The organism is Acuticoccus sp. MNP-M23 (assembly GCF_031195445.1).
Lineage (GTDB): Bacteria > Pseudomonadota > Alphaproteobacteria > Rhizobiales > Amorphaceae > Acuticoccus.
Genome location: NZ_CP133480.1, coordinates 2,275,853 through 2,332,616, shown reverse-complemented (window position 1 = coordinate 2,332,616; position 56,764 = coordinate 2,275,853). Strand labels below are relative to the sequence as shown.

Sequence of the window (56,764 nt, the reverse complement as noted above, 5' to 3'; positions counted from 1 at the left end):
GTTGTCGCCGATGGTGTAGCCGACCGGCGTGTGCATCCACGAATTCACCGACAGGATCCACGAAGCGGACACTGCGGTCCCGACCGCGACGGCAACGCAGGCCAGCATGTGCAGGGTGTCACCCACCCGCTCGCGGCCGAACAGCATGATGCCGAGGAAGCCGGCTTCCAGGAAGAAGGCGGTCAGCACCTCATAGGCCATCAGCGGGCCGAGGACGGGGCCGGTCTTGTCGGAGAACACCGACCAGTTGGTGCCGAACTGGTAGCTCATGGTGATCCCGGAGACGACGCCCATGGCGAACGCCACGGCGAAGATCTTCACCCAGAACCGCCACAGGCGCAGGTACGCCTCGTTCCGCGTTTTCAGCCACATGCCGTTGAGCACGGCAAGGAAGCTCGCCAGCCCGATGGTGAACGACGGAAAGATGAAGTGGAATGCGACGGTGAAGGCGAATTGTATGCGCGCCAGCGTGACTGCGTCGAAGCTTTCCATGGTGGCAACCCCGTGCTCGTCGGTGCGGAGCGTGTCCTGCCCCGCGGGTCGATGCGCGGCAACGCACCGTTCGTTCAGGTCAGTCGCCGGTCAGACGACATGACGACCGCAGTGCAGCAAATTGTGGATCAAGGCAAGCTCCACCGGGTCGCATCCGCACGCCGTGGCCCTACTCCGCGGCGTGCTTGAAGGTGCCTGTCCCCACGCCCTGCGCGGTGACCGGGCGGCCGAACACCGGGCCGACCGCGTAGCGCGCGCCCAGTTGCCGCATCGCCTTCGCCTCGTCGTCACTTGCAATCCCGCCCACCATCACGCGCGCTTCCAGCGCGGTCACGGTGCGGAACAGCGAGCCGATCAGCTTCTGGCACTTGACGTCGCTGGCGCGGCTGGAGGTGAGATGCTCGTCGAAGCGCACCCCGTCGATGGCCATGCGGTGGAGATGGGGCAGTGCCGTGGTGCGGCGGGCAAAGTCGATCAGCCAGGTGCCGGCGCCAACATCGCGCAGGCGGGCCAGAAGCTGCACCGCAAATTCGGGATTGGCGGACACAACGCTTTCCTGAACGCCGAGCTGCAAGGTGCCGAAGTCCAGCCGGTTGCGGGCAATGGCGGTCTTCACGTCGCCAATCAGCTCGGACCGGAACGCCTCGGCGCGTGGCAAGGTGAGGAGAAGCGTCAGGTCGCGCCCGGATGTACGCCAGGCCGACAGAGCCTGCGCGCACCGCTCCATGGTGGACAATGTGAGCTGAATGGCCATGTCCTCGCCGGCGGCAAGGTCGAGCAATTCGGGCCAGGTGAGCGGCCCCTGCAGCGGGTGATGCCAAGTCGGCAGCGCTTCGTAGCCGACCGTGGCGCCGTTCTCCAGATCGACGATGGGGCGGAACTGGAGCTTCACCTTGTTTTCGGAGATGGCACGCTTGAGGTCGCGCGCCAGCGAGCGTCCGCTCATGTTGAGGCGGCGCATCAGGGGATCGAACATTTCGCCGCGGTCGCCGCCCTGCCGCTTGGCCCGCCGCAGTGCAAGATCCGCGTTGTCGAGGATTTCGGCAGCGCTTTCCGCCTTGAGGTCGATGGGGGCGATGCCGAGGGAGGCGAGCATGGAGATCTCCTCCTCCGCAAACGGGATCGGCGATGCCAGCGTTTCGCGCACCCGCTTGACGAAGTCTTCCAGCTTGGTCGGATCGCAGTAGATGAGGAGGCCGAAGCTGTCGCCGGAGAGGCGGGCGATGGAATCGTGCCGCTTCAGCGTCCGCGAGAGGCGCCGCCCGATGGTCAGCAGCGCACTGTCGCCGACCGACTGGCCGTACTTGTCGTTGATCTGCGAGAAATTGTCCGGGTTGACGATCACCACGTAGAGCGAGCGTGCGGTTTCCTCGTTGGACCACGCGCGCGCCATCTCGATCCGGTCGATGAAGAGGTGGCGGTTGGGAAGACCGGTGAGGTTGTCGTAGACGCTGTCGTGCAGCATCCGCTCCTCGGTCGTCTTGGCCTCCGTCATATCGTGCATGGTGCCGACGCAGCGGACGATTTCGCCGGTGGTGCCGACCACCGGCCGCGCGCGCAGGCGGAACCAGCGGAAGTGGCCGTCAACGCCGCGGAAGCGGAAGAGATCGTTGATGCGGCCGCGGCGGCGCTCGATCGCAGCATCCAGCGTGGCACGGAAGCGGTCCCGGTCCTGCGGGTGGAGGACGGGGAACCAGTCCTGCGGCGGGCCCTGGAGCTCGCCGCGTTCGAGGCCGAGGCGCGTTTCCACCTCGTGGCCACAGGCGATCCGGTCGCGCGATACGTCCCAGTCCCACACAACGTCGCCCGAACCGGCGAGCGCCATCACATCCCGCTCCACGTCCTTGGCCAGCGATGGGGCGATGGAGCGGCCCGCAAAGGCGTGCTGCATCACGGTGAAGCCGATGAGAAGCACGAGGAGGACGAGGCCGCCGTCCAGCGCAGGCTGCACGAAGTCGTTGTCGATCTCGCCCGAGACGGTCAGCGCGGCGCCGGTGATCCACGCAATCAGCAGCACCCATGTGGGCAGGATCATCACCGCACGGTCATGGCCGCGGATGGCCGAGATGAGGATCACCACAAGACCGATGGCGGCAACGGCGGCCAGCGCGATGCGGGCGATGGTGGCGGTCAGCGGCGGGTCGAACTGGGCCAGCCACCCGGCCGCGATCGCCAGCGGCATCAGCGCCAGAAGCGCGTATGCGTTGCGCACCCGCCAGCGCGTGATGTTGAGGTAGGACAGGATGAACGCCGCCAGCGCCAGCGCCAGCATGGCCTCGGCGAAGGCGCGCATGATCGCGTCGCTCGGAATGCGGGCGGAGAGAACGTCTCCCAGGAAGGCAAAGTCGATCAGCACATAGCCGAAGGCGACCCAGGCGAGCACCGCCGCCGAGGCAAACATCATCTGCCCCTTGATGACGAAGACCACGACGAAGAACAGCGCCAGAAGGCCTGAAATGCCAACCACAATACCTTTGTAAAGGGTGTAGGCGTTCTGGCTTTCGCTATAGGCGTCGCGCTGCCACAACCGCAGCATGGGGACGTTCGGCGTGGTCAGCTCCAGAACGAAGGTGATCGTTGCGCCGGGGTCCAGCGTCAGCAGGAAAACGTCAGCATCGGAGCTGGCAAGGCGCTCCGGCGGGAAGCCTTCGCTGGGCGTGACCGCCTTGATGCGCTCGGCGCCAAGGTCCGGATGAAGAATGCCGGACCCGGCGAGCCGGTGATGGGGCGCTACAAGAAGCCGGTCGATCTGCTCGTCGCCGGGGTTCTGGAGGCCGATGACGGCCCAGTTGCGCGTCTCGCCCACGGTCGGCCGCACCTCGATGCGCTGGACGATGCCGTCGGCATCGGCCGCGGTGGAGACCTGAAGGTCGCCCTCCTGGTCGCGGTAGAATTCGATGAACGGCGTCAACGTAACCACAGGGACGGTGGGACCGACGGGCACGGCTTCCACCGCCCGTGCTGCCCCCGCGGACAGCGCCATGATCAGACCAGCCAGTACAACACACAACGCACGCATCAGGATCGGGACTCCAGGGCTGCACCGTCTTCGGTGGCTGCCCGCTGCGGATGGATCCGGTCGCCGGACACCAGGCCGAACAATATATGGTCACGCCATGCGCCGTCGATGCAGAGGAAGCGCCTTGCGTAGCCTTCTTCGGTAAAGCCGACACCCTTCAGAAGGCGGATGGAGCGTTCGTTGTGGGGGAGCGTTGCGGCATCAATCCGGTTGAGCCCCAGTGTCTGGAAACAGAACGGGACGAGCACGCGCACGGCATCGCCCATCAGGCCGCGACCGGCGAACCGCTCCCCGGCCCAGTACCCCATGGAACAGCTCTGCGTCACGCCGCGCTTCACGTGCGCCAGCGTGATGCCGCCAGCCAGCGCCCCTGTGGCGCGGTCGTAGACGAACACGGCGTAGCCTTCGTCGGCCCGGATATCGCGGTGGTAGCGGCGCAGGCGCCGGCGGAAGGCCATGCGGGTGATATCGTCGCGCGGCCAGGTCGGTTCCCACGGACGCAGGAAGTGGCGGCTTTCGGCGCGCAGGCGGCTCCACTCGTTGTAATTGCCGGAAACCGGCATTCTCAGGACGCTGCGCGCCCCTACAAGCTGCGTCGTCTCGTTGAGCGCAGCCGCGCCGCGAACCTGGCCCAGACGCTGCAACGCGCTCACGCGGCGCCCCGGATGGGCGCACCGAACCGCGCACGGATTCGCGCTTCATGGGGTGCCGCATCCGTGCCGATGGCAACCATTGTGGGTGCTCCGGCTGCCATGGTCTCGATGAACCCGCGCACCGCATTCGCGTCGACCCGGGCCAGATCCTCAAGCCGCTCTTCCTTGCTGAGGAGGCGGCCGTGGACCATCGCCGACCGAGCAGCATATCCCATGCGGCTGGCGCAGCTTTCGCGCGACATCAAAAGGCCGGCGCGCAACTGTGCCTTGGCGCGCTCGCACTCTTCGTCGGTGAGGTTGGCGGCAGTAGCTTCCAGCTCGTCCAGCACCACCGCGGCTGCTTCGTCCATTGAAGCGGGCTCCGTGGCGAAGTGGATGCCGAAGAGGCCGGTATCTTCCAGCGCCCAGTGGAAGGCGGAGGTGTCGTAGACCAGCCCGCGGTCTTCCCGCAGTGCCTGGAACAGGCGGGAGGACATGCCGCCGCCCAGCGCCATGGAGGCGACGTGCGCGACGGTGGCGTCCGGGGTATTGGCGGCAACGCCCTCGAAGCCGAGGAGCCACTGGCCTTCGGCGCCTTCGCTGGTTTCGCTGTAGGCGCCGCCGGTGTAGCGGGCCGCGGGGCCGCCATCACCGCCCGCACCGCCGAGCGGTGCGAACGCCGCCTCGACCGCAGGCACAAGCCTGTCGTGGTCCACGGCGCCAGCGGCAACGACGGTCAGCGCATCCGGCTTGTAGTGGCGCTTGAAGAAGCCGCCGAGAAGGTCCCGGTTGATGGCACCGACGGAGTCGCGGGTGCCGAGGATACGGCGGCCGACCGGCTGGCTGGCAAACGCGGCTTCGGGGAAGGCGTCGAAGGCGCGGTCTTCCGGCAGATCTTCCGCCGCGCCGATTTCCTGCAGGATGACGTTGCACTCACGCGCGATGTCGTCTTCGGCGAACAAAGGGTCGGTCAGGATATCGGACAGGATGTCGAGCGCCAGCGGTACGTCGTCCGCCAGAACGCGGGCGTGGTAGGCGGTGGTCTCGATGCTGGTGGCGGCGTTGATCTCCCCGCCCACCGTCTCGATGGTTTCGGAAATCTGGCGCGCGGTGCGGCGGTTGGTGCCCTTGAACGCCATGTGCTCCAGAAAATGCGCAGCGCCATGCTCGGCGTCCTTTTCGGAGCGGGCGCCCGCGCGGACCCAGACGCCGATGGCAGCGGAGTCGACATGGGCCATCGGGTCGGTGACGACCGTGAGGCCGTTCGGCAGGCGGGTGATCTCCATCATGCCGTCACCGCCCGCGAGCGGTCGAGAATGACCTGCGCGATCTGCGCGGCATCGGCGGGCACCCGCGTCATCTTTTCCGTGTCGCGCAAGGCATCGGCAAGGCGCTGCGGCACGGCGGGCCGCATCCCGCAGCCGGTAACCACCGCATCCGGGAATTTTGCCGGGTGCGCGGTGGAAAGGGTGACGAGCGCAACGTCGTCGTCGAGCACGGTCTCCCGCGCGACCTTGAGGCCGACGGCGGTGTGCGGGTCCACGATCAGGCCGGTATCCTTGTAGACGGCGCCGATGGTGGCGGCGGTTTCCTCGTCGTTGGCGCTGCCGGAAGAGAACAGCGTTGCCATCTTCGCCTTTTCCTCGGCGGTGAGGACGAAGCCGTTTTTCGTGTCAGTCAGCCGCTGCGCGACCGAGGCGGCATCGCGGCCCGAAAGATCGAAGATCAGCCGCTCGAAGTTGGAGGAGACCTGAATGTCCATCGACGGCGAGGTGGACGGGGCCACCGTGCCGGGCGTGTAGTCCCCCGTGCGGGTGACGCGGTCCAGAATGTCGTTGCGGTTGGTGGCGATCACCAGCCGCTCGATGGGAAGGCCCATTTTGGTCGCGACGTAGCCGGCCAGAATATCGCCGAAATTGCCGGTGGGGACGGAGAACGCCACGCGGCGGTCCGGTGCGCCAAGTGCCAGCGCGGCGAACACATAGTAGCTGATCTGCGCCGCAACGCGGGCCCAGTTGATGGAGTTGACGCCGCTCATCGCGACGCGCTCGTTGAAGTCGCGGTCCACGAAAAGCTGTTTGACGATGCGCTGGCAGTCGTCGAAGTCGCCGTCGACAGCCAGCGTGTGAAGGTTGTCACCGTCGATGGTGGTCATCTGCCGGCGCTGGACGTCGGAGACGCGGCCGTCGGGGTAAAGGATGAAGACGTCGATCGCCTCGCGGCCCGCGAACGCGTTGGCGGCGGCAGCGCCCGTGTCGCCGGAGGTGGCCGTGACGATGGTCGCCCGCCGGCCGCGCTCCAGGAGGATGCGGTCCATCAGCTTGGCGAGCGTCTGCATCGCCACGTCCTTGAACGCCAGCGTCGGCCCGTGGAACAGCTCGAGGATGAAGTCGCGCGGGCCGATCTGCACCAGCGGCGTGCGCGCAGTGTGCGAGAATGTGCCCATCGCAGCGTCGATGTCGGCGCGCAGGTCATCAGGCGCGATCTCGCTTTCGGCGTAGGGGCCGAGCATGGCAGCCGCCACCGCCTCGAACGGTTTCCCGCGCAAGTTCGAAAACGTATCCGCCGAGAGAAGCGGATATGTTTCGGGCACGAAGAGGCCGCCATCGGGCGCCAGTCCGGCCAGAGTTGCATCGCTAAATCCGAGTGGCCTGGCGCCACCCCGTGTCGAGACGTACTGCACGCGTCACGTTCCTTGTGTCGTCGCTGCCAGCAGAAGCGCGCCCGCCGCCCCGGTGTCAACCGCGGCAGAGGCCGTCCGCGCCTCGTCAGGCATGACCCGCAGCGGAGGACAGGAGCCGCGGGTCGAAACCGAGTTTGGCGATGGCCTTGTCATATTTATGGTCCAGGTCGCCATCGAAAATAAGGTCGTGGTCGGCCTCGCAATGCAGCCAACCGTTGTTGGAGATTTCCTGCTCGAGCTGCCCGGGCGCCCATCCGGCGTACCCCAGCGCCAGTAGCGCCTGGCTCGGCCCCCCACCGCGGGCAATGGCGCGCAGGATCTCCACCGTGGCGGTGAGGCAGACATCGCCCGAGGTGACGAGCGTTGCCTCCTTCAGCCGGAAATCCGACGTGTGGAGCACGAAACCGCGCCCGGTTTCCACCGGACCGCCCGTATGGACCGGCACCTTGAGGGCAGCGTCCGGCAGGCGAATGTCGTCCTCATCGTCGATCACGTTGAGCTGGGCGAGAAGGTCGACGAACGAGATGTGGTTCGCCGGCTTGTTGACGATGATCCCCATCGCCCCGTCGGCCGAATGCGCGCACAGGAACACCACGGCGCGTTCGAACCGCGAATCTCCCATGTTGGGCATCGCAATCAGGCACTGTCCTTCGAGGTAGCCGTCCATTTCGCTCACCCGTGGCCCTTCATCGCCTGATCCTACCACAGCCGGCCGTGCACGATAGAGAGGGTCGCCAGCGGCGAATAACCCCTTTAGAACGCACGCAAGATAATTCTGATCCCCTGGAGACCAACAATATGACAATTTCCGTCGGCGACCGGCTGCCCGATGCCACCTTCAAGATCATGACGCCGGAAGGTCCCAGCGAAACCACGGTGGAAGAGCTCACCACCGGCCGCAAGGTCGTCATCTTCGCGGTGCCGGGCGCGTTCACGCCCACCTGCCACAGCAACCATTTGCCCGGCTACCTCGACAATCTGGACGCATTTGCCGCCAAGGGCGTGGCCGAAGTGGCCGTTGTGTCAGTCAATGACATGTTCGTGATGGACGCATGGTCGAAGGCGACGGACGCATCCGGCAAGATCACCTTCCTTGCGGATGGTTCGGCCGACTTTACCCGTGCCGTCGGCCTCGACAACGACTCCTCCGGCTTCGGCATGGGCATCCGCTCCAAGCGCTACGCCATGCTGGTGGACGACGGCGTCGTGAAGGCGCTTTCGGTGGAAGAGCCCGGCGCCGGCGTCAGCGTTTCGGGTGCCCCCGCGATGCTCGACAACCTCTAGGGCCACCGATGGCGGACCGTGGAGACCTCGGCAGAGCCTGGGCGGCCACGTCGCCTGAAGAGACACGCCAGCATTATGATGTGTGGGCGAAGACCTACGATGCCGAAAACTACGGCAAGGGCCTCCGCCTGCCCTTCATTGCGGCGGCTTTCCTGGCCCGTCACCTGCCGCCCGGCGCCGGCCCCGTGCTGGATGCCGCGTGCGGCACCGGGCTCGGCGGCGAAAGCCTGGCCGCGCTCGGCTACGGCCCGATCACCGGCTGCGACATTTCCGCCGAGATGCGGGCCGTCGCCAGAATGCACGGCGTCTACGCCGCGCTGGAGCACGCGGACCTGACGGCGCTTCCGTTTGCGGACGATGCGTTTGCCGGCTTCCTCTGCGCCGGTGCGTTCGGGCCGGGGCATGCCCCGCCGAGTGCGCTGGAGGAACTTGCGCGCGTCACCCGTCCGGGCGGGATCGGGGTTTTCACCCTGCGCGACGACACGCACGCCGAGCAGGGCTTCCAGCCTGTGATGGCAAGGCTTGCCGCCGAAGGCCGCTGGCGCGAGCGGGAGCACACCGGACCGATCCGCACGTTCCTTCTTGCCGAGCCCGATATCTTCGCCCGCGTCGTCACGGTGGAGATCCTTGGCTGACGGGGCCGGAGCGCCCGGGGGCGGGACCGGAACGGGCTGCGCGCAAACGGGTCGCCTTCGCGCTGCAGCCGGTGTAGACGTTGCGCCATGAATGGGCATTGCCGCGCACCGATATTGCGAATTTAAAGCCCGCGCTGCCGGTTTCGAGCCACCGGCGGCGCGGGATTGTTCGCGGGCGCCCGCGCCCCAAGGCTCGTAGATTCCTTCGTTGAGCGCGCCGGCATGTTGCCCGCGCTCCGGCCGAAACGTGGCGCAGGATGCGCCGAACCCGAAGACAACACCATGAGCGAGACCGCTGACACCCCCGCCGGCAACGAAGCCCGCGACTATTCCAAGACCATCTACCTGCCCAAGACCGAGTTTCCGATGCGCGCGGGTCTGCCCAAAAAGGAGCCGGAAATTCTGGCCCGCTGGGCCAACCTTTATGCCCAGCAGCGGCAGGCCGCGCTCGGCCGCGAAAAATTCGTGCTGCACGACGGCCCGCCCTACGCCAACGGCCACATCCACATCGGCACCGCGCTCAACAAGATCCTGAAGGATTTCGTGATCCGCTCGCACCAGATGCTGGGTTACGACGCCAACTATGTGCCCGGCTGGGACTGCCACGGCCTTCCCATCGAGTGGAAGGTGGAGGAAGCCTACCGCGCCGCCGGCAAGAACAAGGACGAGATCCCGATCAACGAATTCCGCAAGGAATGCCGGGATTTTGCCACGGGCTGGCTCGATGTGCAGCGCGAGGAATTCAAGCGCCTCGGCGTGATCGGCGACTTTGCCGACCCTTACATGACGATGAGCTTCAAGGCCGAGGCGCAGATTGCACGCGAGCTGATGAAGTTCGCCATGACGAGCCAGCTCTACCGCGGCTCCAAGCCGGTGATGTGGTCTGTGGTGGAGCGCACCGCGCTGGCGGAGGCCGAGGTCGAGTATCACGACTATCAGTCGGACACGATCGCGGTGGCCTTCCCGGTAAAGCGCGTCAACCCGATGGTGGCGATGAACGCGGTGCGCCCCAGCCCGTCCGAACCCGGCACCGAAGAAGACGAGGCGATGGTCACCGCGCTCGAAAAGGCATCGGTCGTCATCTGGACCACCACGCCCTGGACGATGCCCGGAAACCGCGCCATCGCCTACGGCCCTGGCCTGTCCTACGGCATCTATGAAGTGACCGACGCGCCCGCCGACAACTGGGCGAAGACCGGCGCTTTTTATGTGATGGCCGACAATCTGGCCGAAGGCATCTTCAAGGACGCACGCGTCACCGCCTTCGAGCGCCGCTATGACGTGCCGGCCGCGCTTCTGAACGGCGTCGAAGCCGCGCACCCGCTTGCGGGCAAGGGTTACGATTTCACCGTGCCGCTGCTCGCCGGCGACCATGTCACCGACGATGCGGGCACGGGCTTCGTCCACACCGCGCCCGGCCACGGCGTGGAGGACTTCGAGGCCTGGATGAACGCCAAGGCCGACCTCGAAGCTGCCGGCATCGACACGAAAATTCCCTACACCGTCGGCGCCGATGGCCGCTTCACGGCCGATGCGCCGGGGTTCGAGGGCGAGGCCGTCATCACCGACGAGGGCAAGAAAGGCACCGCCAACCAGAAGGTGATCGACGCACTGTCCGCCGCTGGTGCGATGGTCGCCAGAGGCCGCCTCAAGCACTCCTATCCGCACTCCTGGCGCTCGAAAAAGCCCGTCATCTTCCGCAACACCCCCCAGTGGTTCGTGGCGATGGACAAGGACCTTGGCGACGGCTCCACCCTCCGCTCGCGGGCGCTCAAAGCCATCGACGACACCGGCTTCGTCCCGTCCGCCGGCAAGAACCGCCTGCGCGGAATGATCGCGAACCGGCCGGACTGGGTGCTGTCGCGCCAGCGCGCCTGGGGCGTCCCCATCACCGTGTTCGTCGACAAGGCCACCGGCGAGGTCTTGCGCGACGAAGCGGTCAACGAGCGCATCGCGGACGCGTTTGCGGCCGAAGGCGCGGACGCATGGTTTGCGGACGGTGCTGCCGCGCGCTTCCTCGGCGACGGGTACGATCCTGCCGCCTTCGAGATGGTCACCGACATTCTGGACGTGTGGTTCGATTCCGGTTCCACCCACGCCTTCTGCCTGGAGCAGCGGCCCGACCTCAAATGGCCCGCCGACGTCTACCTCGAAGGCTCCGACCAGCACCGCGGCTGGTTCCATTCGTCGCTCTTGGAAAGCTGCGGCACCCGCGGCCGTGCGCCCTACGACACCGTCATCACCCACGGCTTCACCATGGCCGAGGACGGGCGCAAGATGTCCAAATCGCTCGGCAACACCGTCGCGCCGCAGGACATCATCGGCCAGTACGGCGCGGACATCCTGCGCCTCTGGGTCGCCAGCCAGGATTATACCGACGACCAGCGCATCGGGCAGGAGATCCTGAAGGGCGTTGCCGACGGCTACCGCAAGATCCGCAACTCGCTGCGCTGGATGCTGGGCACCCTTGCCCACGATACCGGCGAGCCGCTGGACGCCGCCAATGCGCCCGAGCTGGAGCGCCTGATGCTCCACCGCCTCGCCGTGCTGGATGCCGAGATCCGCGAGGCCTACCGCAAGTTCGACTATGGCCACGTCGCCCACACGCTGATGAACTTTGCCAACGTGGAGCTGTCGGCGTTCTACTTCGACATCCGCAAGGACGCGCTCTACTGCGACGCGCCCTCCTCCGCCCGCCGCAAGGCAGCACTCGCCACCGTGCGCGAGATCTTCAACGCGCTCACCCGCTGGCTGGCCCCCCTCCTCCCCTTCACCATGGAGGAGACCTGGGCCTCCGCCGGCAACGAAACCTCGATCCACCTCGAACTCTTCGCCGAAGTCCCCGCCGAATGGCGCGACGATGCGCTTGAGGCCGAGTGGAACAAGGTCAAGCGCGTGCGCCGTGTGGTGCTGGGCGCCATTGAGGTGGAGCGGCGCGAAAAGCGCATCCGCTCCTCGCTGGAGGCGCATCCGTTCGTCACCATCTCCGACCCTGCGCTGCTGGATGCGGCCCGCCGGACCGAATTTGCGGACGTGACCATCACCAGTGCCATCAGCCTCCACGAGGGCGAGGCGCCCGAAGGCGCGTTCACCCTGCAGGACGTGCCCGGCGTCGCGGTCGAGATCCGCAAGGCGGACGGCGAGCGGTGCGCAAGGTCCTGGAAGGTGAGCCCGGAGGTGGGGAGCGATGCCCGCTATCCGGACCTTTCGCCACGCGATGCGGCCGCCATGGCCGAGATTGACGGCCTCGCCGCATGACGATCCAACGGGCGCGGGGCATTGCCCTCGCGCTGGCCGCTCTCATTCTGGTTGCCGATCAGGCGACCAAGCTTTGGGTCCTGCACCGGGCGGACTTCAGCCAGGGGCCCATCGCGCTGCTGCCGTTCATGGACATCACGCTGGTGTGGAACCGCGGCATCTCCTACGGCCTGTTTCAGGCCGACGGGGCCGGGCGCTGGGTGCTGGTGGGGCTGACCATGGCCGGCATAGTCGGCCTTGGCGTGTGGCTGATGCGCACAGGGGCGCCGCTGGTCGCGCTCGGCGTCGGCGTCATTCTGGGCGGTGCGGCCGGCAACCTGATCGACCGCGTGGCCTATGGCGCTGTGGTGGACTTCGTGCACCTGAACGCGGGCGGTTATTCGTGGTATGTCTTCAACATTGCGGATGCAGCCATTGTCGTCGGCGTTGTGTTGCTCATGTGGGACGCCTTCTTTGCGAAGAAGCCGCAAACCCCCTCTTAACTCTTTTGCAAGATTGTTGTATCCGCTCAACATGCGCAAATTGACTGCGGCAGCCCGGTTGACTGTCGGCTCCCGTAACGCGATGGCTGGGCTGCGCGGCCTGTGCCGCACACATTGTGGAGTTTTGGGATGAAGCGGAAAATCCTCGCTGTTCTGGTGCTCAGCCTTGGCATCGCCGGCTGCAATACCAGCAACAATTATTTCGAGGACGATGATGAAGGCGTACAAAAGCCCCAGTCGTTCAACCTCTTCCAGACCGCGATGGAGGGCGCAGGCGTCATTCCGAAGCAGCAGAAGCAGCGTCTGGCCTACAAGCCGCGCGCGCCGCTGGCGATCCCGTCCAGCACCAACCTGCCGGCCCCCAGCGACGGCGAGAACAGCGCCCAGGCCGCCGTCAACTTCCCCGTCGACCAGGACGTGCAGGAAAAAGCGCGTCAGGCGCAGCTTGGCGCGGCCATCGGCCCGTCCGCCGAGCGCGACCCGGAAGACGGCAGCTACCAGGGCCTGCGCGGTGCCACCGCGCGGTCCTACCGCCTGCCCTCCGAAGCCTTGCAAGCCCGCGAGGACAAGCGCGACATCACCAAGCTGATGGATGATGACAAGACCTTCAAGGCGCAGCCCAACAAGGCCGCCAAGGGCTTCACGCTCAAGAAGCCCGGCCGTGAAGTGATCACCGCGGACGGCAAGGCCGCGCCGCGCAAATATCTCATTCAGCCGCCGGAAGAGTATCGCGAGCCCGCCCAGACTGCTGCCCTCCCCGAAAAGGGCGACATCGAGAATTCGGAGTGGGTGAAGAAGCAGCTCTACGCCAACATGCGCAAATCGAAGGCGAAGTAGGGCAAAAACCGAAAGAGGGCTGTGCCGGGGCCGCCTCCCCGGCGCGCCTTACCAACACTTAAGTGGCCCCCCGCCGCCGAGGCGCCTAGCGTCCCCCCTGAAACAGGACAGGACGGGACGCCGATGACGCTCAAACACCGCCTCGCCGGACTTGGAGTGGCCGCACTCACCATGCTTTCCGTTGAAGCCGCCATCGCCCAGCCCATCGATCTGGGCGATCTCACCATTGCGCCGGACGCCGAGACGTTCACGCTGGACAACGGCCTCGACGTGGTCGTCATTCCCGACCGCCGCGCCCCCATCGTCACGCACATGGTGTGGTACCGCGTGGGTTCGGCCGACGAGCCGCCCGGCAAATCCGGCATTGCCCACTATCTTGAGCACCTGATGTTCAAGGGCACCGAGGCCAACCCCGGCAACGCCTTTTCCACGGCCATCGCACGCGTGGGCGGCCGCGAAAACGCGTTCACCTCCAACGACTACACGGCCTATTTCCAGCAGGTCTCCAAGGAGAATCTGCCGGACATGATGGCCTTCGAGGCCGACCGGATGCGCGGTCTGGTGCTGACCGAGGCTGTCAGCGCGCCGGAGTTGAACGTGGTGCAGGAAGAGCGCCGCTCACGCGTGGAGACGAGCCCGTCCGCCGAGCTTGGCGAGGCGATGGACACCGCGCTTTACGTCAACCACCCCTATGGCGACCCGATCATCGGCTGGCCGGACGAGCTTGCCCGCCTCAGCCACACCGATGCGGTGGATTTCTACAAGGCCAACTACCGGCCGGGCAACGCGGTTCTGGTCATTGCCGGCGACGTGACGCCGGACGAGATCCGCGCGCTCGCGGGCGAGACCTATGGCAAGGTTCCGGGCGGCGAACCGGCCAGCGTGCGCACCCGCCCCGCCGCGCAGAAGCTGCGCGCCGACCGGCTCGTCTCGCTCACCGACCCGCGGGTGAACCAGCCCAGCACCCAGACCGCATGGCTGGTGCCAAGCTACACGACCGCCGAACCCGGCGTTGGCGAAGCGCTCGATGTGCTTGCCGAAATTCTGGGTGGCAGCAACACCAGCCGCCTCTACACCGCGCTCGTGCGCAACGAGCAGCTGGCAAGCTCCGCCGGCGCCTACTACCAGTCGAGCGCGGTGGACGACACACGCTTCCTTCTCTACGCGACCCCTGCCGACGGAACCGATCTTGAAACCGTCGAGAAGCGTGCCCGCGAGATTCTGGCCGACATTGCGCAAAATGGTGTCACCGACAGCGATGTCGCCCGCGCCAAGACCGCCGTTCTGTCCAGCGTTATCTTTGCGCAGGACAGCCAGTCCACGCTCGCCCGCATCTTCGGCGCTGCGCTGACGACGGGGTCCACGGTCGAAGATGTGCAGGAGTGGCCGTCGCGGCTGAACGCGGTGACCGCAGCGGACGTGCAGAACGCAGCCAAGGCGTACCTCACCAACGCCGGCTCCGTGACCGCACGTCTCCTCCCCGGCGAAGGCGCCTAAGGCACAAAAGCCCGCACCCGGCAGGAAAGCGGCGGCCGGCTCGGCCGCCGCCGCACGCCAGCTGGCTGCGATTTACAGGAAAAATTCGGTATGTTCCGTTATCTAAACCGTGCCATCGTCGTCGCTTCGTTCGTTTTTCTCGGCGCCGGGAGTGCGTGGGCCATCGACATTCAAGAAGTGACCAGCACGCGCGGCATCACGGCCTGGCTCGTGTCTGACGATACTGTGCCTGTTGTGGCGGTTGACGTTGCGTTTGAAGGCGCCGGCTCTGCGCAGGACCCCGAAGGCAAGGCGGGCCGGGCCAACATTCTGGCGTCCCTGCTGGACGAAGGCGCCGGCGACCTCGATTCGGTCGCCTTCCAGACCGCACTCCAGGACAACGCGGTCCGGCTCGGCTTCGAATCATCACGCGACGACCTTTATGGCGACATGCGGGCCCTCACCTCAAGCGTGGAGAAAGGGTTCGACCTTCTGGCCCTCGCCCTCACCGAACCGCGGTTCGATGATGAGGCGCTGAACCGGATGCGCGCGCAGGTCATCACCGGCCTTCGCCGCGACATCAACGACGCCGACGCCGTGGTCAGTGATTTGTGGGCCCGGACCGCATTTCCCGGCCACCCCTACGGCACCCCGTCCAGCGGCACGATCGAGAGCGTGTCCGCCCTGACGCGGGAGGATTTTGTCGAAGCGCACCGCAATGTTATCGCCAAGGACAACCTGTTTGTGGCGGTCGTCGGCGACATTGACGCCGAAACCCTGAAGGGTCTTCTCGACAAGGCATTCGGCGACCTGCCGGACCATGCGAACCTGACCGCTGTGGCGGACATCGAGCCTGCCGCGGGCGTCACCGTATCGGAGTCGCTCGACACGCCGCAGACTTCCATCCGCTTCGGCGGCGTGGGCATCGAGCGCGACGACGACGACTTCATCCCCGCGTTCGTGATGAACCACATTCTGGGCGGCGGCACCTTCTCGTCCTGGCTGTTCGACGAGGTGCGCGAAAAGCGCGGCCTTGCCTACTCGGTCTACTCCTACATGGCGCCCTACGAGCACACCGCGATCTTCGGCGCCGGCACTGCAACGCGCAACGATCAGGCCGAAGAGGCGATCAAGGTGATCCTCAGCCAGTTCGAGAAGATGGCGACCGAAGGACCTACCGAAGACGAGCTGGCGGCCGCAAAGGCCTACCTCACCGGCTCCTATGCGCTCCGGTTCGGTTCGTCCGCCTCCATCGCGCGCCAGCTCCTGTTCCTGCAGACCGAGGGACTGGGGATGGACTACATCGACAACCGCAACGACCTCATCAACGCGGTCACGCTGGACGATGTGCGCCGCTCGGCCCGCCGCGTGTTCGGCGATACACCGCCGACCGTTGCCATTGTGGGCCCCAGCGAGGGCTGACCGGCTGCGCTGCGTCCATAGTGGTGGATGCAGCGCACGCCTCATCTCGACAGTGCATCTCAATCGCTTATAAGAGTTTGCGTAAAATTGGCGCAAGCGATGCAGCAGGATACTCTTTCCGTCGAGCAGAAGCTGGAAGTGCTGCGTGAGCAGCACCGGGACCTCGACGCTGCCGTCGATGCGCTGGAAGCCAGCGGCTCCACCGATCTGTTGCAGGTCAAGCGCCTGAAAAAGCGCAAACTTCAATTGAAGGACGAGATACGGATGCTGTCGGCCCGAGCCCTGCCCGATATTATCGCGTGAGCGCGCAAGCCCCTGCGGTTGCCATCATCATGGGCAGCCAGTCGGACTGGGAGACCATGCGCCACGCCGCCGAGACGCTGGACGCGCTCGATGTTCCCCATGCAGCAAAGATCGTGTCTGCCCACCGCACGCCTGACCGGCTTTACGATTTCGCCAGAAAGGCGAAAAGCGAAGGCTTCAAGGTCGTGATTGCCGGTGCGGGAGGGGCCGCGCACCTGCCGGGTATGGTTGCAAGCCTCACTGCGCTACCGGTTTTCGGCGTGCCGGTGCTGAGCCGCACGCTGTCCGGCTGGGACAGCCTCCTTTCCATCGTGCAGATGCCGGCGGGCGTGCCTGTGGGCACCCTTGCCATCGGCCGGGCTGGCGCCGTCAACGCCGCGCTGCTGGCCGCCGCAGTGCTCGCACTCGGGGACGAGGCGCTGGCTCTGCGGCTGGATGATTGGCGCGCCGCCACCACCAGCGCCGTCGCCGACGAACCGACGGATACGCCATGACGCTTCAGACCGGTGCCACCATCGGCATCGTGGGCGGCGGACAGCTGGGCCGGATGATGGCCATGGCCGCATTGCGTCTCGGCTTCCGCGTCCACGTCTTTGCCCCGCCGTCCGGCGACAATGTTGCCTTCGCGGCGGCGCACGAGACCACCCTTGCGCACTACGATAACGCCCCCGCCATGGCCGCCTTCGCCGCTGACGTGGACGTGCTGACCTTCGAATTCGAGAATGTGCCGGTGGCGGCGCTGGAGGGCGTCGGCACACCCATCCGGCCCGCAGCCACCGCCCTTGGCGCCGGGCAGGACCGCCTCACCGAAAAGGTGTTCCTGCAACGCTGCGGCCTCCCCGTCGCACCGCACGCCGACATTACCGACGCAGCGAGCCTCGACGCAGCCCGCCAGTCGATCCCGGACGGCATCCTCAAGGCGCGGCGCCTCGGCTACGACGGCAAGGGACAGACCCGCATCACGCCGGACGTCGCCTCTGCCGACGCGCTTGCCGCCATCGGCAACGTTCCGGCCATCCTGGAAAAGCGGATCGGCTTTACAGCCGAAACGTCGGTCGTGCTGGTGCGCGGCGCCGACGGAACCAGCCGGAGCTACGACCCGGCGCTCAACACCCACGAAAACGGCATCCTGCGGCAAACATCATTTCCCGCGCCGGTCGAAGGCGACGTGGCCGCCGAAGCCAGGCGGCTCACGCAGGGCGTTGCCGACACGCTGGACTATGTGGGCGTGCTGGCGGTCGAGTTCTTCGTCACCGACGATCCGGATGCCCCCCTCATTGCCAACGAGATGGCACCGCGCGTCCACAACACCGGCCACTGGACCATGGACGGTGCGCTGACCGGCCAGTTCGAGAACCACATTCGCGCCATTGCCGGCTGGCCTCTGGGCGATACGAGCCGTATCGCCGATGTCACGATGCTCAACATTCTGGGCAGCGAAATCGACGATTTGCCGCGCCATGTGGAAAATCCGGCGGCGCGTTGCCACATCTATGGTAAGCGTTCCGCATCGCCCGGTCGCAAGATGGGGCATGTCAATTTCATTGAGCGCACAGTGGACTTTGCGGGCAATCGCTGGTAGCAGCCAACCCTCGCAGCGATTTTTGCGGTTGTCTTGCGGTTGGTCCTTGTCGGACCCGGCTGCGTGGCTCGCGCGTTCCCTGTGTCCGGCATGACGGTCGAGCCGCCAATCACCGTGCAACAGAAGGATTGAACTGAGTGCAGGTACTCGTTCGCGACAACAACGTCGACCAGGCGCTGAAAGCGCTGAAGAAGAAGATGCAGCGCGAAGGCATCTTCCGTGAAATGAAGATGCGGAACCACTACGAGAAGCCGTCCGAGCGCAAGGCGCGCGAGAAGGCTGAAGCGGTTCGCCGTGCACGCAAGCTGGCACGCAAGCGCGCGCAGCGTGAAGGCCTGATCCCCGGCAAGAAGCGCAGCTGACGAAGCGCGCTCGCGCGCTTCTCTGCTTTCCCTGCTAGGTTTGGCGATGCGTATCAGCCCCCGCCTTTACAGAACCGCGTTAATTGCCGCCGCCGCCGTAGCCCTTGCGGGCTGCGATCCGGAGGGCGCGATGACGTCGTCCGGCCGCGTGGTCAACACGCAGTCCGGTTCGCCGCAAAACATCGCCTCGCTGACCGAGGTGGTGAACGCGAATCCGGGCGATTCGAGCGCGTACAACGTGCGGGGCACAGCCTATGGCCGTGCCGGCAAGCTAAATGACGCCCTGGCCGACTTCGACAAGGCCATCGCGCTCAATCCGCAATATTATCAGGCCTACGCCAACCGCGCGCTGGTCTATCGCCGGCTCGACAAGCCGGATCAGGCGGTTGCCGACTATTCGGCAGCGCTGCGGTACAACCCGTCCTACGACACGGCGCTGGTCGGCCGCGGCAACATCTACCGCCTGCGCGGCAACAACGAGCAGGCGCTGGTCGACTTCAACAACGCCATCCGCATCAATCCGGGTGATCCGCGCGCCTACCACAACCGCGCGCTGATCTATCAGGCGCAGAATTTGCACTCGTTTGCGGTTGAGGATTTCGGCATCGCCATCGGCCTCGACCCCAAGGCACCCGAGCCCTACAACGGCCGCGGCGTCAGCTACCTTGCCACCGGCGACGTGGATGCCTCGTTCGAGGACTTCAACCAGGCGCTCGCGCTCGACCGCAAATATGCAGACGCCTGGGCCAACCGGGGGCGCGCCAACGAAACGGCAGGCGATCTCGGCAAGGCAAAGTCGGATTACAGTCGCGCGATCCAGCTCCGGCCGGGCTATCCGCCGGCCAAGGAGGGTCTGTCCCGCATCAACAGCGGCCGAACCCTGGCGTCAGCCCCCACCTGACAGTTGCCGTCGCGCGGGCGCAGCGCCGCCTCAGGCGGTGAGCCGCAGCGAAGCGCTGTCCTCGTCCTGTGACTTGAGGCGCGCCCGCTTCGGCAACCACAGATCCAGAAATTGGCTCAGCCATTCCTTCAGCGGTGCGTCGTAGACGGCGCGGCCGCGAAAATGGTCGGCCCGCTGGCGGGCGCCGGGCAGGCTCATCCGTGCATGGCCGCGGGTGGTCCAGCGGTGCATCATCGCCAGCGTCAGCTCGGGGTGGAACTGGATGCCGTAGGCACAGGGGCCGACGCGGAACGCCTGCTCATAATGCTGACCCTCGGCCAGAAGAGCCGTTCCCTGCGGAGTGTGGAAGCCTTCGCGGTGCCATTGGTACACCTTGTCCGGCCAGCCCATCATCTCGCGGCCAAGCTCGGTCGGTGCAATATCGTAGTAGCCGATTTCGACGCGACCCTCGCTGTGGCTCGCCACATGGCCGCCGATGGTCTTGGCCAGCATCTGCGCGCCAAGGCAGATCCCCAGAAAGGGCGTCTCCTCCGCAAGCGGCACATTGATGAAATCGATCTCGCGCTTGATGAAAGCGTCGGTGTCATTGGCGCTCATCGGACCGCCGAACACCACGACGCCCGCGTGATCGCGGGTGGTGTCCGGCAAACGGTCGCCCAGCGCCGGGCGCCGGATGTCGAGCTTGTAGCCGCGCTTGACGAGCATCTGCCCGACACGGCCGGGTGTCGAGTTGGCCTGATGCAGAACGATCAGGATCGGAAGGTCGGGAGCCGGAGACACCGGCTGCGCTGACGACGGTGGCACAGAATTGGTCATGCCTCGATCTTTATCAAATCCGGGCGCGGCCCGCTACGATTCACCTTTGGTCTTCGCCTCGATCTTGTGGCGGAGCGTCATCCGGTCCCGCGTGGAGATCCCGATCAGCTCGGCAACCCGCCACACGACATTGTCCTCGAACTCGGAAACCTCGCCGTCGGCGAACACGATTTCCCACATTGACTCCACGACCTTGTGCCGGCCCGCATCGTCGAGCTCCCGCTTCAGCACGGAGGTGAAGCTGTAAAGGTCGACGGCGTCGTCCTCGCGCACGGTCGCCTCCTCCACCAGCTGCTCGGTTTCTTCAGCAGTCAGGCCGTAGTTGCTGGCCAGCACCTCGCGCAGGCGGCGCTTCTCGTCGTCCGTCACCACACCGTCCACGGCAATGACATGAACGAGGATGGCTGCAACGGAGAGCTTGGGGTCGTCCGAACCGTATTTGTCTTCCCCTTCGCCGGCGTGTGCAATGTTGTTGATCCAGTCAGTGATGGTCTGCAGCACGTCAGCGTCTCCATGGGGTTTGATACCATCTTGGGCATTGCGCGGCGCGGCGCAAGGACCACCCGTCGTCCATCCGCGCCCGTCGCCACGAAAGCGTGATGGCGGGTGATCATCTTGTCGGGGGCGTGGGCGGCGGTTCCACCCTACCTTGCGGTCATCGAAGCCGGGCCGCAGCAGCACGCTTCACCACGGTCCGCACGCAAAGGGAAAACAGCCATGAAACAAATGCTGATTGTTGCAGCCAGCCTGACGATGGCCGGCGCTGCCTGGGCGGGCGACCAGTACGTAAACGCCACCGGCTACGCCAATTCCGGCTACGACGTTGTCGCTTATTTCGACCTGCCCCAGGCCCCTGTGGGACAGGAGCAACCGGCCGCGGTGCCGGGGTCGACAGCATTCACCGCCACCTACAACGGCGCGACATTCGCGTTTTCCAGCGCGCGGAACCTTGCCCGGTTCGAAGCCGATCCCGCGCGCTACGCGCCGCAGTTTGACGGGCACTGCGCCTACGGTGTCGCCAAGGGCGGCAAGGTCCCCGGCAGCCCCGAGCTGTGGCGCATCGTCGACAACAAGCTCTACCTCAACATCACGCCGGTGGTGGTCGGGTTCTGGAACGAGGATATTTCGGGGAACCTCGATCGTGCCGAGAACAACTGGAGCGGCATCGAGCCGGAACCTGCGTCGGGCATGGCCATCCCGAAATTCACGCCGGCCGCTCCGGTCGCCAACTAGGCGCTGACGGCGCCGACCTCCGGCTGCGGCCCGAACGCGTCCGATGCCTGAAGCCCTGCTGCGCCGATCAGCGCAGTGAGGCCTTCCAGCAACGCCCCGTCGCGGCCGAGCAGCGTCGCCCGGTCCGGTTCGCCGGTCACCGGGTCGATACCGATGACGCCAACGCCTTTCCAGTCCGGCACCGCCTCGCGCCAGCGCAGCGCAATATCGGGCCCGTAAACCCGCCAATGGCCGTGCTTGTCTTCACGAGCGCGGCCATATTCGTGGGTCGCGTCCACGCGAAGCAGATCCGGGACCGACAGGAAAATGAACCCCGTCGGCCGGACGATCCGGTCGAGTTCGGCCATGGCGGCGCGATCATTTTCCACATGCTCCATCACATGGTTGGCGATCACCACGTCGTAGGCGTTGTCGGCGCGGTCGATGGCCGACATGTCGAGACTGTTCTCGACCCCGTAGTCCGACACCTCGAAGCGGCCGAATGCATCACGCGGCGCCGAGACATCGGGGCTGAATTGCAGCGCCGACTTCCCCGCCAATGCCGGCCGCAACGCATCGAACACAGAGCGGAAGGCACGGTGGCGTTCGAGCGAGGCGCAGACAGCACAGCGCGGCGCGATGCCGCCTGGAGACATCCGCCCCTTCGGGCCGGGAATGAATGCAGTGCCACCGCAAATTGGACAGATCTTCGTGTCAGGCATTCAACTTGCCCCCATTAATTTGAAACATCGGCTTTTCCCGGGTCGGAAATTTAGAGCAGAGCCCAATTCCGGTGACGGCTTAACTTTTCTGTCACCCCGAAACGCCTTACATAGGCTGCAGTGTGCAGCATGTCGCGCATGTTCACGGCTGCCCGCCGATCCATTCAGACATCAGGCTTTGCGCCTGTCTGCGGGAGTCAGGCTGGCAACGATGAAAAGGGATCCACCGCGATGGAATTGACTGGCGAGAAGGTGCTGAAAGCACCCCGGAACGACGTGTACGCGATGCTGCACGATCCGGCGACCTTACGTCAGGCGATCCCGGGCTGCCAGCGGTTCACACAGATCGACGGAACACGGTACGAAGCCGAGATCGCGCTGAAGGTCGGCCCGATCAGCTCCACGTTCCTCGCGCTGGTCACGCTTTACAACGACGATGCGCCGATGGGCTTTTCCATGCACGGCCATGCCGACAGCGGGCGTGCCGTTGGTGGGGCTGACGGCAACGCCCATGTTGCGCTGGCGATGATTGACGAGAACACCACAAACCTTGCCTACCACACCGCCATTACGCCGCTGGGCCGCATCGCCGACCTGCCGGACGAGGTGATCGACAAGAAGGCCCGCACGCTGACGGCCGAGTTCTTTTCACGCCTGCAGCTCATTCTGGACGGCGGCGACGTCGAGCCTACGGCCGAACCGGCCATGCAGGATGCCGCAGGCAGCTGGACCGGCACTGCAACCCGCGAACGTTATGGCGACGATCCGGCGCCGCGCCAGCCTGAAGAACCGGCACCTGCCGAAAAGCCCGACACCGAATGGCAGAGCGACGCCGACTGGGAGCGCGCCCATCAGGCCGCGGTTGCAGCGCTGCGCAGGCCTTCACGGCCGAGCAGCGCCGCCGTCAGCCAGCCTGAGGCCGCTCCGGTGCAAACAGCGTCCACCGAACGCGAGCCGGTTGTGAGCGCGGCCCGCGCGGACGACGCCGCGCCCGCCGCGCGAGCACTGCCCGAAACCGACTATCGCGAGATCAAGACCTGGTCTCCCACCAGAGAGCAGGCGCCTGCCGAGAGGAGAGACGGGCCGTCAGGCGTCGGGCGCTGGCTTCTGGTGATCATCGGCATCTGCATCATTGCATACCTCATGCTCGACAGTTTCTGACCCGCATGGCGAACGGGCGCACGCCCTTTGCCATGCGCTGACAAACAAGAACGCAGCCGGCAGAGCACGACAGCCCCCCGTTAGCGGAGGCTTTCGGGTTGCCGTCATCATTTCCAGCCAGCCAGCGTAGATCCGCCCGAAAACGGCGGCTGCAATGACGATCTACGGACTCAAGTCCTGATCATTTCCCGCACATATTTTACAAATGAATCACATCTCCGAAATTTGCTGCGGTTCCTGAGCAAATTTCCTACTGCAAATATATTCTCCCTACAAACCACACATTTATTCCACACAAGTCATATTTCCCGCACACAAAGTACATCTCCCTCGTTTTGAATATTATTACGAGACATCGCACGCGTACACGCCACAATAATCCCATGGAGACTTACGCGGGGGCCACCTAGATCTTGGTTATATCAAGCCGAGGTTGCCATGCTCTCGAAATTTTACGCCCCCGCCGCTGTCTCAATTCTGAAGACCCTGTCCCGCACCTTCTGCGGCGCAGCCTGTGTCGCGATGGTGGGTGCAGGCGTGGTAGCCGGGTCTGCTGGCCTTGATGATGCTGCCGCACAGGGGTTCCGGGCATCGTCCGCACCCCTGATCGCCGCACATGAGTGGGCAGCCTACAAGAATACCTACATCCGATCGGATGGCCGTGTGGTCGATATCGAGAACCACGGTGTCAGCCACTCCGAAGGCCAGGGCTACGGCATGCTGATTGCCGCCGACGCCCACGACCGCGAGACCTTCGACCGGATCTGGACCTTTACCCGCAACACGCTGCAGATCCGCTCGGACAACCTCCTGAGCTGGCGCTATTTCCCCGATGCGCAGCCCCGCGTCCCGGACATGAACAATGCCACGGACGGAGACATCCTTGTCGCCTACGGGCTGATCCGCGCCGCACTGCAGTGGGATGACAAGCGTTACCTCGCCGAGGCGGACAAGCTCGTCCACGCGATCGGCAAGCATCTTATTGCCGATGTCGCCGGAATGAAGGTGTTGAAGCCAGGCCGTAGCGGGTTCGACAACATACCCGGCAACCGCGGCCCGGTCGTCAACCTTTCATATTATGTGTTCGGCGCACTGCGGACCTTCGAACACATTCGTCCCGAGTTCCCCTGGGACGAGGTTGTGCGCAACGGTCGCCTGCTCACCCAGCGCGCGAAGTTCGGCAGCAACCAGAGCACGCCTGACTGGATTGCCATCGACAGCAATACCGGCGCACTCTCTGTGGCGCAGGGCGTCGATCGCAAGTCCGGCTACAACGCCGTGCGGATCCCGCTCTACATGGCCGGCGGCAACCTTCCCGACGGCGATTTTGCCCCGTTCGACTGGTCGTGGAACATCGCCGGCAAAGGCTACCCGGTGGAACGTCACATGCCATCGGGTCGTAAAGTCACGAAGATGAACGACCTTGGCTATCGCTTCATTGCCGGCCTTTCCGGTTGCGTGGCCCGCGGCGTCGCTATCCCTTCGCAGGACATCTCGTTCCGCACCACCACCTACTACGGGTCGAGCCTTCATCTTCTGGGCCTCGCTGCCGCCCGCGAATATCATCCGGGCTGCGTGGCCCCTGCCGACAGCATTGCCATCGGCTCGGCATATGCTCCGGCCAGCTGACGGGAAGGGCGCTGATCGATACGGGTAAACGCCACCTGTTGATCAGCGTCATTTTGGCCTAAGCGAACCGGGCGGAGGGTCGATCGATCCCAAAAAAGTCCGACTGTGAAAATAAATACAAAATATGCTGATCATAAGAATAATTATCAGTTCAATAACCTGAAATTAAGACCCGTTCTGTCATCTTTTAGGTGACGGTCTGCTTCCGGACCGCGTTGAGCGAAGCCTGTTGCAGACGGACTTATGGTTGTCTTTTTGCGAGCAGTGTCTAAGACTCTTCATCTGTTTACGAAGAGGTCGTACGGATGCTTGCACCGCACACAGAGACGTTAGGCGGCACAGATTCCCAGAGCGACGCTTCCACGTCGGAGACAAACGGAAACATCCTTGTTGTCGAGGATGATAAATCCATTCGTGAAATACTGTCGCTCATCCTCGAACAGGAAAATTTTTCGGTTTCAACCGCTGGAAGCGTCCTGGAAGCCGATCAGAAGCTTGCATCGCGCAATTTTCTGGTTGCGCTTATCGACTTGCGGCTGGATGACGGAGACGGTCTCGAGCTGGTGCGCAAGCTCGCTTCCCGCGAAACGACAGCCGTCATAATCATTTCGGGTCGCTCGGATCCGGTCGACAAGGTGATCGGCATCGAGGTGGGTGCGGATGATTATGTCGGCAAACCCTTCGAGACGCGGGAGCTCGTCGCGCGCGTAAAGCGTCACGCAAGCCGGATGCGTCAGCTTCAGGTTTTGGGCCGCTCGGCCAACGCGGAATCCGACGAGCAGCCCAAATTGAAGATCGGCGAATGGCTGCTCGACAGCGCTCGGCACATCGTGGAAAGTGCTTCGGGTGAACGCCAGAACCTTTCAGATGCGGAGTTTCGCACGCTTGAGTTCATGCTCAACAATCGCGGGCAAGTAATGTCTCGGGACAGCATCTACCGTTATGTTGTCGGCGCCCCACAGCGCGACCCGCTTGATCGCAGAATTGATGTTCATGTCTCCAGTCTTCGTCGAAAATTGAACTTAGGTGCTACAGATGGCATTCGGACGGTGCATCGCGTCGGATACATTGTCGATTAATTCAATCGTTGAGTCGCTCCGCGCTTGTCCGGCTGGAGGCTGTTTTGGATAGAGTACACGTCGGCATATTAGACGACGAAGTGCACATTTGCTCTCTGCTTGAGATGGCGGTTACCGACGCCGGCATGAAGGCGTTCGCCTACAGCAATGCCCGCGATCTTGCGAAGAACCTCGACAACGACAAGCTCGATATCGTCATTTCAGACCTGATGATGCCCGGGTGCGACGGTGTCGAATTCGTGCAGATGCTCGCAGACCTTGGCGACCGCCCGTCTCTCATCCTGATGAGCGGTTGCGACGAGCGGACCCTTGCCACAACGGCAGACATGGCCGAATCGCGCGGCATCGAGGTGCTGGGCGTCCTCCACAAACCATTTGATATTCCAGACCTTCTGCGCCTCCTCGGCCAGAGCGAGCCACCGTCCGAAGATGGCTCCCTGGATGTCAGCGCTGCCGTCAGCAAAGGGCAGATCGTTGCCTACTACCAGCCGATCTTCACCGTGAGCCCGTCGCGGGAACGCCCGGTGGAGTATTGTGAAGCCCTTGCCCGCTGGCAGCATCCCTCGCGCGGCCTCCTCGGGCCCGGCCAGTTCCTGCCGAAGATCGAAAACCCCGCGCTCTGGTGGGATTTCACCCTGCATATGGCGCGAATCACCGCCCGGCAGGTGGCGGACTGGGAGCGATCCGGCTTTCCCGTCGGCGGCGCAATCAACCTTCCCCCCGAGGTGGTGACCGACTCGCGGCTGCCTGACGCCATGTTCGCCATCGTCGAAGAGTTCGGCATCAGCGCCAAGAAGCTGCGCCTGGAGCTGACCGAATACAGCAAGTTCCAGAGCACCGAGGAAGCAAAATACAACCTGACGCGCCTGAAGATGCGCGACTTCCCTCTCAGTCTTGACGATTTCGGGATTGGCTATTCCTCATTCGAGCGCCTGAACATAGGTCTTTTCGACCAGATCAAGATCGACACGACCTTCCTCGCAGCAGCAAAATCCAGCAAGAAGGCGATCAGCATCATGCGGGCCGCAGCGGACCTTGCCCACTCGTTGAACATCGACGTGTGCGCCGAAGGCGTGGAAGACAGCCAGACCATGAAGATCGCGCTGGAGGTGGGGTGCACCAGCCTGCAGGGGTTCGGCCTTTGCCCACCACGGAGCCCGGACCTCATCACCATGCAGTATGCGGTATCGCCGGACGTCACGTCGGATCGGCGCTCGACGCTCCCTGCTCACGCGGCGCTGTCTCTCTGAAGGCCGTCCTCAGCGTTTCCGACAGCTGCGCCAACGTGTAGGGCTTGGACAGCAGCGGCCATTCAATCTTCTCGCCGGCGGTCTCGGTCTCCGGAAAACGCGCGAAGCCCGACGTCAGGACGATTGGCAACGCCGGGCGGAGCGCCGCTGCCCGATGCGCCACGCTGATCCCGGACATGCCGCAACCCATCACCACGTCGCTGAAAAGAAGGTCGACCCTGGCGTCGCTTTCCAGAATGCGCACGGATGCGATCCCGTTGTCCGCTTCGAGCGTGCGGTATCCGAGCGTTTCGAGCATCATCGTCACGTGCGCACGAACCTCCGGATCGTCCTCGGCAACCAGAACGATCTCGCCGCTGCCACGCACGATCCCGCGTGCCACCAGACGTTCCGGCTCTTCGGCGAACGTGTCGGAGCGCGGCAGATAGATGCGAACCGTCGTGCCCACACCCAGCTCTGAATTAGCCTGAATATGCCCGCCTGACTGCTTCACGAAGCCATAGACCATGCTGAGGCCAAGACCGGACCCTGTTCCGGTCTTGGTCGTGAAGAATGGCTCGAACACCCGCGCCAGCGTCTGGCGGGACATGCCGCACCCAGTGTCGCTCAGCGAAATCATCACATAATCGCCGGCACTCATTTCCGACATTCCGGCCGCTTCCGTTTCGCTGAGCGACGTGTTGCGCAGTTCGACATTGAGGGTGCCGGACCTGCCTTCCATCGCATCACGCGCATTGATGCAAAGGTTCACGATCGCGCTTTCCAGCTTGATCGGATCAACCAGCGCCTGCCACAGCCCTTCCGAGCGGACGATGTTGACGCCAATCTCGTCGCCGACCGTTTCCTGAAGCAAAGGTTCGGCATTGGTGACGAGTTCGTTCACGTCGACGCTGCGCGCCTCCAGCTCCTGGCGCTGCGCAAAGGCCAGCATCCGGCCGACGAGGTCGCGCCCGCGCTCGGCCGCATCGCGCGTCATCCTGACCAGCGGCAGAATGCGGCCGTCGCCCGGATCGATCCGGTGCAACATCAGATCTGCGCCGCTCAGGATGACGGTGAGAAGATTGTTGAAGTCGTGCGCAACGCCGCCGGTCAGCTCCACCACAGCGTCGAGCCGGGTGCTGCGCTGCTCTTCTTCATCCAGCGCGATCGGGGCCGCCTTGTCAGAATAGATGCCCAGGATCGCACTGGCCTCGCCATCTGCGTCAACCGCAAGGGTGAGCCTGCCGTGGACAAGCAGCGTCTTGCCGCTACGGGTGCGGTGTGTCGTCGAGCCGGACCAGCGCCGATCGCGCTGAACGGCGCCGACAATCCGCGCGTGCTCTTCCGGTTCTTTGGCGATCAGGCTTGCCACGTCGGCGCCGACGACTTCGGCCCTGGTCCAGCCGTAGACGCACTCGGCCTCGCGGTTCCAGTACAGGACCTTGCCCGCAAGATCGAAAACGACGACAGGATCGCTAGCGCCGTCGAGCATCGTGGAGTGGCGGCGGGCCGGCGCATCATCGGTCCGCTGGTCGGTCACGTCGGTGGTGATGCCGAACAGGCTTTCCGTCTTGCCGTCGACCGTTCTTGCCTCTCCAACGATGCGGATCTTCCGGGTGGCGCCGCGCCCGTCGGCAATCTCCACCTCGCAGTCAAGCTGTTCGCCGGTGTCGATCGCATGCTGCACGGCTTCGCGGACTTTCTTTCCCACTTCGCCTGCGAAGAGCTTTCCCGGCTCGTCGCCGCCAGGACGCTCTCCATCGGAGAGGCCGTGGGCTCCAAGCATCTGCTGGTCGGTCCATTGGAATTCCAGTGTCCGCGCATCGAGCGACCATGCGCCAATCTTTGTGCGCGTGCCGATCTGCGCCAGCATCCGGCTCTGCCGGTCAAAATCAATTTCCATTTGGGCGGCATTGATCTGCGCCGCTTCAAGCCTGCGCCGATCAAGCCTTGCCTGAAGCTGACTGGCAGCCAGCTGAGCGGCGAGCTTCATCCCATCCGTTTCCGCATCGGAGACGGGGCGCGCCGGTCCACCTTCAAGAATGATTGCGCCGACCACCTCGCCTGTCTGCGCCACAACCTCGTGGCTCGCCCGGAACGCGGACCCACATTGGTCGCCCCCTGAGGACGCGCCGCACACCACGACACGAACCGGGGCGTCATTGCCATGCAGTTGAAGGGAGACCTGGTGCGCGTTCGTTGCCAGACGCAGCATTTCGAGAATTGGTGTGAGCCCCGTGTCGTCCGGCTCCACAAGCTCGGCCGGATGAGCGCCTGCGAATGAAAGCGCCGTCCCTCCAATCGAACGGGGTTGCAGCCGGGTCAGCGAGGGCATCGACGTCTTCACGTCTCGGATACGAGCTGTTTCATATGTCGAGCAGGCCTAACGGCATTTGTTTTCTACGTATTGAGCCGTACACGATAAATAAAGCAAGTCTGATTCAAAAATTGCCTTCGGCTGCCCACAAGACTGATCCTGTCAATTTTTGTTGCCAGCGTTCTGGCCGCAGTAAGTTTTCTGGACCGTACTGCACAAAATTGTCGTGACGGCCAAGGGCCGACGCCCCTGATGTATCACCGTGAAAAAACATAACGGACGGCTGTGTTGCCGTCAGCTATCAGAGGTCATCCAGAAGGCATAATATATTAAAAAAGGCCCGGAAGCACAGCCTTGATGCCGTGCTGCCGAGCCCACGAGGATCAGATTGAGACCGGAGTCCGCGGCGGTGGTCTTGTCAGTCCACCGAAAGCAGCATGACCGCGAACTGCTCCTGCGGATCAGTCCACGCCTTGACCGGCGACAGGTTTGCCCCGCGCGCAAAGTCGGCGAAGCTTTCCAGCGTGTACTTGCGGCTGTCCTCGGTGTGGATCGCCTCGCCCGCCTCGAATGCGATGGGATGGCCGGCCACTGTCACGGTCACCGCTTCGTCAGTCCGCAAGCGCATCTCGATGGCGCTCGTGGCCTCGTTGAAGCGCACGTCATGCGCAAAGTTCGGAACATCGAAGTCAGCGTCCAGCTCCCGGTTGATGCGCTGGAGAACGTTCTTCTTGAAGGCAGCGGTGATTCCGGCAGGATCATCGTAGGCGTCAATCAGTGTCTGACGGTCCTTCAGAAGGTCGAAGCCGATCAGAAACCGGTCCGCTCCGGACATTTCATGCAGCGAGCGCATCAACGCCTGCCCGTCCGCCAGGCTCATGTTGCCGACGGTGGAGCCGGGGAAGAAAATGACCGCCCGCTCCGGCTTGTCCATGGAAAATGGCCGGAAGAAGTCGGCCGCAATGCCCTTGACCGCGAGTGAAGGGTAGAGCGCTGCCATCTCGTCTGCCACCGCAAGCAACTGCTCTTCGGCAATGTCGATGGGCATGTAGCCAGCCGCGCGCGGCCCGAGTGCGGCCAGAAGCGGGCGCACCTTGGTGGCCTCGCCGGCACCCGGCTCGACGATGGTCACGTCATCGCCCAGCGCGTCGGCAATCTCGTCGGCATTGGCCTCCAAAATCGCCATTTCAGTGCGGGTCGGGTAGTAGTGGTCGAGCTTTGTGATCGCCTCGAACAGCTTGGCGCCGACCCCGTCATAGAGCCAGCGCGCATGCAGTGTCTTGGGCGCCGCGGTGAGCCCGCTCAGTACCGAGCGCGCAAATTCGGCGTGCTCAGCGCCTTTGAGAACGGGGGGATAGTCCATTTATGCATCCTCTGCGAGGCGTAGTCCTGCGAACTGCCACCGCTGATGTGGGTGAAAGAAATTGCGGTATGTGTGCCGCGCATGGTCCCTTGCGGTCGCGAATGACGCGCCCCGCAGCACATACTGGTTCACCATGAACTTCCCATTATACTCGCCAAGTGCACCGACAACAGGCTTGTAGCCCGGAAAAGCGGCATGGGATGAGCGGGTCCACTGCCAAACCTCCCCCGCCATTTGCCGCAGGCCGGTTCGCACACCGGTGGGGCGCGGCCGCAGATACATCGCGTCGATGAAACTGCCGTCGTCCACCGCGTCCGCCGCGGCCACCTCCCACTCGAACTCGGACGGCAGACGCTTGCCGGCCCAACGGGCAAACGCGTCGGCCTCGTAATAGCTCACGTGGTGAACCGGGGCGTCGCGGTCGACCAGCTGCGTCCCGCGCAGGCCAAAGGTCCACCACTCGCCATCATGCTGCCGCCAGTAGAGCGGCGCCCGCCACCCGGCCGCCCTGGCCGCATACCACCCGTCCGACAGCCACAGCGTTTCCGCGTCGTAGCCGCCATCCTCGATGAATGCGATCCACTCCCCCGCCGTCACCAGCCGTCCGGCCATGCGGAAGGGCGGCACGTAGGTCTGGTGCCGCGGGCCTTCATTGTCGAAGTGAAAGCCCTTTTCGGCGCCGATGCTGACCATGCCGCCATCGAAGCTCATCCAGTCGGCCTCGGTCTCGGCCGCCTCCATCGCGATCGGTGCGGGAGGCACGAATGCCGGCTCGAGCGGATTGAAGGAGAAGGCATGGAGGATATCGGACAGGAGGAGCTCCTGATGCTGCATCTCGTGATGACAGCCAAGCTCCACGCGCTCCTCGATCTCGGCGCGCCGGCCATGCGGCGGGTCGGCCAGCAGCGCCGACACCCGCGCGTCAACCACCGCGCGATAATGGAGCACCTCGGCAGCGGACGGGCGCGTCAGCATTCCGCGCATGGGGCGCGCGTGCCGGCTCCCGGCCTGCACATAATAGGAGTTGAAGCAGTGGGCGAACTTCGGATCGTGGGGCTTGTAGCCGCTTTCGAACGGCGCCAGCACGAATGTTTCGAAGAACCATGTGGTGTGGGCAAGGTGCCATTTGGCCGGAGACGCGTCCTCCATCGACTGCACGACCATGTCTTCGGGCGTCAGCCGTGCGGCGAGGTCCGAAGTCCGGTTGCGGGTGCGTTCGAAAAGGGCGGCTACGCTTGCCGGGTCGCGTTGCGAGTCAGTCTGTGCCATCGGCGGATGTCCTTTCGTCGGAGCCTTTCGGCGCCGCCGTCCGGCCGCGGGCGGCGGCTACCGGCCTCGCGGCATTTCACGCATCGAGCGTGCGCGCTTCTTCCGGGATCATGATAGGAATTCCATCCCGGATCGGATAGGCGAGCTTGGCCTGATCGGAGATCAATTCGTGCGCTGCGGCGTCGTAGCGCAGCGTGCTCTTGGTCACCGGGCAGACGAGAAGCTCCAGGAGTTTCGGGTCGACGGCACGCTCTTCGGTCATTGTCGCAGGTGTCCTTTAGGGGCTAGTTCAGCGTCGGCTTATCGCCTGCCTGACGCGCAAGCTCAATCTCGGTGATGGCAACCAGCGTCGCGGCACGCGCCCGTAGGTCGGGCGCTTCCAGAAGCGCCTGCTTCTCGGCCGGACCGTAGGGGCTCATCATCGCCAGCGTGTTTACCAGCGCTTCGTTGGACGCCGAGCGAACGCTCTTCCAGTCCGCCTCAAGATCGTTGGCGTCCAGATAGCTCTGGAAGGCCTCGATCAGCGCATCGCGGTCCACATCCTCCTCGCCGCTCTCACCGTCGAGATCGCAGGCGAAATCTTCGGCGGAGATGCGGCAGCGGCGGAAAATGTCACCCTCGTCCACCTCCTCCAGCACCTTGAAGCGGCAGATGCCGGCGAGCTGGATCAGATAGCGCCCGTCGCCGCTCTCCTGGAACGAAGTGATGCGGCCGAGCGACCCGATTTCGCAAAGCGGCGGCGCCTCCGGGTCGCTCCCGGCCTCACCATCGAACCGCGGCTGAACCATGCCGATGACGCGGTGGGTCGCCAGCGCCTCGTCGATCATCGCCAGATAGCGCGGCTCGAAGATGTTGAGCGGCAGGTGGCTGCGCGGCAGCAACAACGCCCCCGACAGCGGAAACACCGGCACCGAGTCCGGGATCTCCCGCACGTTCTCATAGGCGGTGTTACCGATACGCATCTGATCCTCCAACGTTCACGCGAAAAGAACCGATGCCATCTTGCGGCGGCCAGCCAGGGTCGCAGGGTCGGTCGGGCCCCACGCCTCGAAGAAGTTGAGGAGTTCCTTGCGCGCAGCGCCCTCGTTCCAGTCCGCCTCGCGGCGCAGGATGACCACGAGCTCGTCCACCGCCCCCTTGCGGTCGCCTTCTGCGGCCAGTGCGATCGCAAGGTCGAGACGGGCTTGATGATCCTCGGGGTTCTCCTCCACCGCAAGGCGCAGCTTTGCGGCCTCGCCAAGGCTGGCGGCCTGCTCCTTCAGCCGCAGCGCGGCTTCCAGCGCCTGAATTTCCGGCTTGGCGCGCATTTCGGGCGTCACCGAGTTGAGGAGTTCCTCGGCGCCTGCGGTGTCGCCGGCGTCCAGGCTGACGAAACCAAGCCCGGCGATGGCCCCGGCGTGCTCTCCGTCATTTTGCAGGATCTGGGTGTAGATTGCGGCGGCCTGATGGAAATCGCCTGCCACGCGGGCAGCATCCGCGGCCTCCAACGCTTCGGCAATGCCGTCACCTGCGGGACCGGCCACGCGCTCCAGAAATGCGCGGATCTGGCTTTCGGTCTGCGCCCCCACGAAGCCGTCGACCGGCTGGCCCTTGCTGAAGGCAATCACCGCCGGGATCGACTGGATGCCGAGCTGGCCGGCAATTTCCGGGTGGTCGTCGATGTTCATTTTCACCAGCGACACGCCGTCGAACGCGGCAACGGCCTTTTCGATGATTGGCGTCAGCTGCTTGCAGGGGCCGCACCACGGCGCCCAGAAATCCACCAGGACGACGCTGTCGCGCGAGGCCTCCACCACATCGACCATGAAGGTCTGCGTGGTCGTGTCCTTGACGGTGCCGCTGCCGGCAGCAGGGGTCTGGGTCGCGGGTTTTGAGGAGACGACCTGTCCCCCCGGACCAAAGAGCGTGCTCATGCGGTTGGCTTGTCCTGCTTCTTAAAGTTCAAACGTAGGTGAGTCTGCCGTTAAGGCAATCGCCCGCGGCTTTTCGCAGCGCAATATCGGGCGCCGCCAGTCACGAGCGCAAGCTGACCTGCCCCGCTCAGACGTCCTGTGGCGCGGGAAGGTCCGTCACAAGCGGCGGATGGCCGACATGGTTGAGATAGGCGAGGAAGGCGGGTCCTGCCACTGTCACGGTTGCGGTGTTGCGCAATGGATGGACGTTGACAAGGTCCGCGGACGCAACATCCGGATGCAGGACGCAGATCACCGCCCGCTCCGCATCGTTGACCAGCGCCAGCGGCGTCACCGAGCCGGGCGTCACGCCAAGGTGCATTGCCATGGCATCCGCGGATGCAAAGCTCACGCGGCCCCTGGCGCCGATGGCGGTGTGGATGCGCTTGAGGTCGACCGCGGCGTCTTCCGGTGTCGTGACCAGGAAGAGCGCGCCTTTCTTGTCTTTCAGGAAGAGGTTTTTGGTGTGAACGCCGGGGATGGTGCCGCGCAGATCCTGGGATTCGTCCACCGTGTGCGCGGCCTCGTGCTCCACCGTGGGCGGATCGATGCCGAGGGCGGCGAAGGCTTCGGCCATCAGGTCGAAGCCTCGGGGTGCTGCCGGCGCGGTCCCTTCGGGCGCGCCGGCTTGGGGGTCGCTCACCAGCTTCAGCCGGCCTTGGTGACGGCGCGGCCCGCCAGCACCGAGACGAGATGCGCACGATATTCGGCAGAGCCGTGGATGTCGGACAGCATCTGGTCCGGGCTGATGGCAACGCCGGTCACCGCATCGGCAGACCAGTTGGAGGCCAGCGCCTGTTCCATCTCGGCAACGCGGAAGACGCCCTCGTTGCCCGACCCGGTCACCGCAACCCGCGGCTCGCCGTTCGCCAGCACCGCAACGAACACCGAGCAGAGCGAGTAGCGCGATGCCTGGTTGCGGAATTTCTCGTAAGCCGCCTTCTTGGGCACCGGAAACGAGATCTTGGTGATGATCTCGTCGTCAGCCAGCGCGGTCTCGAACATGCCCTGGAAATATTCCTCCGGCGTGTAGGAGCCCTTGGTGGTGTGGATGGTGGCGCCAAGTGCCATCACCGCGGCCGGGTAGTCGGCCGCCGGGTCGTTGTTGGCGAGAACGCCGCCCATGGTGCCCATGTTGCGCACCGCCGGGTCGCCGATGGTGGCGGCAAGGCCGCACAGCACCGGCAGCACGCGCCGGATGTCATCCGACTGCGCCACCTGGGAGTGGGTGGAGGCAGCACCGATGGTGACGGTGTCGCCGTCCACCGTGATCCCCTTAAGCTCGGGGATCTTGGTGAGGTCGATCACGTCGGACGGGGCCGCCAGCCGCTGCTTCATGGTGGCGATCAGCGTCTGACCGCCGCCCAGAAACTTGCCGTCTTCGGCAGCGTTCAGCTTGGCAACGGCGTCGTCCAGCGATGAGGCCTTTGAGTAATTGGTCGCGTACATTCCGGTCCCCTATTCCGCCGCCATCGCCGGGCGGTTCGCATTGATGGCACGCCACACCTTTTCCGGTGTCGCGGGCATGGTCATGTCTTCGGTGCCGATTGCATCGGTCACCGCATTGATCACGGCAGCCGGTGCGCCAATGGCACCCGCCTCGCCGCAGCCCTTCACACCCAGCGGGTTGTTGGGGTTGGGCGTTTCGATGTGGCCGAGGCTGAAGTTCGGCAGGTCGTCCGCGCGCGGCACGCAATAGTCCATGTAGGACGCGGTGATGAGCTGGCCGTTATCGTCGTAGATGCAGCCTTCAAGCAGTGCCTGGCCGATCCCCTGCGCAAGACCGCCATGGACCTGCCCCTCGACGATCATCGGGTTGATGATGACGCCGAAGTCGTCCACCGCGACGAAGTTGATCACCTCGGTCACGCCGGTGCCGGGGTCGATTTCCACTTCGCAGATGAACGTGCCGGCCGGGAACGTGAAGTTCGCCGGATCGTAGAACGCCTTCTCCGACAGCCCCGGCTCCATGTCGTCGGGGATGTTGTGGGCGGTGTAGGCACCGAGCGTCATCTCGTGCCAGGCAAGCTTCTTGTCGGTGCCCGCCACCTTCAGCTCGCCATTTTCGATGACGATGTCGTTCTCGTCGGCTTCCAGCAGGTGGCCGGCGAGCTTCTTCGCCTTCTTTTCCACCTTGTCGACCGCCCTGGAGATCGCGCCCATGCCCACCGGGCCGGAGCGCGAGCCGTAGGTGCCCATGCCGAACTGCACCTTGTCGGTATCGCCGTGGACAATCTGCACGTTGTTGATCGGCAGGCCGAAGCGGTCGGCGATCACCTGCGCAAACGTCGTCTCGTGGCCCTGGCCGTGGCTGTGCGAGCCGGTCAGGAGTTCGATGGTGCCAACCGGGTTCACGCGAACCTCGGCCGATTCCCACTGCCCGACACCGCCGCCCAGCTGGCCGACAGCCTTGGACGGCGCAAGCCCGCACGCCTCGATGTAGCAGGAGAAGCCGAGGCCGCGCAGCTTGCCGCGCCGCTCCGCTTCGGCCTTGCGGGCGGCGAAGCCGTCATAGTCGATTGCCGCGAGGCCCTTGTCGAGCAGCGCGTCGAAGTCGGTCGGGTCGTACGCCATCAGGACCGGCGTCTGGTACGGGAAGTCGCGGATGAAGTTCTTGCGCCGCAGCTCCACCGAGGAAACGCCGAGCTGGCGTGCCGCAGCTTCCACAATCCGCTCGACCACAAAGGTCGCTTCCGGCCGGCCTGCGCCGCGGTAGGCGTCCACCGGGGTGGTGTGCGAGTAGACAAGCTTCACGTTGGCGTAGACATTCGGCGTCTTGTACTGGCCGGACAGCAGCGTGGCGTAGAGGTAGGTCGGCGTCGCGGACGAGAACAGCGACATGTAGGCGCCGATGTTCGCGATGGTGACGACCTTGAGGCCCGTGAAGTTGTGGTCGGCATCGAGCGCCAGCTTCACCTTGGTGGCATGGTCGCGGCCGTGGGCGTCGGTCATGAACGCTTCGGTGCGGTCGGCGGTCCACTTGATGGCGCGGCCGAGCTTTTTTGCGGCGTAAAGGCAGCAGATCTCTTCGGGGTAGACGTAGATCTTGGAGCCGAAGCCGCCGCCGACATCAGGCGCGATCACGCGGAGCTTGTGCTCGGGCGCAATGTTGTAGAACGCCGACAGCACCAGCCGTGCCACATGCGGGTTCTGGCTGGTGGTGTTGAGGGTGAAGTGCTCTTCGGCCCGGTCGTAGGAGGCGACGGCAGAGCGCGGTTCGATGGCGCTCGGCACCAGCCGGTTCTGGAAGAGGTCCAGCTCCACCACATGCGCGGCGCTCGAAAATGCAGCGTCGGTGGCTGCTTCGTCGCCCAGCTCCCAGTCGCAGATGAGGTTGTTGGGGGCTTCGTCGTGAACCTGCACGGCGCCATCGTCCATGGCGTGTGCAAAGTCGGTCAGCGAGGGGAGTTCGTCGTAGACGATGTCGATGGCTTCGGCAGCGTCCACGGCCTGCGAGCGCGTTTCGGCGACCACCAGCGCGACGGGCTGGCCCACGTGCCGCACGGTGTCGGCGTCCATCGGCCGCCACGGCGCCGCCTTCATAGGCGTGCCGTCCTTGGAGTGAATCATCCAGCCGCAGATGATGTTGCCGACCGCCCCGTCGATCAGGTCCTGACCGACGATGATGCCGACGACGCCCGGCATCTTCTCGGCTTCCGAGATGTCGAGCTTGGTGATTTTTGCGTGCGCATGGGGCGAGCGCAGGAAGACGCCTGCGGTCAGGTCGCGCTCGGAAATATCGTCGGTGTACCGGCCCTGGCCGGTAATGAAGCGCTTGTCTTCCTTGCGGAGAGCGCGCGCGCCGATGCCTTCGATGCCCATGGTGATGACCCCTATTCGGCGGCCATCGCCGGGGTCCCGCGCATCTCTTTCGCGGCCGCGTCGATCGCTTTGACAATGTTGTGGTAGCCGGTGCACCGGCAGATGTTGCCTTCCAGCTCCTTGCGGATGACCGTTTCGTCCAGCCCCTCGGGGTGACGCTTCACGATGTCCACCGCCATCATGATCATGCCCGGCGTGCAGAAACCGCACTGCAGGCCATGATGCTCGCGGAAGGCGGACTGCATCGGATGCAGCTCGTCGCCGTTGGCAAGGCCTTCGATCGTGACGATCTCGCTGCCGTCGACCTGCGCCGCAAAAACGGTGCAGGATTTGACGGCCTGCCCGTCAATGTGGACGGTACAGGCGCCGCACTGGGAGGTATCGCACCCGACATGCGTGCCGGTGAGGCCCAGATGCTCGCGAATGAGCGAGACCAGAAGCGTCCGGTCCTCAACATTGCGCGTAACTTCGCGGCCGTTCACGGTGAGCTTGACCTCACTCATTGCGTTACCCCCTGATCGTTTCGAACTTGGCTAATTCCAGTTATTGCAACGCTATCAGAACTAGGATCACGACGGCAAACGCGAAAAGGCCCCACATGAACGCACCGCCCCATGCGTTCCGGCCCGCCGCCACCTCCAGCTTTTCCTCAACGCCGTCTTCGCCGTGCGCCGAATCGACCGGCCGGGCCCTGGCGGCGATTTCCGTCTCCGTAAGGCCCTCGTCGATCCGCGCGGCAGTCAGCTCGGGCCGCGGGGTGGGCTCGACCCTGCCGGTCGGCTCGGGTGCTGGCGCAACCGGTGGCGCTGCGTCCACCGCATCCGGCGCCGCCGCCGCCGTGCCGACCTTTTCGCTGAACGCCTCGAAGAAGTCTGCGGCGTATTTGCGGGCGGTGGTGTCCACCAGCCGCGAGCCCAGCTGCGCCAGCTTGCCGCCTACCGTCGCGCGCGCGTCGTAGCGCAGAATCGTGTCGCGGCCGTCTTCCTCCAGCGCCACGTCGGCCGAGCCCTTGGCAAAGCCCGCAACGCCGCCCTTGCCCTCGCCCACCAGCGTGTAACGCTCCGGCGCCACCGGATCGACGATGGTCACGTCCGCGTCGAATTTCGCCTTCACCGGGCCGACCTTGGCCTGAACGGTTGCGCTCAGGGCGTGATCGCTGACCTTTTCCATCCGCTCGCAGCCCTTGATGCAGGCCTTCAAAATGTCAGGATCGTGCAGCGCGTCCCACACCACCTTGCGCGGAGCAGAGATTTTGTGTTCGCCAGACAGTTCCATGAAACGCGTTCCTCCAGTTACACCCGACCCGTCAGGCACAGGTTCGGCAATGTTTGCCCCGTCCGACAGAGACCCTCAACCGAAAGCACAGCCGATGAGTTCCGAGCCGCACGCCCTGCCCCTGCGGATCGCAGACACCTGGGAAGACTATAGGCTCATCGACAGCGGTGCGGGCCAGAAGCTTGAGAAATTTGGAGATTGCCTGCTGATAAGACCGGAACCGCAGGCAATCTGGCCGAAGACCGACCTTGCCGCCTGGGACCGGGCGAACACAAGCTTCGAAGGTGCCGACGGCGAGGAGCGCGGCCGCTGGAGCGCGGAGGTGGGCGATTTTCCGGTCCGCCTTGGCCCCGTCACCATGGTCTGCCGCCTCACCAACAACCAGCACGTCGGCCTGTTTCCCGAGCAGCGCCCGCACTGGGAGGCTGCCGGTGCCGCGCTCAAGGGCAGTGATGCGCCGCACGTCCTCAACCTTTTCGGCTACACGGGCGCCGCCTCGCTGCTGCTGGCGGCAAGCGGCGCCCATGTCACCCACGTCGACGCCTCCAAGAAGGCGATCGCATGGGGCAAGGAAAGCCAGGCGGCTTCCGGCATGAACGATGCGCCCGTCCGCTGGATCTGTGACGACGCGCAGAAATTCGTCGCGCGTGAGGTGCGTCGCGGCCGCAAATATCAGGGCATCCTGCTCGATCCGCCCAAATTCGGCCGCGGCCCGAAGAACGAGACGTGGGATTTTTTCGAGGGCCTCGCGCCCTTGCTGGCGGACATTGCACAGCTGGTGGCGGACGATGCACGCTTCGTGATCCTCACCGCTTACGCCTTGCGCACATCTGCGCTGGCGGTTGGCCGCACGCTTGATATGACGCTTGCCGGACGCGGCGGCCATGTGGAAGCCGGCGAGCTTGCTATCCCGGAGGCGACCGGCCGCCTCCTCCCAACCTCGATGTATGCGGAGTGGCGGCCATGAATGCGCGCGTAGGCTCGGTGAAGACGATCACCTCGACGGCCAACCCCATCATCAAGGCAGCAAGGGCGCTGCATCAGCGCAAGGCCCGCAACGAGAGCGGCCTGTTCCTCGCCGAAGGCCACAAGCTGGTGCTCGACGCCCTCGCGGTCGACTGGCTGCCCGAGATGATCCTGATGCTGGAGCCCGGCGACGACGGCGATCCCGGTGCCCAGCTTGCCGCCCGCGTGCGCGCAGCCGGCGGCGACGTGATCTTCACCAACGGCGCGGTGATGGAAAAGCTGGCAAGGCGGGACAACCCGCAAACTGTGATCGGCGTGTTCCCGCAGCGCCTCGCCTCGCTTGCCACCTTCACCCACGGCACGGTGATCGCGCTGGAGGCGCCGCGCGACCCCGGCAACATCGGCACCATCATCCGCACCGCTGACGGGGCCGGGGCGGCCGGTGTCATCCTCATCGGCAATTCGGCCGACCCGTTCGGCATTGAAGCCGTGCGCGCCACCATGGGCTCGGTGTTTCATGTCCCGATCGCCCGCACGGACCTCGACGGCTTCCTAAAATTCAGCGCGCGTTTCCCCGGCCCCGCCATCGGCACGCACCTCGAAGGCGCGGTCGATATCCGGACCATCGGCCCCGAGGAGCCGCAGATATTGGTGATGGGCACCGAGCAGGCCGGGATGACCGAGGAACTGGCGCGCCACTGCTCGCAGCTGGTCAGAATTCCGATGGACGGCGCCGCCGACAGCCTGAACCTTGCGGTGGCCACCGGCGTCGCGCTTTACGAACTGCGGCGCGCCTACCTCTGAAGGCGGCGCCGGGCGCTAGAGTTTCGCCTCGACCGCATCCCAGAACATGCCCGCCACATCCGGCCCGCCGAGCTTTTCCACCGCGCGGATGCCGGTGGGCGAGGTGACGTTGATCTCGGTGAGGTGCCCGTCGATCACGTCGAGCCCGGTGAAGACGAGCCCCAATTCCTTCAGCCGCGGGCCGACGCGGGCGATGATCTCGCGCTCGCGCTCCGTCAGCTCCGTTGCGTTGGCGGCGCCGCCCCGCACCATGTTGGAGCGGATCTCGCCCTTGGGCGGCACGCGGTTGATGGCGCCGGCAAATTCGCCGTCGATGAGGATGATGCGCTTGTCGCCCTCGGTCACGCGCGGCAGGAAGCGCTGGACCACGGCCGGCTCGCGGAAGGCGGTGTCGAACATGTCCATCAGCGAGGAGAGATTGGGGTCGTCCTGCGAGAGCTTGAACACCGCCGCACCGCCGTTGCCGTAGAGCGGCTTGATGACGATGTCGCCGACATCGGCGCGGAACTGCCTGATGGTTTCGCGGTCACGCGAGATCAGCGTTTCGGGCATCAGGTCGGAAAATTCGAGCACGAACAGCTTTTCGGGCGCGTTGCGGACCCCGGCGGGATCGTTGACGACCAGCGTGTCCGCAATCTCCAGAAGGTGGGTCGAGGTGACATAGGCCATGTCGAAGGGCGGGTCCTGGCGCAGAAGCACCACGTCCATGTCCGACAGGGGCATTTCCTCGGTGGTGCCCAGCGTGGCGTGGTTGCCGGCCTCGTCGCGCACCGTAAGCGGCTCGAAGCGGGAGCTGACCTTGCCCGCGCGGAAGCTGAGACGCTCCGGCGTGGTGTGGAACAGCGTGTGCTCGCGCCGTGCCGCCTCCAGCAGGAGGGCGAACGTGGAGTCGCCATTGATGTTGATGCCCCCGATGGGGTCCATCTGAACTGCGATCGTTGCCATGTCTTTTGCGTCCAATCCGTCTGCTGCGAAACCTTTATTGCGCTCCGCCCTTGAGCGCCATGGCGAGACGGTAAAGTTCCCGCCGGTTGCGCCCGGTGACCTTGGCCACCTCCGCCGCCGCAGCGCTCGCCGGCAGCCGCGTCAGCGCCTCGCCCAGCAGCGTCTCGGCCTCCGCCTCGTCCACCACCACCTCGCCCGGCGGCCCGACCAGAATGACGATCTCGCCCTTCACGTCGGTCTCGCCGTAGCGGGCGGCAAGGTCCGCCAGCGTGCCGTTGTCCACCGTTTCAAACCGCTTGGTGAGCTCGCGCGCGACAATCGCGTCGCGGGGGCCCAGCACCTCCGACAGGTCAGCCAGCGCAGCGCCCAGCCGGTGCGGCGCCTCGTAGAAGGCAAGAGTTGCCGGCACGGTTGCCAGCGCCTCGATGCGATTGCGCCGCGCGGCCGTCTTCGGCGGCAGGAAGCCTGCGAACATGAACGCATCCGTCGGAAGCCCTGCCACGGACAGCGCCGCCACGACGGCGGAAGCGCCCGGCACCGCGTGAACCCTTGCGCCGGCCGCACGCGCCTCGCTCACCAGCTTGTAGCCGGGGTCCGAGATGAGAGGGGTGCCGGCATCGCTCACCAGCGCCACCGATCCGCCGTCCGCCAGCACCGCCAGAATGCGCGGGCGCTGGGCGGCGGCGGAATGCTCGTCGTATCGCATCATCGGCGTTTCGATGCCGAAGTGGGTGAGAAGACGGCCGGTGTGGCGCGTGTCTTCCACCGCAATATGGTCCGCGCCGGCGAGGGTTTTCAGCGCCCGGACGGAGATATCGCCAAGGTTGCCGATAGGCGTTGCGACGATATGCAGGCCCGGATCGGCCTTGGTGGCGGCAAGGCGCACACCGTCGAGGAGGAAAGAAGGGTCCGGCACGTGAGCAACTCCGGCTTGATACATGGGTGACTAATGTTGGAGGATCGCGCCGTGAGCAAGTTGAACCCGATCAGTGCCGCCGCGCGGCTTCGTTTCGTCCTCGCTGCCGGTGCGCTTCTGGCGCTGACCGCGTGCGGCGCCCTCGATTCCGATTCGTCCGGCGGTACGGCCGTCGTCGCCCGCAAGATCGGCCCGGCCAGTCCGGCGGGACCACAGGCCCGAATTATCGGCGACGGCGGTGTGACCGTTGCCATGCTCTTGCCGATTTCGGCAGGCGGCAGCGCCAGCGGCCTTGCCCAGTCGTTCCAGAACGCGGCCGAGCTGGCGATGAACGAAGTCACCCAGGACAATGTCCGCATTGTGGTGCGCGACACCGGCGGCGACACCGAAATCGCCCAACAGGCCGCCGAACGTTCGGTCGCTGAAGGCACGAAGCTCATTCTGGGTCCGGTGTTTGCGCCGGCAGTGGCAGGGGCCGGCGGCCCGGCGCGCGCTGCCTCGGTGCCGGTGATTGCCTTTTCCACCGATGCCAGCATTGCCGGACGCGGCGTCTACCTCCTCAGTTTCCTGCCGCGACAGGACGCAACCCGCGTGGTCGGCCATGCCGCCAGCAACGGCGTGCGCACCTACGCCGGGCTGGTGCCCGACAACGGCTACGGCCTGGTGATGGAAGCCGCCTTCCGCGAAGCGGTAGCCAGCGCCGGCGGCCGCGTCACGCTGGTGCAGAAATATGCGCCGGGCGAGATTGCCGCGGCGGCCCGCCAGGTGGCGGCCGGCGGTGCGGTCCAGGCCGTGTTCGTCCCCAATGGTGGCGACGACCCGGGCGCTGCGGCCGCCGCACTCAGTTCAGCCGGTGTCAACGCCCGCCTTCTTGGCAGCGGCCAGTGGGACAATCCGGCGGTGCTGCGCGCGCCGGCCCTTGCGGGCGCTTGGTTCCCCGGCTCGCAAAAAGGCGGTTTCGAGGCGTTCGCACAGCGCTACGAGGCGCGCTATTCGGTGGCGCCGCCGCGCACCGCCTCGCTGGTCTACGATGCCGCGCTGCTGGCAAACGGCCTTGTGGGTGCGCGCGGCAATGCCGCGTTCAGCACGGCCGCGCTCGAAAACCGCGACGGCTTCATCGGCGTCGACGGCATCTTCCGCCTCACCGGCAACGGCCTGTCGGAGCGGGGGCTTGCGGTCTACGAGGTGACCGGCGGCGGGGAGGCGCGCGTGGTCTCGCCGGCACCCACCCAATTTGGCCGCACCTTCTAGGCCGCCCGGACAATGGCCCGCATCCTCGTCGTCATTTCCGGCGGCATTGCCGCCTACAAGGTGCTGGAAGTGATCCGCCGCCTGCGCGAGCGCGGGCACGAGACGCCTGCGATCCTCACCGAGGCCGCCACGCGCTTCGTCACCCCGCTATCGGTGGGGGCACTGTCCAACGCGCCGGTCCTGACCGACCTGTTCGACCTCGACCGGGAACGCGAAATCGGCCACATCCGCCTCGCCCGCGATGCGGACCTGGTGCTCCTGGCCCCCGCCAGCGCCGACATTCTGGCCAAGATGGCTTCCGGGTTTGCTGGCGACCTTGCCACCGCGTCGCTGCTTGCAACCAACGCCCCCATCCTGGCAGCGCCTGCCATGAACCCGGCGATGTGGGCGCACCCCGCCACGGCCCGCAACGTCGCCACTCTGGCCGCGGACGGCGTGCACTTCATCGGCCCCGATGCGGGCGAAATGGCCGAGCGCGGCGAGGCCGGCACCGGCCGTCTTGCCGCGCCGATGGCCATTGTCGATGCGGTGAGCGCGCTGTTGACGCCGGACCGGCCCCTCGAAGGCCGGCACATTCTCGTCACGTCCGGCCCGACGCACGAAGCCATCGACCCGGTGCGCTACATTGCCAACCGGTCGTCCGGCCGTCAGGGCCACGCCATTGCGCAGGCGGCGGCCAGAGCAGGCGCCGCGGTGACGCTGATTTCGGGCCCCGTCACCCTCCCCGACCCGCCCGGCGTGACCGTGCACAAGGTGGAGAGCGCGCGTGAGATGCTGGCCGCAGCAGAGGCCGCTCTGCCGGCCGACTGTGCCATCATGGCCGCCGCCGTGGCCGACTGGCACGTGGAGGCCGCCCCGCAAAAGCTGAAAAAGGACGCCGCGCCGCCGACGCTCACCCTGTCGCAGAACCCCGACATTCTGGCGACCGTTTCCGCCAGCCCCAGCCGTCCCGGCCTGGTGATCGGCTTTGCGGCGGAGACCGAAAGCGTGATCGAGAACGCGGTTGCCAAGCGCCTGCGCAAGGGGTGCGACTGGATTGTCGCCAACGATGTGTCCGCCGGTGTCTTCGGCGCAGCTGAAAACACCGTACATCTCATCACCGCCGAAGGGGTGGAGGACTGGCCCCGCCTTCAGAAGGCGGATGTGGCAACGCGGCTGGTCGCCCGCATTGCCGCAACGCTCGGGCCCGATCAGCCGACGTAATTGATCTTCCCGTCCTCAATCAGCCGGGCGACCTTGTCGGCGTGCCTGCGCCCGTTGGCGACCTCGGCATCCAGCTTTGCTTCCAGCTTGTGGATCTCCGCAAGCCGGGCAATCACCGTGTCAATCTGGTCGAACGGGACGACCACAACACCGTCGCGGTCGCCGCAGATCATGTCGCCGGTGGCCACCTGCCGGCCGCCGATGCTGATCGGCAGACCCACCGTGCCCGGCCCGTTGGAGAAGGGCGAGGCCGGGTTGAGCCCGGTGCACCAGACCGGCAAGCCAACGTCCACAATGCCCGCATAGTCGCGCACCGGCCCATCGGTCACGAAGCCCGCAGCCTCGTTGTTGCGGACCATCCCCATCACCCGGTCGCCAACTGCGGCGCAGCGCTGGTGGCCGCCGAACGCCACCACCAGAATGTCTCCCGGCGACAAAAAGTGCAGCGCAGCGTAGGTGGCCAGAATATCCGCCGGACCAGCGTCCGCCGTCAGCGCGGGACCGGCCGCAACGCAGCGGATATCCCGCCCTTCGCCAAGGGGCCGGATGGCGGGGTCGAGTGCGCCGTCGCCGCCCAGCGCATCGGCCACAAAGCTCGTCTGCACGCCCTGGAAGGCGGCAATCTGTGCCGCGGTGGGCCGGTTGCGCGCCTTGTTTACGGTCAGTTGCGCAGGTTCTTCGATCATCGGCATATCCTCGTGTGTTGCCGGCAACATGGCCGATCCCGCGCCCCGCGAGAAGACGCCCGGTCCGCTCCCCGGGCATCAAGCACCCTTGCGCAGCGCGGTGCGGCGGATAGAAGAGCGGCGATGATCAACGTCTCCCTCACCCGCCTCCCCCACGGCGAAGGCCTTGCCCTCGGGTACGCCACTGCAAGCGCTGCCGGGCTCGACCTGCCCGCCGCCGTTGCCGCCGACGAACCGGTGACCATCGCGCCGTGGTCCCGCGCCATGGTCCCCACCGGCCTTGCCATCGCGTTGCCGGAAGGCTTCGAGGCGCAGGTGCGGCCCCGCTCCGGCCTTGCCGCCAAACATGGGGTGACCGTCCTCAATGCCCCCGGCACCATCGACGCCGACTACCGCGGCGAGGTGAAGGTGATCCTCGTCAACCTGTCCGAAACGCCGTTCACCGTTGCCCGCGGTGACCGCATTGCGCAGATGGTGTTTGCCCCCGTCACCACCGCGACGCTGGTGGAGGTCACCACTCTGGACGAGACCGCACGCGGCGAAGGCGGCTTCGGGTCCACCGGCCGGTGACGCTGTCGCCGGACGAGATCGAGCGCTACGCCCGCCACCTGGTCCTCTCCGGCGTGGGCGGACCGGGCCAGCAGGCGCTCAGGCGCGCACGCGTCGCCGTGGTGGGCGCCGGCGGGCTTGGATCGCCTCTGGTGCTTTATCTGGCCGCAGCCGGCGTCGGCACCATCCGGATTATCGACGATGACACGGTCGCCCTGTCCAACCTCCAGCGTCAGGTGCTGTTCGCAACCGCCGACACCGGCAACGGCAAGGCCGAAGCGGCGGCTGCCGCCGTCCACCGCCTCAACCCGCACATCACCGTGGAAACCTCTCCTGTGCGGCTGACGGCGGACAACGCGGCCGGCCTGCTGGAGGGCGTCAGTGTGGCCGCCGACGGCTCCGACAATGCCGCCACGCGCTACGCCGTGTCCGATGCGTGCTTTCATGCCCGCGTTCCGCTGGTGAGCGGCGCTGTCCACGGCTTCGACGGCCACGTGACCACGCTGGCGCCGTTCGGCCACGCTGCGGACGGCACACCCAACCCCACCTACCGCTGCCTGTTCCCCGACCCGCCGCCCGATGCGATGGTGGACGAGTGCGCCCGCCACGGCATTCTGGGTGCCGTCACCGGGGTCATCGGCACTTTGCAGGCAAACGAAGTCCTGAAACTCATCCTCGGAACGGGCGAACCGCTCATCGGCCGTCTTCTGCTGTTCGACGCGCGCGATACACGGTTCGACACCATCACCTACGCATGGTCGCCCGCCAATCCACTGACGGGCACCGCCGCTCAGGACATGGCGGAGTAGAACTCCTCGCGGACGATCTTGCCGTCCTTCGCCGTATAGATGGCGACCTCGTGGAGCGGCATCGTCTCTCCGGACTGCTTGCTGACGGCTTCCCCCTTGAAGATCACGGCAAAGCGGTCATCGCCATGCAGGAACGGGCCTTCCACCACCATGGCGCGGGTCTGCATGTTGTCGTTCCACCAGGCATGCTTGGCGCGGATCCCGTCCAGACCCGCGGTTTCGCGGCTCCGAGCCGGGTCCATCGTCATCGCCTCGACGGAGACGGCATCTGCCGCATAATCATTCTTGAGAAGCTCTTCGATGGTGTCATCACGGTTGGCGGCGACGAGCCGTTCGCCAAGCGCTTTCAGAGACATGGCACTTCCTCACCTGTCCAAAACAGACAAAATGTTCTGCTTTTGTCCATTTTTGTATGACACCTTTCCGGCCCTGTCACGAAATTTGTCCGACAGAAATTCCCGCAACGGTTGCGACGACGCAAACTGAACGCTAGCGTCGCAACCAAGCTGGCAAGGCCAGCACGCGCCGGCTCGACCCGGCGGCAAAAAACGAGAGGGAGGTTTCTCATGATTCGTTCGCTTCTGACGGGCGCCGCGCTCGTCTCCTTTGCGGCCACGGGTGCATTCGCGCAGGCCGAGTTCACGCTGCGCATTCAGACCCATCTGTCGCCCGAATCGGTTTCCGGCAAGAATGCCGCGCGTTTCTTCGACGATATCGAGGTGATGTCTGGCGGCCGGATCGACATCGAGCCGTTCTACTCGTCCGCCGTGGTGAAATCGGTGGAGACGTTCGATGCGGCGGTCAACGGCATCGTTGATGGTGACATGACCGGCGGCGCCTACCAGACCGGCAAGGACCCCGCCTTCCAGTTCGTCGGCGACCCGATGGGCGGCTACGACACGCCGTGGCAGATGTACGCCTTCCTCTACAATGGCGGCGGCATGGAAGCGGCGCAGAAGCTGTACAACGAGTATGGCATGCAGCTGATCGGCTGGTGGATTCCGGGGCAGGAATCGCTGGCATCGTCGAGCCCGATCCCCGGTCCCGAAGCCATCAAGGACTGGAAGTTCCGCTCGCCCCCCGGCATGGAAACCAAGATTTTCGCCAACATGGGCGCCTCCCCCATCGTGATGGACTTCACCGAAGTCTTCACCGCAATGGAGTCGGGTATCATCGAGGGGACGGACCACTCCAACCTGTCCACCAGCCAATCGGTGGGGATCTACGATCTGGTCAAGCACGCCACCTATCCGGGCTTCCACTCGATGCCTGCGGACCATCTGGCCATCAACCAGAGCGTCTGGGAGTCGATGCCGGAGGATCTGCAGCGGATTGTCGAAGTGGCGATGCAGAAGCTCTCCTTCCGCACCACGCTTGATTATGAGGTGGACATCCAGCGCGCCGCCAACGAGCTCTCCGCGGCCGGTGTAACCATGTATGACTGGTCCGCCGAAGACCGCGGCGCCTTCCGCGACGCGGCGGTCGCCGCCTGGGACGATTTTGCGACCACCCAGATGGCCAAGGACCTTGTTGCACAGCACAAAGACTTCCTGACCAAGATCGGCCTCTACGGCGACAACTAGGAATGGCTCGGGCTACGCGGCTGCGTTGGCCGCGCCAGCCCTTGAACTGCAAGCAGATTTTCCAGACTTGAGTGGCCGGGGCGGCGCCTCGGCCGGTCTCCGGCAGCCTGGCGAACGTATTGAAACGGTCGTTCCCAGACTGCTGAAGCGGTGTGCAACTGCTGACTTCTTTGCGGCACTGCACAATGGAAAATATGTCCCACGATATTGAAGTTTAGACTTGATTCCGCTTTCAAGCCCGGCCAGTGTGCTGCTCAACCAATCGCCTTCGGCAGATTGGACAAGAGCCGAAAACGGCCCGAAGTCTGGGGAGGCTTTGTGGATGGTCGAAATTCCGCCGAAGAGCGCGATCGACTATATCAGCCTCGGAATAAGTCGCGTCGGCATGTTTCTCGTCGCGATTATTGTGGGCATAATGTTCTACGAAGTGGTCATGCGCTACTTCTTCGAAAAACCCACTCTGTGGGTGAACGAAGCAAGTCTGTGGATCGGCGGCTTCATTTATCTTCTGGCCGCGCTGTACGTTCTGCAACAGCGCGGCCACATTCGTATCACCATGCTCTATGACGTGGTCCCCCGCTGGGTGCAGCGCGTCTTCGATCTCATCTCCACATTCGGCATCGTCGTCTTCGGCACCATGATCATTCATGGCGGCTTCAACGAAGCGACCGCCAAGTACGCCCGCTGGGAAACGTTCGGGACCGCCTGGGACCCGCCGATTCCCGCCACGATGAAGCCTGCAATCATCATCATCGCCGGCTTGATGATCGCACAGGCGATCGCAAACCTCATCTGTGACTGGAAGGACGCCCCGGTTGCCGATGGCGGCGAGAACATTGCCGACGAATACAAGCATTCCTACAGCGACACGGTCACCGACCGGCACGACTGACGGGCGCTGACGCGCCGCGGCTGCACGAGCGCTGCGCTTTTCCCACGAGATCGAGAGAGCACTGAGTCTGATGCCAGCTGCCGTTCCGTTTACACCGTGGGCCGTTTTCCTGATGGTTGCCGTCGGCTGGTTCTGCTACCTGTCCGTCCGCCGCGCTGACCTTCTGGCCGCCATCTTCCTCTCGGCCGTGCTCGTCCTGCTCATCTTCGTGTTTCCGCCGGATCTGGCGAACGGACCCGACACCCAGCCGGCGCGCGACGCCTTCTGGTCCGCCTTCGACACGCTGCCCAAGGTCTCCGGCATGGGCGTGGCGGAACTTTCCATCTGGCTCCTCGTCGGCATCTTCGCGCTGCTGGCCATCGGGATGCCGCTGGGATTCGCGTCAGGCTTCCTCGCCGTTCTCGTCCTTTACCTGCGCTTCGGGCCCGATGTCCTGTTCCGCACGTTCGGCACAGGGCCGTTCTCGGTGCTGTCGCAGCGCATCTACGGGCTGATGACGGACTACGTCATCATCTCGGTGCCGCTGTTCATCTTCATGGCCTCGCTGCTGGAACGCTCCGGCCTTGCCAAGGACATGTACACCGCGCTCAACGTCTGGCTCTCGCGCACCCGCGGCGGCATCGCGCTCGTCACCGCCATCATGGCGATCATCATGGCCGCCATGAGCGGGATCATCGGCGGCGAGGTGGTGCTCCTCGGCCTCATCGCACTGCCGCAGATGTTGCGCCTCGGCTACGACCAGAACCTTGCCATCGGCACGATCTGCGCCTCCGGCTCGCTCGGCACGATGATCCCGCCGTCCATCGTCCTGATCATCTACGGGCTGGTGACGGAAACCTCGATCCAGCAGCTGTTCACGGCAGCCTTCATTCCGGGCTTCATCCTGGCCAGCTGCTACCTTCTCTACATCATCGTGCGCACCCAGCTTAATCCGGCGCTGGCGCCGCTGCCGCCCGAGCAGGACGACGACATGGTCGGCTGGTCCAAGCCGGTGCGCTTTCTCTCCTTCATGCTGACCCTGGTGGTCGGCGCTGCACTCGCGGCCTCCTTCCTCGTCTACATGCAGGCCACGTTCGGTGCGCGCGCGAGCGGCCTCTTCATGCCCGAGCCGATGCTGGACGTTGCCGTCATGTGCGGCGTCGCGGTGGCCATCACCGTCGTCATGCTCGCCGTTCTGCGCCTGCACCGGATGCAGGAGGCATGGGACATGGGCAAGGGGCTGGTCGCCCCGCTGGTCGTGGTCTTTGTGGTGCTGGGGTCGATCTACGGCGGTGTCACCGGCATCACGGAGGCAGCGGGCATGGGCGTCGTGGCCGTGCTCCTGTTCATCGTCCTGCGCGGCGAGTTCACCGTCTCGCTGTTCTACGAATCGGTGCAGCGCACGTTCAAGTCCACCGGGACGATCCTGATGGTGACGTTCGGCGCCACCACGCTGGCCGGCGCCTACTCCATCGCCGGCGGGCCCGCCTACGTCGCCAACCTCATCACCGGTGCGGACCTTGCGCCATTCGCCGTCATCCTCGTCATGATGGCCATCTTCCTGGTGCTTGGCGCGCTGATGGACTGGGTCGGCATCGTGCTTCTGGTGATGCCGGTGTTCCTCCCCATCATCCTCGGTCTCGACCTCGGGATGACGCCCAACGAAACCAAGATCTGGTTCGGCATCCTGTTCTGCGTGAACATGCAGGTCTCGTTCCTGTCGCCCCCGTTCGGCCCGGCGGCGTTCTACCTCAAGTCCGTGGCGCCGCCGCATATCACCCTGCCGGACATTTTCCGCGGGTTCCTGCCGTTCATCGCCCTTCAGCTCTTCGTGCTGGCGCTTGTCCTGTTCTTCCCGCGGCTCACCCAGCTTCTCCTCTAGGGCCGCCTGCGGAGCACCTCACCGGACCCGCTGAAAGGCCGCGCGCTTCCATCCGCGGCCAGTTCGCCTTAATACGTCACCAAACGCCAACCCTGTGCTGGCCTGCAACCTGACGGTTTCGGGCCTTCCCGCACGCCACCGAGGCTTCGCAGATGCGGCCCGCGCCAGATTTGCGCCGGGCCGGCAGCCGTGGTTGGCAATCCGTTCCGGAAAGCAGGCTGCGCTCCGGCGCGCCGCAAAGAGGAGAAAGAATGACCGACACGCGCTACGACGTCCTCGGGATTGGCAACGCAATCTTCGATATTCTCGGCCACGTCCACGAAGCCGCCCTGACCGACAACGGCCTTGAAAAAGGCTCCATGCGCCTGGTGACGGCCGAGGAAGCACTCGCCTGCGACGCGCTCCTGACCGAGGCTGTGCGCATTTCCGGCGGTTCGGCCGGCAACTCCATCGCGGGCGTCGCCTCGCTGGGCGGCCGCGGCGCGTTCATCGGCAAGGTCGCCACCGACACGTTCGGCGATGCCTACGCCAGCGACATGCACCGCATCGGCATCGAGTTCAGCACGCCGCGCCTGACCGACGGGACGCCCACGGCGACCTCGGTCATCCTCGTCACGCCCGATGGCGAGCGGACCATGAACACCTTCCTCGGCGCCAGCCAGCACCTGACGGAAGGCGACATCGACACCGCTCTGGTGGACGCCTCCGCCATCACCTTCCTCGAAGGCTACCTCTTCGACCCCGCACCCGCGAAGGCTGCCTTCCGCACCGCGACGGAGCGTGCAGCAAAGGTCGGCCGCCGCGCCGCCGTCACCTTGTCGGACTCGTTCTGCATCGAGCGCCACCGGGCCGACTTCATGGAGTGGCTGTCTTCGGGCCAGGTCGGGATCGTCCTTGCCAACACCGCCGAAGCCAAGTCCCTGTTCGAGACCGACGATATCGAGCTTGCCTGCAAAAAGCTTGGCGACCTCGTGCCGCTGGCTGCCGTCACCATGGGCGAAAAGGGAGTGCGCGTGCTCGACAAGGGCGCCGCGACCGACGTTGCCGCCAAGCCGACCAAGGTCGTCGACCTCACCGGCGCTGGCGACCTGTTTGCCGGCGGCTTCCTCCTCGGCATTGCCCGCGGCATTGCCCCGGCGGCCGCCGCCGAGCTTGGCGCCATTGCCGCTGCGGAGGTGATCTCCCACGTCGGCGCACGGCCTCAGGTGGACCTCAACGAGCTTGCCGGCGCCGCCGGGATCGCCCTGCCCGCCGCCGCCTGAGCTGCCGCTGACGCTGGCGCTGGCGCTGGCGCTGGCGCTGGCGCTGGCGACCACACGCAAAAATGCATGACCGCCCGCGCGCAATGCTTGAGATTTCCATCCGCGCGGGCGCTATAGAACAAGAATAAAGGGAGGCGAGACATGCAGACCAATTACGTGCGTCTCAACGAAATCGACGACGTGGTGACGGCAACGCGGCCGCTGGAGGCCGGAACGGCGGTGGAGGCGGTGGCCACGCTCTCGCTGGTCCCGCGCGGGCACAAGATTGCCGTGCGCGCCATCGCCGAAGGCGAGCCTGTGCGCAAGTACGCGCAGATCATCGGCTATGCGTCCAAGCCCATCGCCGCCGGCGAACATGTGCACGACCACAACCTCGCCTTCCGCGCGACCGACTTCGACTATCAGTTCGGCACCAACCTGCGCGAGATGCCGAAGCCCGCGGGCGAAGACACCTTCATGGGCTACCGCCGCGAGAGCGGGAAGATCGGCACGCGCAACTACATCGGCATCCTCACCAGCGTGAACTGTTCGGCCACCGCCGCGCACAAGATCGCCGCCCACTTCACCGAGGAAAAACTCGCCGCCTACCCCAACGTGGACGGCGTGGTCGCGTTTGCCCACGGCACGGGCTGCGGCATGGCCGGCTCCGGCGACGGGTTTGCCGCGCTCCAGCGCACCATGTGGGGCTACGCCCGGCATCCCAACCATGCCGGCGTGCTGATGGTGGGCCTCGGCTGCGAGATGAACCAGATCGACTGGCTGCTCGAAGCCTACGGCCTGAAGCAGGGCCCCCTGTTTGCCACCATGAACATCCAGGACGTGGCGGGCCTGCGCCGCACAGTCGATGCCGGCATCAAGAAGATCGAGGCGATGCTGCCGCTTGCCAACCAGGCCAAGCGCGAGCCCTGCCCGGTGTCCGCCCTCACCGTGGCGCTCCAGTGCGGCGGATCGGACGCATGGTCCGGCATCACCGCCAACCCGGCGCTCGGCCATGCGTGCGACCTTCTCGCCGCGCAGGGCGGCATCGGCCTCCTTGCCGAAACGCCCGAGATCTACGGCGCGGAGCACCTCCTGGCCGAGCGGGCGGCAACGCCGAAGGTGGGCGAAAAGCTGATCGCGCGGATCAAGTGGTGGGAGGACTATGTGGCCCGCAACAAGGGCTCGATGGACAACAACCCCTCCCCCGGCAACAAGCGCGGCGGCCTCTCGACCATCCTCGAAAAGTCGCTCGGCGCGGCGGCCAAGGGCGGCACCTCGCCGCTCACCGGCGTCTACGAATATGCCGAAGAGGCCAATACGCCGGGCTTCGGCTTCATGGATTCGCCGGGCTACGACCCCGCCTCCGTAACGGGGCAGATCGCTTCCGGCTCCACCGTGGTCGTGTTCACCACAGGGCGCGGTTCTGCATTCGGCTCCAAGCCGTCGCCGACCATCAAGGTCGCCACAACGTCCGAGCTCTACAACAAGATGAACGAGGACATGGACGTCGATTCCGGGCCGATCCTGACCGGAGCCGAGACCGTGGAAAGCGTCGGCCGGCAGATCTACGAGCGGATCATTGCGGTGGCGTCCGGCGAGCAGTCTAAGTCCGAATCACAGGGCCTCGGCGACCATGAGTTCGTGCCCTGGCAGATTGGCGCTGTCATGTAATTGCCGTCGGGCCGTGCGGTTTCATACGCCCGCATCGGAAATGCCGTTCAGGCACAAAACAAAAAAGCCTGCCCCGGAGCACCGGGGCAGGCTTTTTTCTCGCTCGGACGCGGGGCCGCGGAACTCAGCAGCCCGGGTGTCAGTCGGCTGGCGCCGGAGTGTCCGGCACCCCGGCACGACTTTCGGAAATCCGCGTCAGCTCACGCGCCAGCAAGTCGGCCACGTCCTGCCGTGCAGTGCTGGTCTCCAGGGTCTCGTCGGCCGCATTGCCAAGGTCACGCATGAGGTCGCGCACCCGGTCGGCCCGCGCTTCGTTGCAGGCTGCGCAGGCGAGATCGGCAAGTCCGGTCAGCGCATGGAGCGTTGCCGCGCGGTCGGCCGCCAGATACTGGCGCATCCGCCCGTAGGCGCGGTCCAGCATCTGCTCGAAGGTTACTCGCTGGTAGACCACCCGGTCCCACGGATCGTCCGGCTCGAATGGCGGGCGGCGCACAAATTCGGAGAGGCCCGCGCGCAGCCAGTCGAGGCAGATGATGGCGGTGTAGGGGTCGTTCATCGAAGGCGACAGTGCCCGGCCGACCATCTCGACGATCTGATCGATGTAGAAGAGCGTGTCCTGGTCGCCGTTGCGGCTTGCCCCCAGGGAAATACAGCGAAGCGCCGCCGTCGGTGCATCCGTCGCATCGCCCTCGCCGCGCATTTCGAACACCGCATCGTGCGTCGCAACGAACTCGCCGGGGCCGCGCAACACGCGCAAGTACACGTCGTATTTCTCGGCAACCCCCTTCAGCGCATCAATATCAAGGCTTTGCATGTAGCCATCCGCATCCGACCGGATCAGCGCGAGCGATGGCACGCCCTTGATCGGCTGCGAAAGCGGCTGGTCCTTGCGGATGCTGACGCGCTCGTCCTCGTTTTCCAGTAGCTCGATCACCGAGGCGCGCAGACCGTGCCCGATCTCCGAGGCGAGGTTCATGATGTCGATGCTCTCAGGCACATGGTGGAAGAACACGATCAGTGCGCAGACCGAGATCAGCGTGAACGCCAGCGCCAGGAGCAGCGAGATCTGCGGGACGAAGGCGGCCGTCCCGTCGGTGCCGTCGTAGACCGTTCGCAGGACGACGATCATGTACACGAACGAGCCGAGGAAGATGCCGAGCACCGTCTGGTTCAACCGGTCGCGCATGAAATTGCCGACCAGCCGCGGGCCGAAATTGCCGCTGGCGAACGACACCGCAACGATGGTGATGGAGTAGGACACGCCGGCAACGCCAAGAACGGCGCTGGCAAGGGTCGTCAGGATACCGCGCGCGCCGGACGATTCCACAATGGTCAGAATATCGTGGTTGCGGATCCAGTTGTCGCCGACCCGTGCATCGACGAGCGGCATGACCAGGCCGAGGACCAGCCCGGCCAGCGTGAGAAGGCCCGGCCAGAACCAGTAATTCTGGCGGATCTGAAGAATGTTTCGCAAGATAAGGGTGTGCATGTGATCCAGACGTTGGTGCAGCAGGCACCGACGGCCAGCCCGTTCCTTAGTTAGGGCCACAAGCCGGGCGGACCAGATGCATTTGCATCCGAGCACCCCGTCGTCTCTCGCCAACGCAAGCCCCGCGGTCTATTGCAGGATGAACGGGCGCGCTGACATGCCCGGATACAATTTCGGGGAGACGCAACATGATTACGGTCTGGGGCCGCGCCACATCGCTCAACGTACAGAAGGTGATGTGGACCATCGCCGAACTTGGCCTCGAGGTGGAGCGGATCGACAAGGGCGGCCAGTATGGCGGCCTCGACACCGACCAGTTCTATGCGCTCAACCCGCATCGCAAGGTGCCGGCCGTCCGCTTCGGCGATGGCGTGACCATGTTTGAATCGAACGCCATCATGCGCCGCCTGGCGCTGCACGATCCCGAGCGGCGCCTGTGGCCGGCTGGCGGACAGGCCGAAGCCGACGCCGACATGTGGGCCGAATGGGCGCAGCTTGCCATCGCTCCTGCGCTGACCGGCGTGTTCTGGACGCTGGCGCGCACCAAACCCGAAGACCGGGACCCTGCGCTCTTCGCCGGATACGAGCGCGACCTTGCCGCGGCGATGGAAAAGGCCGAAACGCAGCTGGGGCAGACGCCGTTTCTGGGCGGCGAGACCCTCACCATTGCAGACATCGTGTTTG

55 protein-coding genes (2 of these 55 cut by a window edge) are annotated in these 56,764 nt (G+C 65.2%); 30 read left to right on the top strand and 25 right to left on the bottom strand.

Annotated elements, in window-relative coordinates; translation table 11 throughout:
- The 6 genes from RDV64_RS10915 to RDV64_RS10890 all read right to left on the bottom strand — a co-directional run.
- Positions 1-492, bottom strand: partial view of a cytochrome ubiquinol oxidase subunit I gene (locus RDV64_RS10915; RefSeq protein ID WP_309199284.1) — the 5' portion only. It extends 936 nt beyond the left edge of the window; the window shows 492 of its 1,428 coding nt (coding positions 1-492); its start codon is at positions 490-492; its stop codon lies beyond the left edge, outside the window.
- Positions 493-661: 169 nt separating this feature from the next.
- Positions 662-3,475, bottom strand: coding sequence for an EAL domain-containing protein (locus tag RDV64_RS10910; protein ID WP_309199283.1), 2,814 nt, complete (start codon positions 3,473-3,475; stop codon positions 662-664).
- A gap of 35 nt (positions 3,476-3,510) precedes the next feature.
- Complete coding sequence (locus RDV64_RS10905) at positions 3,511-4,164, bottom strand: GNAT family protein (protein WP_309199282.1); 654 nt, start codon at positions 4,162-4,164, stop codon at positions 3,511-3,513.
- On the bottom strand, positions 4,161-5,432 hold the full coding sequence (locus RDV64_RS10900) for a pitrilysin family protein (RefSeq protein ID WP_309199280.1): 1,272 nt from the start codon (positions 5,430-5,432) through the stop codon (positions 4,161-4,163). The genes RDV64_RS10905 and RDV64_RS10900 overlap by 4 nt, the downstream gene beginning before the upstream one ends.
- A complete protein-coding gene (gene thrC / locus RDV64_RS10895; protein WP_309199279.1) occupies positions 5,429-6,826 on the bottom strand; it encodes a threonine synthase in 1,398 nt (465 codons plus the stop codon). Before thrC ends, RDV64_RS10900 begins: the two co-directional genes overlap by 4 nt.
- Positions 6,827-6,911: 85 nt before the next feature.
- Positions 6,912-7,493, bottom strand: coding sequence for a YqgE/AlgH family protein (locus RDV64_RS10890; RefSeq protein ID WP_309199477.1), 582 nt, complete (start codon positions 7,491-7,493; stop codon positions 6,912-6,914).
- Positions 7,494-7,624: 131 nt separating this feature from the next.
- On the opposite strand from RDV64_RS10890, the gene RDV64_RS10885 reads away from it, so the two are divergent.
- The 12 genes from RDV64_RS10885 (at position 7,625) to RDV64_RS10830 (ending at position 19,368) form a co-directional block, all read left to right on the top strand.
- On the top strand, positions 7,625-8,110 hold the full coding sequence (locus RDV64_RS10885; RefSeq protein ID WP_309199278.1) for a peroxiredoxin: 486 nt from the start codon (positions 7,625-7,627) through the stop codon (positions 8,108-8,110).
- An 8-nt stretch (positions 8,111-8,118) separates the two neighbouring features.
- Complete coding sequence (locus RDV64_RS10880; protein ID WP_309199277.1) at positions 8,119-8,745, top strand: class I SAM-dependent methyltransferase; 627 nt, start codon at positions 8,119-8,121, stop codon at positions 8,743-8,745.
- A 282-nt stretch (positions 8,746-9,027) separates the two neighbouring features.
- Positions 9,028-12,003, top strand: a complete 2,976-nt coding sequence (gene ileS, locus RDV64_RS10875; protein ID WP_309199276.1) for an isoleucine--tRNA ligase — start codon at positions 9,028-9,030, stop codon at positions 12,001-12,003.
- Positions 12,000-12,485, top strand: coding sequence for a signal peptidase II (gene lspA, locus RDV64_RS10870; RefSeq protein ID WP_309199275.1), 486 nt, complete (start codon positions 12,000-12,002; stop codon positions 12,483-12,485). Before ileS ends, lspA begins: the two co-directional genes overlap by 4 nt.
- A gap of 129 nt (positions 12,486-12,614) precedes the next feature.
- On the top strand, positions 12,615-13,322 hold the full coding sequence (locus tag RDV64_RS10865) for a hypothetical protein (protein ID WP_309199274.1): 708 nt from the start codon (positions 12,615-12,617) through the stop codon (positions 13,320-13,322).
- Positions 13,323-13,445: 123 nt separating this feature from the next.
- Positions 13,446-14,819: a pitrilysin family protein gene (locus RDV64_RS10860; protein ID WP_309199273.1), complete on the top strand. Its 1,374-nt coding sequence runs from the start codon at positions 13,446-13,448 to the stop codon at positions 14,817-14,819.
- 90 nt (positions 14,820-14,909) lie between these two features.
- Positions 14,910-16,220 (top strand): pitrilysin family protein, encoded by a 1,311-nt coding sequence (locus RDV64_RS10855; protein WP_309199272.1) that lies wholly within the window; start codon positions 14,910-14,912, stop codon positions 16,218-16,220.
- Between the two features lie 99 nt (positions 16,221-16,319).
- Complete coding sequence (locus tag RDV64_RS10850; protein WP_309199271.1) at positions 16,320-16,523, top strand: YdcH family protein; 204 nt, start codon at positions 16,320-16,322, stop codon at positions 16,521-16,523.
- Positions 16,524-16,552: 29 nt separating this feature from the next.
- Positions 16,553-17,017 (top strand): 5-(carboxyamino)imidazole ribonucleotide mutase, encoded by a 465-nt coding sequence (gene purE / locus RDV64_RS10845; protein WP_375143826.1) that lies wholly within the window; start codon positions 16,553-16,555, stop codon positions 17,015-17,017.
- Positions 17,014-18,105, top strand: a complete 1,092-nt coding sequence (locus RDV64_RS10840) for a 5-(carboxyamino)imidazole ribonucleotide synthase (RefSeq protein ID WP_309199269.1) — start codon at positions 17,014-17,016, stop codon at positions 18,103-18,105. Before purE ends, RDV64_RS10840 begins: the two co-directional genes overlap by 4 nt.
- A 137-nt stretch (positions 18,106-18,242) precedes the next feature.
- A complete protein-coding gene (rpsU, locus tag RDV64_RS10835; RefSeq protein WP_309199268.1) occupies positions 18,243-18,467 on the top strand; it encodes a 30S ribosomal protein S21 in 225 nt (74 codons plus the stop codon).
- A gap of 130 nt (positions 18,468-18,597) precedes the next feature.
- Positions 18,598-19,368, top strand: coding sequence for a tetratricopeptide repeat protein (locus RDV64_RS10830; RefSeq protein WP_309199267.1), 771 nt, complete (start codon positions 18,598-18,600; stop codon positions 19,366-19,368).
- Between the two features lie 30 nt (positions 19,369-19,398).
- On the opposite strand, the gene RDV64_RS10825 is transcribed toward RDV64_RS10830, so the two are convergent.
- Together RDV64_RS10825 and RDV64_RS10820 are read right to left on the bottom strand one after the other, a co-directional pair.
- Complete coding sequence (locus RDV64_RS10825) at positions 19,399-20,184, bottom strand: glutamine amidotransferase (protein ID WP_309199266.1); 786 nt, start codon at positions 20,182-20,184, stop codon at positions 19,399-19,401.
- Between the two features lie 33 nt (positions 20,185-20,217).
- Entirely contained in the window at positions 20,218-20,685 is a 468-nt protein-coding gene (locus RDV64_RS10820) for a TerB family tellurite resistance protein (RefSeq protein ID WP_309199265.1), read from the bottom strand.
- 216 nt (positions 20,686-20,901) lie between these two features.
- Between RDV64_RS10820 and RDV64_RS10815 the strand changes: the two genes are divergently transcribed.
- The gene (locus RDV64_RS10815; protein ID WP_309199264.1) at positions 20,902-21,417 is read left to right on the top strand and encodes a YHS domain-containing (seleno)protein; all 516 of its coding nucleotides are present in this window, start codon (positions 20,902-20,904) and stop codon (positions 21,415-21,417) included.
- On the opposite strand, the gene RDV64_RS10810 is transcribed toward RDV64_RS10815, so the two are convergent.
- A complete protein-coding gene (locus RDV64_RS10810) occupies positions 21,414-22,052 on the bottom strand; it encodes a methyltransferase domain-containing protein (RefSeq protein WP_309199263.1) in 639 nt (212 codons plus the stop codon). The two genes, RDV64_RS10815 and RDV64_RS10810, sit on opposite strands and share 4 nt — an antisense overlap.
- 297 nt (positions 22,053-22,349) lie before the next feature.
- On the opposite strand from RDV64_RS10810, the gene RDV64_RS10805 reads away from it, so the two are divergent.
- The 4 genes from RDV64_RS10805 to RDV64_RS10790 all read left to right on the top strand — a co-directional run bounded on the left by RDV64_RS10805 (position 22,350) and on the right by RDV64_RS10790 (position 27,237).
- Positions 22,350-23,279: an SRPBCC domain-containing protein gene (locus tag RDV64_RS10805; RefSeq protein WP_309199262.1), complete on the top strand. Its 930-nt coding sequence runs from the start codon at positions 22,350-22,352 to the stop codon at positions 23,277-23,279.
- 438 nt (positions 23,280-23,717) lie between these two features.
- Positions 23,718-24,908 carry a glycosyl hydrolase family 8 gene (locus tag RDV64_RS10800; protein ID WP_309199261.1) on the top strand — a complete coding sequence of 397 codons (1,191 nt, stop codon included), beginning with the start codon at positions 23,718-23,720 and terminating at the stop codon, positions 24,906-24,908.
- 305 nt (positions 24,909-25,213) lie between these two features.
- Positions 25,214-25,987, top strand: coding sequence for a response regulator transcription factor (locus RDV64_RS10795; protein ID WP_309199260.1), 774 nt, complete (start codon positions 25,214-25,216; stop codon positions 25,985-25,987).
- A 44-nt stretch (positions 25,988-26,031) separates the two neighbouring features.
- Positions 26,032-27,237: an EAL domain-containing response regulator gene (locus RDV64_RS10790; protein WP_309199259.1), complete on the top strand. Its 1,206-nt coding sequence runs from the start codon at positions 26,032-26,034 to the stop codon at positions 27,235-27,237.
- On the opposite strand, the gene RDV64_RS10785 is transcribed toward RDV64_RS10790, so the two are convergent.
- Entirely contained in the window at positions 27,185-28,927 is a 1,743-nt protein-coding gene (locus RDV64_RS10785; RefSeq protein WP_309199258.1) for an ATP-binding protein, read from the bottom strand. The two genes, RDV64_RS10790 and RDV64_RS10785, sit on opposite strands and share 53 nt — an antisense overlap.
- Between RDV64_RS10785 and RDV64_RS10780 the strand changes: the two genes are divergently transcribed.
- Positions 28,895-29,341 (top strand): hypothetical protein, encoded by a 447-nt coding sequence (locus RDV64_RS10780; protein WP_309199257.1) that lies wholly within the window; start codon positions 28,895-28,897, stop codon positions 29,339-29,341. The two genes, RDV64_RS10785 and RDV64_RS10780, sit on opposite strands and share 33 nt — an antisense overlap.
- A gap of 610 nt (positions 29,342-29,951) precedes the next feature.
- Here the strand turns inward: RDV64_RS10780 and egtD are convergent.
- The 10 genes from egtD to RDV64_RS10730 all read right to left on the bottom strand — a co-directional run bounded on the left by egtD (position 29,952) and on the right by RDV64_RS10730 (position 39,214).
- Positions 29,952-30,896, bottom strand: coding sequence for an L-histidine N(alpha)-methyltransferase (gene egtD / locus RDV64_RS10775; RefSeq protein ID WP_309199256.1), 945 nt, complete (start codon positions 30,894-30,896; stop codon positions 29,952-29,954).
- Positions 30,897-32,165 (bottom strand): ergothioneine biosynthesis protein EgtB, encoded by a 1,269-nt coding sequence (egtB, locus tag RDV64_RS10770; RefSeq protein WP_309199255.1) that lies wholly within the window; start codon positions 32,163-32,165, stop codon positions 30,897-30,899.
- A gap of 76 nt (positions 32,166-32,241) precedes the next feature.
- The gene (locus RDV64_RS10765; RefSeq protein ID WP_309199254.1) at positions 32,242-32,427 is read right to left on the bottom strand and encodes a Trm112 family protein; all 186 of its coding nucleotides are present in this window, start codon (positions 32,425-32,427) and stop codon (positions 32,242-32,244) included.
- A 22-nt stretch (positions 32,428-32,449) separates the two neighbouring features.
- Positions 32,450-33,127, bottom strand: a complete 678-nt coding sequence (locus tag RDV64_RS10760; RefSeq protein ID WP_309199253.1) for an LON peptidase substrate-binding domain-containing protein — start codon at positions 33,125-33,127, stop codon at positions 32,450-32,452.
- Between the two features lie 15 nt (positions 33,128-33,142).
- Positions 33,143-34,078 (bottom strand): thioredoxin, encoded by a 936-nt coding sequence (gene trxA, locus RDV64_RS10755; protein WP_309199251.1) that lies wholly within the window; start codon positions 34,076-34,078, stop codon positions 33,143-33,145.
- Positions 34,079-34,205: 127 nt separating this feature from the next.
- Positions 34,206-34,760 carry a prolyl-tRNA synthetase associated domain-containing protein gene (locus tag RDV64_RS10750; RefSeq protein ID WP_309199250.1) on the bottom strand — a complete coding sequence of 185 codons (555 nt, stop codon included), beginning with the start codon at positions 34,758-34,760 and terminating at the stop codon, positions 34,206-34,208.
- Between the two features lie 5 nt (positions 34,761-34,765).
- Positions 34,766-35,566, bottom strand: a complete 801-nt coding sequence (locus RDV64_RS10745; protein ID WP_309199249.1) for a xanthine dehydrogenase family protein subunit M — start codon at positions 35,564-35,566, stop codon at positions 34,766-34,768.
- Between the two features lie 9 nt (positions 35,567-35,575).
- On the bottom strand, positions 35,576-37,939 hold the full coding sequence (locus tag RDV64_RS10740) for a xanthine dehydrogenase family protein molybdopterin-binding subunit (protein WP_309199248.1): 2,364 nt from the start codon (positions 37,937-37,939) through the stop codon (positions 35,576-35,578).
- Between the two features lie 11 nt (positions 37,940-37,950).
- The gene (locus RDV64_RS10735; RefSeq protein WP_309199247.1) at positions 37,951-38,442 is read right to left on the bottom strand and encodes a 2Fe-2S iron-sulfur cluster-binding protein; all 492 of its coding nucleotides are present in this window, start codon (positions 38,440-38,442) and stop codon (positions 37,951-37,953) included.
- Between the two features lie 40 nt (positions 38,443-38,482).
- Positions 38,483-39,214: a carbon monoxide dehydrogenase subunit G gene (locus RDV64_RS10730; protein ID WP_309199246.1), complete on the bottom strand. Its 732-nt coding sequence runs from the start codon at positions 39,212-39,214 to the stop codon at positions 38,483-38,485.
- 94 nt (positions 39,215-39,308) lie between these two features.
- Between RDV64_RS10730 and RDV64_RS10725 the strand changes: the two genes are divergently transcribed.
- Together RDV64_RS10725 and RDV64_RS10720 are read left to right on the top strand one after the other, a co-directional pair.
- Positions 39,309-40,181, top strand: a complete 873-nt coding sequence (locus RDV64_RS10725) for a class I SAM-dependent methyltransferase (RefSeq protein ID WP_309199245.1) — start codon at positions 39,309-39,311, stop codon at positions 40,179-40,181.
- Positions 40,178-40,984 (top strand): RNA methyltransferase, encoded by an 807-nt coding sequence (locus RDV64_RS10720; RefSeq protein ID WP_309199244.1) that lies wholly within the window; start codon positions 40,178-40,180, stop codon positions 40,982-40,984. The genes RDV64_RS10725 and RDV64_RS10720 overlap by 4 nt, the downstream gene beginning before the upstream one ends.
- Before the next feature lie 15 nt (positions 40,985-40,999).
- Here the strand turns inward: RDV64_RS10720 and gshB are convergent, their stop codons facing one another.
- Both gshB and rsmI read right to left on the bottom strand, forming a co-directional pair.
- Entirely contained in the window at positions 41,000-41,929 is a 930-nt protein-coding gene (gene gshB, locus RDV64_RS10715; RefSeq protein ID WP_309199243.1) for a glutathione synthase, read from the bottom strand.
- A 34-nt stretch (positions 41,930-41,963) separates the two neighbouring features.
- Positions 41,964-42,845, bottom strand: coding sequence for a 16S rRNA (cytidine(1402)-2'-O)-methyltransferase (gene rsmI, locus RDV64_RS10710; RefSeq protein ID WP_309199242.1), 882 nt, complete (start codon positions 42,843-42,845; stop codon positions 41,964-41,966).
- Positions 42,846-42,896: 51 nt separating this feature from the next.
- On the opposite strand from rsmI, the gene RDV64_RS10705 reads away from it, so the two are divergent.
- Positions 42,897-44,096, top strand: a complete 1,200-nt coding sequence (locus RDV64_RS10705; protein WP_309199241.1) for a penicillin-binding protein activator — start codon at positions 42,897-42,899, stop codon at positions 44,094-44,096.
- 12 nt (positions 44,097-44,108) lie between these two features.
- Positions 44,109-45,299 (top strand): bifunctional phosphopantothenoylcysteine decarboxylase/phosphopantothenate--cysteine ligase CoaBC, encoded by a 1,191-nt coding sequence (coaBC, locus tag RDV64_RS10700; RefSeq protein WP_309199240.1) that lies wholly within the window; start codon positions 44,109-44,111, stop codon positions 45,297-45,299.
- On the opposite strand, the gene RDV64_RS10695 is transcribed toward coaBC, so the two are convergent.
- Positions 45,287-45,985, bottom strand: a complete 699-nt coding sequence (locus tag RDV64_RS10695) for an RraA family protein (protein WP_309199239.1) — start codon at positions 45,983-45,985, stop codon at positions 45,287-45,289. The genes coaBC and RDV64_RS10695 overlap by 13 nt on opposite strands.
- A 123-nt stretch (positions 45,986-46,108) precedes the next feature.
- Between RDV64_RS10695 and dut the strand changes: the two genes are divergently transcribed.
- Positions 46,109-46,555: a dUTP diphosphatase gene (dut, locus tag RDV64_RS10690; RefSeq protein ID WP_309199238.1), complete on the top strand. Its 447-nt coding sequence runs from the start codon at positions 46,109-46,111 to the stop codon at positions 46,553-46,555.
- A complete protein-coding gene (locus RDV64_RS10685) occupies positions 46,552-47,343 on the top strand; it encodes a HesA/MoeB/ThiF family protein (protein WP_309199237.1) in 792 nt (263 codons plus the stop codon). Before dut ends, RDV64_RS10685 begins: the two co-directional genes overlap by 4 nt.
- Here RDV64_RS10685 and RDV64_RS10680 read toward each other — a convergent pair.
- The gene (locus RDV64_RS10680) at positions 47,325-47,699 is read right to left on the bottom strand and encodes a nuclear transport factor 2 family protein (protein WP_309199236.1); all 375 of its coding nucleotides are present in this window, start codon (positions 47,697-47,699) and stop codon (positions 47,325-47,327) included. The genes RDV64_RS10685 and RDV64_RS10680 overlap by 19 nt on opposite strands.
- Before the next feature lie 210 nt (positions 47,700-47,909).
- Here RDV64_RS10680 and RDV64_RS10675 point away from each other — a divergent pair, with 210 nt between their 5' ends.
- The 5 genes from RDV64_RS10675 (at position 47,910) to RDV64_RS10655 (ending at position 54,591) form a co-directional block, all read left to right on the top strand.
- A complete protein-coding gene (locus RDV64_RS10675; RefSeq protein WP_309199235.1) occupies positions 47,910-48,926 on the top strand; it encodes a TRAP transporter substrate-binding protein in 1,017 nt (338 codons plus the stop codon).
- 322 nt (positions 48,927-49,248) lie between these two features.
- Positions 49,249-49,818 (top strand): TRAP transporter small permease, encoded by a 570-nt coding sequence (locus tag RDV64_RS10670; protein ID WP_309199234.1) that lies wholly within the window; start codon positions 49,249-49,251, stop codon positions 49,816-49,818.
- Positions 49,819-49,888: 70 nt separating this feature from the next.
- Positions 49,889-51,679, top strand: a complete 1,791-nt coding sequence (locus RDV64_RS10665) for a TRAP transporter large permease subunit (RefSeq protein ID WP_309199233.1) — start codon at positions 49,889-49,891, stop codon at positions 51,677-51,679.
- Positions 51,680-51,930: 251 nt separating this feature from the next.
- Positions 51,931-52,941, top strand: a complete 1,011-nt coding sequence (locus RDV64_RS10660; protein WP_309199232.1) for an adenosine kinase — start codon at positions 51,931-51,933, stop codon at positions 52,939-52,941.
- Between the two features lie 141 nt (positions 52,942-53,082).
- On the top strand, positions 53,083-54,591 hold the full coding sequence (locus RDV64_RS10655) for an altronate dehydratase family protein (RefSeq protein ID WP_309199231.1): 1,509 nt from the start codon (positions 53,083-53,085) through the stop codon (positions 54,589-54,591).
- Between the two features lie 139 nt (positions 54,592-54,730).
- Here RDV64_RS10655 and RDV64_RS10650 read toward each other — a convergent pair whose 3' ends face one another.
- Positions 54,731-56,065 carry a DUF2254 domain-containing protein gene (locus RDV64_RS10650; protein WP_309199230.1) on the bottom strand — a complete coding sequence of 445 codons (1,335 nt, stop codon included), beginning with the start codon at positions 56,063-56,065 and terminating at the stop codon, positions 54,731-54,733.
- A gap of 203 nt (positions 56,066-56,268) precedes the next feature.
- Between RDV64_RS10650 and RDV64_RS10645 the strand changes: the two genes are divergently transcribed.
- Positions 56,269-56,764: the 5' portion of a glutathione S-transferase family protein gene (locus tag RDV64_RS10645; RefSeq protein ID WP_309199229.1), read on the top strand. The gene runs 143 nt beyond the window's last position; 496 of the gene's 639 nt are visible here — the first part of the coding sequence; it begins with the start codon at positions 56,269-56,271; its stop codon lies off the right edge, out of view.

Excerpts from the sequence above, each read along its gene's own strand:
- RDV64_RS10910 (WP_309199283.1), bottom strand. The coding sequence starts at position 3,475 with ATGGCGCTGTCCGCGGGGGCAGCACGGGCGGTGGAAGCCGTGCCCGTC.
- RDV64_RS10900 (WP_309199280.1), bottom strand. The coding sequence starts at position 5,432 with ATGATGGAGATCACCCGCCTGCCGAACGGCCTCACGGTCGTCACCGAC.
- RDV64_RS10890 (WP_309199477.1), bottom strand. The coding sequence starts at position 7,493 with ATGGACGGCTACCTCGAAGGACAGTGCCTGATTGCGATGCCCAACATG.
- RDV64_RS10885 (WP_309199278.1), top strand. The coding sequence starts at position 7,625 with ATGACAATTTCCGTCGGCGACCGGCTGCCCGATGCCACCTTCAAGATC.
- RDV64_RS10880 (WP_309199277.1), top strand. The coding sequence starts at position 8,119 with ATGGCGGACCGTGGAGACCTCGGCAGAGCCTGGGCGGCCACGTCGCCT.
- ileS (WP_309199276.1), top strand. The coding sequence starts at position 9,028 with ATGAGCGAGACCGCTGACACCCCCGCCGGCAACGAAGCCCGCGACTAT.
- lspA (WP_309199275.1), top strand. The coding sequence starts at position 12,000 with ATGACGATCCAACGGGCGCGGGGCATTGCCCTCGCGCTGGCCGCTCTC.
- RDV64_RS10865 (WP_309199274.1), top strand. The coding sequence starts at position 12,615 with ATGAAGCGGAAAATCCTCGCTGTTCTGGTGCTCAGCCTTGGCATCGCC.
- RDV64_RS10860 (WP_309199273.1), top strand. The coding sequence starts at position 13,446 with ATGACGCTCAAACACCGCCTCGCCGGACTTGGAGTGGCCGCACTCACC.
- RDV64_RS10855 (WP_309199272.1), top strand. The coding sequence starts at position 14,910 with ATGTTCCGTTATCTAAACCGTGCCATCGTCGTCGCTTCGTTCGTTTTT.
- RDV64_RS10850 (WP_309199271.1), top strand. The coding sequence starts at position 16,320 with ATGCAGCAGGATACTCTTTCCGTCGAGCAGAAGCTGGAAGTGCTGCGT.
- purE (WP_375143826.1), top strand. The coding sequence starts at position 16,553 with ATGGGCAGCCAGTCGGACTGGGAGACCATGCGCCACGCCGCCGAGACG.
- RDV64_RS10840 (WP_309199269.1), top strand. The coding sequence starts at position 17,014 with ATGACGCTTCAGACCGGTGCCACCATCGGCATCGTGGGCGGCGGACAG.
- RDV64_RS10830 (WP_309199267.1), top strand. The coding sequence starts at position 18,598 with ATGACGTCGTCCGGCCGCGTGGTCAACACGCAGTCCGGTTCGCCGCAA.
- RDV64_RS10825 (WP_309199266.1), bottom strand. The coding sequence starts at position 20,184 with ATGACCAATTCTGTGCCACCGTCGTCAGCGCAGCCGGTGTCTCCGGCT.
- RDV64_RS10815 (WP_309199264.1), top strand. The coding sequence starts at position 20,902 with ATGAAACAAATGCTGATTGTTGCAGCCAGCCTGACGATGGCCGGCGCT.
- RDV64_RS10810 (WP_309199263.1), bottom strand. The coding sequence starts at position 22,052 with ATGTCTCCAGGCGGCATCGCGCCGCGCTGTGCTGTCTGCGCCTCGCTC.
- RDV64_RS10805 (WP_309199262.1), top strand. The coding sequence starts at position 22,350 with ATGGAATTGACTGGCGAGAAGGTGCTGAAAGCACCCCGGAACGACGTG.
- RDV64_RS10800 (WP_309199261.1), top strand. The coding sequence starts at position 23,718 with ATGCTCTCGAAATTTTACGCCCCCGCCGCTGTCTCAATTCTGAAGACC.
- RDV64_RS10795 (WP_309199260.1), top strand. The coding sequence starts at position 25,214 with ATGCTTGCACCGCACACAGAGACGTTAGGCGGCACAGATTCCCAGAGC.
- RDV64_RS10780 (WP_309199257.1), top strand. The coding sequence starts at position 28,895 with ATGCTGCACGGCTTCGCGGACTTTCTTTCCCACTTCGCCTGCGAAGAG.
- egtD (WP_309199256.1), bottom strand. The coding sequence starts at position 30,896 with ATGGACTATCCCCCCGTTCTCAAAGGCGCTGAGCACGCCGAATTTGCG.
- egtB (WP_309199255.1), bottom strand. The coding sequence starts at position 32,165 with ATGGCACAGACTGACTCGCAACGCGACCCGGCAAGCGTAGCCGCCCTT.
- RDV64_RS10765 (WP_309199254.1), bottom strand. The coding sequence starts at position 32,427 with ATGACCGAAGAGCGTGCCGTCGACCCGAAACTCCTGGAGCTTCTCGTC.
- RDV64_RS10760 (WP_309199253.1), bottom strand. The coding sequence starts at position 33,127 with ATGCGTATCGGTAACACCGCCTATGAGAACGTGCGGGAGATCCCGGAC.
- trxA (WP_309199251.1), bottom strand. The coding sequence starts at position 34,078 with ATGAGCACGCTCTTTGGTCCGGGGGGACAGGTCGTCTCCTCAAAACCC.
- RDV64_RS10745 (WP_309199249.1), bottom strand. The coding sequence starts at position 35,566 with ATGTACGCGACCAATTACTCAAAGGCCTCATCGCTGGACGACGCCGTT.
- RDV64_RS10740 (WP_309199248.1), bottom strand. The coding sequence starts at position 37,939 with ATGGGCATCGAAGGCATCGGCGCGCGCGCTCTCCGCAAGGAAGACAAG.
- RDV64_RS10735 (WP_309199247.1), bottom strand. The coding sequence starts at position 38,442 with ATGAGTGAGGTCAAGCTCACCGTGAACGGCCGCGAAGTTACGCGCAAT.
- RDV64_RS10730 (WP_309199246.1), bottom strand. The coding sequence starts at position 39,214 with ATGGAACTGTCTGGCGAACACAAAATCTCTGCTCCGCGCAAGGTGGTG.
- RDV64_RS10725 (WP_309199245.1), top strand. The coding sequence starts at position 39,309 with ATGAGTTCCGAGCCGCACGCCCTGCCCCTGCGGATCGCAGACACCTGG.
- RDV64_RS10720 (WP_309199244.1), top strand. The coding sequence starts at position 40,178 with ATGAATGCGCGCGTAGGCTCGGTGAAGACGATCACCTCGACGGCCAAC.
- gshB (WP_309199243.1), bottom strand. The coding sequence starts at position 41,929 with ATGGCAACGATCGCAGTTCAGATGGACCCCATCGGGGGCATCAACATC.
- coaBC (WP_309199240.1), top strand. The coding sequence starts at position 44,109 with ATGGCCCGCATCCTCGTCGTCATTTCCGGCGGCATTGCCGCCTACAAG.
- RDV64_RS10695 (WP_309199239.1), bottom strand. The coding sequence starts at position 45,985 with ATGATCGAAGAACCTGCGCAACTGACCGTAAACAAGGCGCGCAACCGG.
- dut (WP_309199238.1), top strand. The coding sequence starts at position 46,109 with ATGATCAACGTCTCCCTCACCCGCCTCCCCCACGGCGAAGGCCTTGCC.
- RDV64_RS10680 (WP_309199236.1), bottom strand. The coding sequence starts at position 47,699 with ATGTCTCTGAAAGCGCTTGGCGAACGGCTCGTCGCCGCCAACCGTGAT.
- RDV64_RS10675 (WP_309199235.1), top strand. The coding sequence starts at position 47,910 with ATGATTCGTTCGCTTCTGACGGGCGCCGCGCTCGTCTCCTTTGCGGCC.
- RDV64_RS10670 (WP_309199234.1), top strand. The coding sequence starts at position 49,249 with ATGGTCGAAATTCCGCCGAAGAGCGCGATCGACTATATCAGCCTCGGA.
- RDV64_RS10665 (WP_309199233.1), top strand. The coding sequence starts at position 49,889 with ATGCCAGCTGCCGTTCCGTTTACACCGTGGGCCGTTTTCCTGATGGTT.
- RDV64_RS10660 (WP_309199232.1), top strand. The coding sequence starts at position 51,931 with ATGACCGACACGCGCTACGACGTCCTCGGGATTGGCAACGCAATCTTC.
- RDV64_RS10655 (WP_309199231.1), top strand. The coding sequence starts at position 53,083 with ATGCAGACCAATTACGTGCGTCTCAACGAAATCGACGACGTGGTGACG.